This window comes from Actinomadura litoris (genome assembly GCF_009733595.1).
Classification (GTDB): domain Bacteria; phylum Actinomycetota; class Actinomycetes; order Streptosporangiales; family Streptosporangiaceae; genus Spirillospora; species Spirillospora litoris.
Window position 1 is genome coordinate 283827 of record NZ_WOFH01000009.1, and the last position, 57450, is coordinate 341276.

Sequence of the window (57450 nt, forward strand, 5' to 3'; positions counted from 1 at the left end):
GTCACCATGTACAGGAAGCCCGGTCAGGCCCCATGTTCACTGTACAAACTGACCAGTGTTTTGGACGACTCTTGCGCAGCTTGTAGTCGTCCAACGAAATTGGATGGCATGGATGAGTTTCCGGTCAAGGGCATGGACGCCGTCGTCTTCGCGGTCGGCAACGCGCACCAGGCGGCGCACTACTACTCGACCGCGTTCGGGATGCGCAGGGTCGCCTACCGCGGCCCCGAGAACGGCCTGCGCGAGGAGGCCGTGCACGTACTCCAGTCGGGCGGGGCCCGGTTCGTCTTCCGGGGCCCGACGAAGGCGGGCACGGAGATCGGGCGCCACGTCGCCGCGCACGGCGACGGCGTGGTGGACCTCGCGATCGAGGTCCCCGACGTCGAGGCGGCCTACCGGCACGCCGTCGCGAAGGGCGCGACGGGCCTGGAGGAGCCGCACGTCCTGGAGGACGAGCACGGCAAGGTGACGATCGCGGCGATCTCCACCTACGGCGAGACGCGGCACTCGCTGGTCGACCGCTCGCTGTACGACGGGCCGTACCTGCCCGGGTTCGAGGCGGCGGACCCGATCGTCGCGCCGCCGGAGAAGCGGTTCTTCCAGGCGATCGACCACTGCGTCGGCAACGTCGAGCGCATGGACGAGTGGGCGGACTACTACCACCGTGTCATGAACTTCACGGACATGGCCGAGTTCGTCGGCGCCGACATCGCCACCGAGTACTCGGCGCTGATGTCCAAGGTCGTCGCGGACGGCACCCGCAAGGTGAAGTTCCCGCTGAACGAGCCCGCCGAGGGCAAGCGCAAGTCCCAGATCGACGAGTACCTGGAGTTCTACGGCGGCCCCGGCGTGCAGCACATCGCGCTGGCGACCAACGACATCCTGTCCTCGGTGGACCAGATGCGGGCGGCGGGCGTGGAGTTCCTCCAGTGCCCCGACTCCTACTACGAGGACCCGGAGCTGCGCGCGCGCATCGGTGAGGTGCGGGTGCCGATCGAGGAGCTGCAGAAGCGCCGCATCCAGGTGGACCGCGACGAGGACGGCTACCTGTTGCAGATCTTCACCAAGCCCGTCCAGGACAGGCCGACGGTGTTCTTCGAGCTGATCGAGCGGCACGGGTCGCTCGGGTTCGGCAAGGGGAACTTCAAGGCGCTGTTCGAGGCGATCGAGCGGGAGCAGGAGCGTCGCGGGAACCTGTGATCTTCGTCCCCTCGCCGATCGGGGGATCCGGCCCCGGACGCCCCGCGTCCGGGGCCGGACGGCGATTCGGGGCGGTATGCACGGGACCAATCCCCCTCCAGGGCGGGCACACTGTGTGCCCATGAGCCAACCGCCCGAGCAGCCACAAGGCTGGCATCCCCCTGACGAACCGCCGAAACAGGACGAGACGCCGCAGAGCGATGCCGCGCCGCAGGCCGAGCCCGCGCCCGCACCCGCGCCCGACGACCGCCCTCCGCCCTACCAGGGGCACTACGGCAGCGGCCAGGCGCAGCCGCTGCCCGCCTATCCGCAGCAGGCGCACCCCCAGCAGCCCTACGGCCAGCAGCCCTACCCGCAACAGCCCTACCCGCAACAGCCCTATCCCCAGCAGCCGTACGGGCAGCAGCCCTACGGGCCTCCCGGGGGAGGCCCGATCGCCGGACGCGGCGCGCGGCTCGGCGCGGGGCTGCTGGACTGGCTCATCGTCGGCGTGGTGTCGGTCCCGTTCCTCCTCCCGGCGATCCGCTGGGACCGGTTCCAGGACGCGGCGGACTCCGGCGAGACCCTGGAGGCGGCCGACATGTACGACATCCCGCGCCTCCTCATCGGGTACGCGTGCATCCTCGTGCTGGGGTTCGCCTACTACACGGTCCAGCACGCCAAATGGGGGCAGACGGTCGGGAAGCGGGCGGCGGGCGTCCGGGTGGTCCGCGCGTCCGACCACGGCCCGGTGAGCTGGGGCCAGGCGGCGCTGCGGCAGGGGTTCGTGTACCTGCTGACCATCGGCTCGGCCGTCCTCAGCCTGCTCGGCCCGGTGGGGAACCTGCTGGGCATCCTCGGGCTGCTCGACAACGCCTGGATCCTCTGGGACCCGCAGCGGCAGGGCCTCCACGACAAGGTGGCCAAGACGGTGGTGGTGAAGGCGGCTCAGTGGGCGCCCAACCCGTACGCCAAGGCCCGCGTTCCGGGCGATCCCGGCAACCTTTGATCATCCACGGGTAAACATTGCGGCGCCCCGGGCGCGGCGAGGTTTGCTCGGCGGCGCCCGAGCCCACCTTGACGGCATGACGCAACCGCCGAACGACCCCGCGCCCGGGGATGAGCCGGACCACGGCCGCCAACCGCCGCAGGAACCCGACGACCAGCCCGAGCGCCCCGGCCCGTACGAAGGGCCTCCCCTCGGCGGCGAGCAGCCCGGCTACGGGCGGCCGCCCGGCGAGGAGCCCGGCTACGGGGAGCAGCCGGACCACGGCCGGCAGCCCTACCCCGAGCAGCCCTACTCCGAGCAGCCGTACGGGCAGCGGCAACCCGGATACGGGGAGCAGCCCGGCTACGGCCAGCAGCCCGGGTACGGCCAGCAACCGGGCTACGGGCAACAGCAGCCGGGCTACGGCCAGCAACCCGGATACGGCCAGCAACCCGGATACGGAGAGCAGCCGGGCTACGGAGAGCAGCCCGGGTACGGGCAGCAGCAGCCCTACGGCGGGCTGCCCGGGTACGGGGGCGGGGGCGAGGCGTACGTCGACCCCGCGGCGGGCCTGGCGAGCCGGTGGGCGCGGCTGGGGGCCGCCATCGTGGACGGGATCATCCTCGGCATCGTGACGACGCTGATCTCGCTGCCGTTCATCGACTGGGACCGCGTTTTCCACCCCGACGACGGCGACTCCTTCTACGGCGGCGGCCGGGCCGCGTCCAACGTGTTCGGGATCGTCCTCGGGTTCCTCTACTACTGGCTGATGCACGCCCAGTCGGGGCAGACGCTCGGCAAGAAGCTGCTGCGGATCCGCGTCGTCCGGGAGGAGGACGGGGGCGCGATCGGCAGCGGGCGGGCCGCCGGGCGCTCGGCGTTCTACGCCGTGCTCGGCGGGATCTGCGGCTGCATCGGGCTGATCAACGTCGCGTGGATCCTGTGGGACCCGCGCAAGCAGGCGCTGCACTGCAAGGTCGCGCACACGGTCGTCGTCAAGGTGGATCCGAGGGCGCCCGATCCCTACGTCCACCGCTGAAAGGCTTCACCACAAACACGTCCGAGTTGCCCAGCGTGCCCTCCGCCGGGCAGTCTGGTCGTTGTGCACAAGGCCGGAAACCCACCCATCCGCCGTCGCCACGCCTCACGAGCGGTGGGAGGGCTGGCCGCGCTCGCCGTCGCGGCGTCGCTGACCGCCTGCCTGCCGCCCTTCGGCGACGACGATCCGGAGGTCACCTCGACCGACGGCTCGGCGGTCGACGGCCCGGCCGGTCCCACCAGCGCGGGCGACGCCTACGTGCCCGGTGACGGCAACGGCGGCTACGACGTCCAGCACTACGGGCTGAAGCTGACGATCACGCCGGGCGGCGCGCGGGAGCTGGACGGCACCGCGACGATCACCGCGACCGCGAACGAGCGGCTCGCGCGCTTCAACCTCGACCTGACCGCGCTGGACGTCGCGTCGGTGACGGTGGACGGCGCGCCCGCGCGGCAGCAGCGCGGCGGCGGCGAGCTGGAGGTCACGCCCGCCAAGCCGCTGGCGAAGGGCGCGAGGTTCACGACGGTGGTCCGGTACTCGGGGACGCCGCGTCCGGTGACCGACCCGATCCTCGGCAAGTACGGCTGGGTGCGGACGCCCGACGGGGTGTTCGTGGCGTGCCAGCCGAGCGGCGCGCACACCTGGTTCCCGAGCAACGACCACCCGAGCGACAAGGCGACGTTCGACTTCGAGGTCACGGTGCCGCGGGGGCTGACGGCGATCGCCAACGGCGAGCCCGAGACCCCGGTGCCCGGTTCGCCCGGCGGCGGGGCGGAGGGGCCGGGCAACGGCGTCCCGCCCGACGTGCCGACCGGCGGCCCGCAGGACCCGACCGTCGTCCCGGCCGCCGCGCACCGCCTGACGACCACCACGAAATGGCACGTCAAGGACCCGATGGCGACCTATCTGGCGTCGGTGAACGTCGGCCGGTTCGCGGTCCGGACGGGCCGCACGGCGGGCGGCGTCCCGGTGATCACGGCGGTGGACCCGTCGCTGACCACGGTGAACCTCGACACCTTCCACCGGCTGAACACGCAGGTCACCGACGAGTGGTCGAAGCTGTTCGGGCCCTACCCGTTCGGGTCCACCGGCGGGCTGATCGACAACGCGAGCGTCGGGTTCGCGCTGGAGGCGCAGACCCGCCCGGTGTACGGCGCGTTCGGGCTGGAGCCGACGATCGTCGCGCACGAGCTGGCGCACCAGTGGTTCGGCGACAGCGTGAGCCTGAAGCGCTGGCAGGACATCTGGCTGAACGAGGGCTTCGCGACCTACGCCGAGTGGATGTGGGACGAGAGGTCCGGCGGCCAGACCGTGCAGGAGCACTTCGACGAGCTGTACGGGCAGCCGGGCAACGGCGAGCTGTGGGACGTGCCGACCGGCCGCCCCGGCCGCGGCCAGATGTTCGGGCGGGCCGTCTACGACCGCGGCGGGATGACGCTGCACATGCTGCGCAAGAAGGTCGGCGACGCCGCGTTCTTCAAGATCCTCCAGACGTGGACGAAGGAGAAGCGGAACACCAACGCGGTCACGCCGGAGTTCATCGCGACGGCGAACCGCGTGTCGGGGCAGAAGCTCGACGCGTTCTTCGACGCGTGGCTGTACCAGCGGGGCCGTCCCGCGAAGTGACCGCCCGGGTAAGCGTTCGGTCAAGTACGGCAGGGCGAGTGCCGGGAGGACGCCGGGCCGGGTGATGCTCTGCGGGTGACCGGGCCTCCTGGACGGATGACGGCGGCGGCCGCCGCCCTGACCCTGCTCATGCCCTCGCCCGCCGTGCCCTCCCCGGGCTCCCCCGGCCTGGGCGACGCCTACTTCAAGTACGCGGGCAACGGCGGCTACGACGTCGACCACTACGACGTCGCGCTCACCTATGCGGGGCCGCGAACGGGCGCGGTCGAGGCGACCGTGTCCATCACCGCCAGGGCCGTGCAGGACCTCTCGGCGTTCGACCTCGACTTCCGGGGCCCGGAGATCGTCGACGTCACCGTGGACGGCCGGTCCGCCCGGCACGCGCGCGCGGGCCAGGAGCTCACGGTCACGCCCGCCTCGCCCCTCCCCCGAGGGCGGACGTTCACGGCGGTCGTCCGGTACTCGGGGAGGCCCCGGCCGATCCAGAGCCAGGCGTACGGGACCTACGGGTGGGTCCCGTCCAAGGACGGCGCGGTGGTGGTGTCCGAGCCCGACGGCGCGCCGACGTGGCTGCCGGTGAACGACCACCCGCGCGACAAGGCCACCTACGCGTTCCGGGTGACCGTCCCGCAGGGCCTGCGGGTGCTCGCCAACGGGCGCCCCGGCGAGACCGTCACCGGCGCCGGGACGGCGACCTACACCTGGGCCGAGGAGTCGCCCATGGCGAGCTACCTGGCCATGGTCGCGATCGGGCGGTTCCGGGTGCGCGAGACGACGGCGTCGGGGGTCCCGGTCATCACGGCCGTCGACCCGAAGTACAAGGCGTCGGCCAAGGAGTTCGAGGAGCGCACCGTCAAGGCGCTGACCTGGGCGTCGGGCGTCTTCGGCCCGTACCCGTTCGCGACGGCGGGCGGCGTCGTCGACGACGCGCGGCTCGACTACGCGCTGGAGGCGCAGGAGCGGCCCGTCTACGGCGGTTTCGTGCCGGGCGAGGCGTTCGTCGTCCACGAGATCGCGCACCAGTGGTTCGGCGACAGCGTGAGCCTGGAGCGCTGGCAGGACATCTGGCTGAACGAGGGCTTCGCGACCTACGCGGAGTGGCTGTGGCGCGAGCGGTCCGGCAAGGACTCCGCCAGGAAGATCTTCAAGCGGTACTACGCACAGCGCGCGGACTCCCCCATCTTCGCCCCGCCGCCGGGTGACCCGGGCGCGGCCGAGTTGTTCGGCTTCTCGGTCTACGTCCGGGGCGCGATGTGCCTCCAGGCCCTGCGCGAGCGGATCGGCGACCGGGCGTTCTTCCAGGTCCTGCGGACGTGGGCGGCGTCGCGGCGCGACTCGTCCGCGACCACGGAGGAGTTCGTCGCGCATGCCGAGCGGGTCTCGGGACGGCGGCTCGGGCCGCTGTTCGACGCCTGGCTGAAGGGCCGCGGGAAACCGAGGAAGTGGTGAGACTGGGACGAGCCAATCCGCGTATTCCGCTCCACACGGGCTGATTCGAGACCAAATCGCGCTTGAATCGCGGGAAGGTCACCCGAAATTCTGGTCGCGAGCGTGGGCCCGACGACGAGGGACGAGGTCAATGAGCACAACCCCCAGAGCACTCGCCGCGGTGGCGCTGAGCGTCGCCGCGGGCCTCCTGGTCTCGGCGGCGCCCGCGGGCGCCGCCTCCCGTTTCTCCCCCGGCGCCCCCGGCGCGGGCGACCCGTACTTCCCCGACATGGGCAACGGCGGGTACGACGTCTCGCACTACGACGTCGCGCTGCGGTACGACCCGGCGACCAAGGGCATCAACGCCGTCACGCGGATCACCGCGCGGGCGACGCAGAACCTCTCCCGTTTCGACCTGGACTTCCTCGGACCGCTGAAGATCTCGTCGCTGACCGTGGACGGCCGCCGCGCCGCCTTCCGCAGGACGGGCGCGCAGGAGCTGGTCATCACCCCCGGCCGCGGGCTGCGCGAGCACCACCGCTTCACGGTGACCGTGGCGTACTCGGGCGTCCCGCGGACCGTGGACGACCAGGCGCTCGGCACGTCCGGGTGGATCCCGACGGCCGACGGCGCCGTCATGCTGAACCAGCCGATCGGCGCCGCGTCGGTCTACCCGGTGAACGACCACCCCACCGACAAGGCGACCTACACCTTCAGGCTGACCGCGCCCAAGGACCTCGCCACGCTCGCCAACGGCGACCTGAAGGGCAGCCGCACCTGGAACGGCTGGACGACCACGCGCTGGGAGAACAGCCACCCCATGGCCAGCGAGCTGACCATGGTCGCGATCGGCCGGTACGACCTGCTGGCCGAGCGCACCGGCACCGGCGTCCCGAGCCTGGTCGCGACCGACCGGAGCCTCGGCGTGAAGCCCGCCCTCGTCAAGGAGTTCTCCCGGCAGACCGCCGAGGTGATCGAGTTCGAGTCGGCGCTGTACGGCCGCTACCCGTTCACCTCCACCGGCGGCATCGTGGCCAAGGCGGGCGTGGGCTACGCGCTGGAGACGCAGAGCCGCCCGGTGTACGACCTGACGCACCGTCCCGGCACGATCCCGTCCGGCACCCTCCTCGCGCACGAGCTGGGCCACCAGTGGTTCGGCGACGCCGTCTCGCCGAAGCGCTGGGCCGACATCTGGCTGAACGAGGGCTTCGCGACGTACTCCGAGTGGCTGTACTCGGAGAGGTTCTCCGGCAAGCCCGTCCAGAAGAGCTTCGACGAGAGCTACGCGGCGCCCGCGACGGCCGAGCTGTGGAAGGGCAAGGTCTCCGACCCGGGCCGCGACCAGATCTTCGACGCCCTCGTCTACGAGCGCGGCGCGATGGCGGTCCACGCCCTGCGCCGGACCATCGGCGACAAGGCGTTCTTCCGGCTCATCAAGGCGTGGCCCGCCGCCTACATGTACAGCAACGGGTCGACGGCGGACTTCGTCCGCTTCGCCGAGCGGATCGCCCACAGGGACCTGCGCGGCTGGGCGACCCCCTGGCTGTACTCCGAGGGCAAGCCCGCCGTCAGCTCGACGTGAGCGTGTAGCCCTTCTCGCGGAGGCGTCCGATGACGTCTTCGGAGTGGTCGGAGCCGCGCGTCTCCAGGTGCATGAGCACCTCCGCCTCCTCGACGGGGAGGCGCGCGGCGACCCGCTCGTGCATGACGTCCAGGACGTTGACGCCGAGTTCGGCGAGTTCGCCGAGCAGCGTGACCAGGGCGCCGGGGCGGTCCTTCAGGCGGCACCGGACGACGAGGTAGCGGCCGGTGCCCGCCAGGCCGTGCCGCAGCACCTTCGACAGCAGCAGCGGGTCGATGTTGCCGCCCGACAGCAGCACGACCACCGGCGTCCGGAACGCGTAGGAGTGCTCCAGCAGCGCCGCGACCCCGGCCGCGCCCGCGGGCTCGACGACCTGTTTGGCACGTTCGAGGCAGAGCAGCAGCGCCTGGGAGATCGACTCCTCGGTCACCGTGACGACCGCGTCGACCAGCTCGGTGAACAGGTCGAAGGTGAGGTCGCCGGGGCGTCCGACGGCGATGCCGTCCGCCATCGTGGTCTCGATGTCGACGCGGACGGGCCGGCCCGCCGCGAGCGAGGCCGGGAAGGCCGCGGCGCGCTTGGCCTGCGCGCCGACGACCTTGACGTCGTGGCCGCCGGTCTCCTTCGCGACGCCCTTGAGCGCGGTGGCGATGCCGGAGACCAGGCCGCCGCCGCCGACGGCGCCGACGACCGTCCGGACCTCGGGGCACTGGTCGAGGATCTCCAGCCCGATCGTGGCCTGGCCCGCGACGACGTCGGGGTGGTCGAACGGGTGGATGAGGACGGCGCCGCTCTCCTCGGCGTAGGTCTGGGCGGCGACGAGGCAGTCGTCCACGCTCGGGCCGGGGAAGACGACCTCGGCGCCGTACCCGCGGGTCGCGGCGATCTTGGGCAGCGGCGCGCCGACCGGCATGAACACCGTCGACTTGCAGCCGAGCATGGACGCCGCGAGCGCGACGCCCTGCGCGTGGTTGCCCGCGCTGGCCGCGACCACCCCCCGGGCCCGCTCGGCGTCGCTGAGCCGCGCGATCCGCACGTACGCGCCGCGGATCTTGAACGAGCCGGTGCGCTGGACGTTCTCGCACTTGAGCAGGACGGGCCCGCCGATGGCCTCCGAGAGCACCCGGGAGCGGATCAAGGGGGTGGGGACGACCACGTCGCGGAGCAGCTCGCGCGCGGCCCGGACATCGTCGACGGTGACGAGGCTCATGCCACTGATCTTGCCACGCCCCCGGACCAGGTCGGCTGCGGTCAGTCGGCGTTCCAGTAGCGTTCGCCCGCGTGGATCAGCGCGGCGGCGCCGATGAGCCCGGCGGGCTGGCCCAGCGCGGCGGGAACGATCCGCACGCCGCGCGCGAAGTCCATGCGGGCGTGCGCGCGGAACGCCTCCTCCAAAGGGTCGAACAGCAGCGCGCCCGCCTGGGAGAGGCCGCCGCCGACCGCCACCACCTCCAGGTCGCACAGGTGCGTCGCCGAGGCGATCGCGATGCCGAGGGCGCGCCCGGCGCGCCGCATGGCCGCGACGGCGATCGGGTGGCCGCGCCGGGCGTCGGCGGCCAGCTCGACGCCGGTGGCGTCCGGGCCGTCCCGGCGCCAGCCCTGGTCGCGCGCCCAGGCGGCGAGGCCGGGGCCGCGCGCGACGGCCTCCAGGCAGCCGCGCCCGCCGCACTCGCAGGGCGGGCCGTCCGGGTCCACGATGACGTGCCCGATATGCCCGGCGTTGCCGCTGGCGCCGTCCACGAGCCGTCCGGCCAGGACGAGGCCGCCGCCGACGCCGGTCGAGACCACCATCCCGAGGACGTTGCCGCGCCCGCGCCCCGCGCCGCGCCAGTGCTCGGCGATCGCGACGCAGATCGCGTCGTTGTGCACGCGGACCGGCAGCCCCGGGTACCTCCCCCGGAACCGGGCCCGCAGCGGGAAGCCGCGCCAGGCCGGGATGTTCAGCGGCGACACCTCGGCGGCGGGCCAGGCCATCGGCCCGCCGCAGCCGACGCCGACACCGGCCAGCGGCGGCGAGCCGGCACCGGCGACCAGGCCGTCCAGCAGCGCCGCCAGCGTCCGCCAGAGCCCCTCGCCGTCGACGTCGCGCGGCGTGGCGGCGCGCTCGTAGGCGAGGACGCGCCCGCCGGGCCCGACGAGGGCGGCGGCGAGCTTGGTCCCGCCGATGTCGACCGCGAGCGCGGGCGCCCCGGCGGGCGCCCCGGGCTCGGTCACGCGGGCTCTCCCGGGCGTCCGAACGCCAGGATGGACGCGGTGAACCCGTGCACGTGGTTGCGTCCCGACACCGGGCCGATCTCGCCCGCGGCGAAGAAGCCGCCGATGCCGGCGGGCCCGAACGCGCGGTCGAGCACCTTCGCGTCGTGGTCGGAGTCGGGGAACATCGCCTGCCCGCGCCCGTTGCACGAGAACAGCAGGGCGCCCTCGACCGGGCCGAGGTCGAAGCGTTCGAGCAGCGCGGCGAGGTCCTCCTCGGCGGCGCCCGCGTCGCGGACCTGGAACCGGACGGTGCGCCCGACCTCGACCACGTCGCCGATCGCGATCGCGCCGCTGCCGGTGTCGGCGCCGACCACCCCGCGCACGAGGAAGTCGCCGTGCTCGTGCTCGTCGGCGTACTCGTCCATGGCCACGCCGATCAGCAGCCCCTGCCCGGCGAGCTCCTGCTCCTCCTCCGGGAGCAGCGCGACGATCTGCTCCAGCTTCTCCAGCGCCGGGACGCCCGCCAGCTCGTACAGGACGTTCTCGTCCGCGCGCGTCACGACCATGTCGGGGCCGATCGGCCGGGCGCCCTGGCTCACGACGGTCGCGGCGGCGAGCGGGCCGCCGAGCACGACGCCGACCGCGCCGTCCTCGTAGACGTCGCCGCCGACGAACAGCCGCGTGCTGCCCCGGGCCTCGCCGTCGGCGATCCCGCCGACGAGCGGCAGCCCCGGCAGGACGTCGTCGGAGCGCTCGACGAACGCGTCCACCGGGAAGCTGTAGGGGTCGGCGAGGAGCACGCCGACCACGTCGTCCTCCTGGCCCTCCGGCATGCCGACGACGATGAGCCGGTCGTCGGCCTTGAGCGTCTCCAGCCGGAACGGGTCCAGGCGGGCGCCGGGCAGCACCGCCGCCCACGCGCTGACCGCGCCGCTGTCCTCCACGCCGCGCCCGGCGCCGATCACCCCGGACGCGCTGCACCCGAGCACCAGCGCGGGCGCCGCCGCGCCGGCCGCGTGCCGGGCGGCCGCCTCCACCTCGTCGGGGTCGTCGCCCCGGACGAACACGCACACCAGGTCGGGCGCCGCGCTGAGCGGCGCGAGGGCCTGCTCGACCGCGGACCCGGCCGCGCTGGTCAGGTCGGGGCCGAGGGCCAGGCCGTCACCGAATCGCGCCATCGGCGCCGCCTCCCTCATTCCGTTCACCGGCTCGCTTCACCCTTGCAGTCTCCCCCGCGTCGCGCCGCGCACCCAACCCGCGCCCGGCCGCCCGCCGGCGCCGGGCGGCGACGCGTCGGACGAATACCGTTGTGAGGGTGCGATTCCGCGCACCGGCGACGTAATGTCGATCGCGTGCGTTCATCCACACCCCGCGAGACCACACTGGGCGGCCTCCGCACCAGCGGTCACGTCCAGCGTTCGGTGAAGGCCGAGATCCGGCACAACCTCCTCGCCCGGCTGAGATCGGGTGAGCCGCGGTTTCCCGGGATCGTCGGGTTCGACGACACCGTCCTCCCGCATCTGGAGCGCGCCCTGCTCGCCGGGCACGACCTCGTGCTGCTGGGCGAGCGCGGCCAGGGCAAGACGCGGCTGATCCGCACCCTGGGCGGGCTGCTGGACGAATGGACCCCGGTCGTCACCGGTTGCGAGATCAACGACCACCCCTACGAGCCGGTGTGCGTGCGCTGCCGCCGCCTCGCCGCCGAGCACGGCGACGACCTGCCCGTCTCCTGGAAGCACCGGGACGAGCGGTACGGGGAGAAGCTCGCGACGCCCGACACCAGCGTCGGCGACCTGATCGGCGACGTCGACCCGATCAAGGTGGCCGAGGGCCGCACGCTCGGCGACCCCGAGACCGTCCACTTCGGGCTCGTGCCGCGCACGAACCGGGGCATCTTCTCCATCAACGAGCTGCCCGACCTCGCCGAGCGCATCCAGGTCGCGCTGCTGAACGTGCTGGAGGAGCGCGACGTGCAGGTCCGCGGCTACGCGCTGCGGCTGCCGCTGGACGTGCTGCTCGTCGCCTCCGCCAACCCCGAGGACTACACCAACCGGGGCCGGATCATCACCCCGCTGAAGGACCGCTTCGGCGCCGAGATCCGCACCCACTACCCGCTCGCGCTCGACGCCGAGCTGGCGCTGATCCGCCAGGAGGCCGACTTCGCCGACCTCGCGGGCCTGCCCGCCGAGGTGCCCGGCCACCTCGTCGAGGTGATCGGGCGGTTCACCCGGCTCGTCCGGGAGTCCACGGCGGTGGACGGGCGCTCCGGCGTGTCCGCGCGGTTCGCGCTCGCGGGCGCCGAGACGGTGGCGGCGGGCGCGGTCCGGCGCGCGGCGCTGACCGGCGAGGAGCGCGCGGTCGCGCGGGTCTGCGACCTCGCGGCGATCGTCCCGTCGCTGATGGGCAAGGTGGAGTTCGAGGTCAGCGAGGAGGGCCGCGAGCAGGAGGTGCTGGAGCACCTGCTGCGCCGCGCGGTCGCCGAGACCTACCGGCGGACGCTCGGCGCCGCCGACCTGACCGGGCTGCTCGACAAGTTCGACTCGGGCGAGCGGGTGGAGTCGGGCGAGCTGATCTCGGCGGCCGAGCTGCTGCGCCGGATCGGGCAGGTCCCCGGGCTCGCCAAGATCATGGAGCGGCTGGGCATGAGCGGGGACTCCCCCGGGCAGGCCGCCGCCGCGCTGGAGTTCGCGCTGGAGGGCCTGTTCCTGACCCGGCGCCTCTCCAAGGACGTCTCCGACGGACGAGCCGACGGGACGGCCACGTATCGCACCTAGGGCCGCCAGGGGCAAGGAGAGCCGATGAGCCGTTACCGCTACGGCGCGTACGAGGACGGGCCCGACCCGCTGGCGCCGCCCTACGACGTCCGCGCCGCCCTGGACGCCATGGGCGACTCGGTGCTGGACGGCACCCGTCCGGGCGACGCGCTGCGGGAGCTGCTGCGCCGCGGGCTGCCCGACGCGCAGGGCCGGCGGGGGCTGGACGACCTGCTGCGGGAGGTCCGCGACCGGCGCCGCGCGCTGCGCGACCGGGGCCGCCTGGACGGCACGCTCGAACAGGCGCGCGCGCTGCTGGACACCGCGATCGGGCAGGAGCGGGCGGAGCTGTTCCCCGACCCGGGCGACGAGGCGCGGCTGCGCGAGGCGGAACTGGACACGCTGCCGGCCGACACCTCGCAGGCGATCCGGCGGCTGTCGGACTACCAGTGGCGCTCCGACGCGGCCCGCGCGACGTTCGAGCAGCTCAGGGACCTGCTGCGGCGCGAGGTGCTGGACGCGCAGTTCCAGGGCATGAAGCAGGCCCTGGAGAGCCAGGACCCGGCCGCGATGCAGCGCGTCAAGGACATGATGGCCGCGCTGAACACCATGCTGGAACGTGACGCGCGCGGCGAGCACACACAGGGCGATTTCGACCGGTTCATGGGCGAATACGGGGACATGTTCCCCGACGACCCGCAGAACCTGGAGGAGCTGGTCGACGCGCTGGCCCGCCGCGCCGCCGCGATGGACCGGCTGCTCGCCTCGCTCAGCCCCGAGCAGCGCGCCGAGCTGGCCGGGCTCATGGAGCAGGCCATGCAGGACGCCGGCCTCGCGATGGAGATGACGCGGCTCGGCGACGCGCTGCGGGCGCGGCGCCCCGACCTCGGCTGGGGCGAGCCCGAGCAGATGACCGGGCAGGACCCGCTCGGCATGGGCGACGCGACCACCGCGCTGGCCGAGCTGGCCGACCTCGCCGAGCTGGAGTCGGCGCTCGGACAGGACTACCCCGGCGCGCGGCTGGACGACATCGACGAGGAGGCGGTCCGCCGGGCCCTCGGCCGCCAGGCGGTCGACGACCTCGACGCGCTGCGCCGCATCGAGAAGGAGCTGGAGCGGCAGGGCTACCTGCGGCGGCGCAAGGGCGAGCTGGAGCTGACGCCGAAGGCGGTGCGGCGGCTCGGCGAGACCGCGCTGCGCCGGGTCTTCTCCCGGCTCACCATGGGCCGCGCGGGCGACCACGACCAGCGCGACGCGGGCCAGGCGGGCGAGCTGACCGGCGCGAGCCGCGAGTGGCGGTTCGGCGACGAGCAGCCCCTGGACGTGGTCCGGACGGTCTCCAACGCGATCCGCCGCGGCGCCATGGACGGCGCGGCGGGCGGCCTCGCCACCGGGGCGGTCACCGGAGCGCCCCCCGCCGCCCCCGTCACCACGAACGGGAACGGGAGCGCGGGCGGGAACGGGCACGCGCCGGCGCGGCCGGCCGGGGTCAGGCTCGGCGTGGACGACTTCGAGGTGCACGAGACCGAGCGCCGCACCGGCGCGGCCGTCTGCCTGCTGGTCGACCTGTCGTACTCGATGGTGCTGCGCGGGACGTGGGCGGCGGCCAAGCAGACCACGCTGGCCCTGCACACGCTGGTGACCAGCAAGTTCCCGCAGGACGCGATCCAGATCATCGGGTTCTCCAACTACGCGCGGGTACTGCACCCGACGGAGATGGCGGGGCTCGACTGGGACATGGTCCAGGGCACCAACCTGCACCACGCCCTGATGATCGCGGGGCGGCACCTGGACCGCCACCCCGACTTCGAGCCGATCGTGCTGGTCGTCACCGACGGTGAGCCGACCGCGCACCTGCGCCCGGACGGGCGCTCACTGTTCGACTACCCGCCGTCCGCCGACACGCTGGTCCTCACGCTCGCCGAGGTCGACAAGATGACCCGGCGCGGCGCCTGCATGAACTTCTTCATGCTCGCCGAGGACCGGCGGCTCGTGTCGTTCGTCGAGGAGGTCGCGCGCCGCAACGGCGGCCGGGTGTTCGCGCCCGACGCGGAGCGGCTCGGCGAGTACGTCGTCAGCGACTACCTGCGGGTGCGCCGCGGCAGGCGCTGAGGCGACCGATCAGCTGTCCCCCGGTACCCAAACGGGCGCCGCCGAGGCAGGCAAAGTCTGGCCAAACATCAGCCGCGCGCACCCCACCCCACGGGCCTCCGGAGGGCTAGTGTCGGCCTCATGTCGACTTCCGACCGCCTGCTGCTGTTCCTGCACATCGGTTTCGCGATCTTCGCGCTGGGGCCGCTGACCGCGGCGACGATGTCCACCCCGCGCTTCATCCGCGCCCGGAACGTGGTCGTGGTGCGGCTCCTGCACCGCGCCACCCAGATCTACGGCATCCTCACGCTGGGGATCTTCGTGTTCGGGATGGCGCTGGCCAAGGGCGACGCCAAGGAGGGGTGGCTGTCGGCGTCGATCACGCTGTACGTCGTGGCGCTGGTGCTGCTGCTGCTCGTGGAGCGCGACCAGCGCAAGGCGATCCACCTGCTGGAGGCGGCCGTGGCCGCCCCCGTCCCGGCGGGCGCCGGCGAGGTCGGCGCGACGGGCGCGGAGGGCGGCGCGGAGCGGCCGACCGCCGCGAAGGGCGACGTCGCACAGGTGCAGCGCGGCCGGATCGGCGCGATGGGCGGCGTGGTGGCGCTGATCTGGCTGGTGATCCTCGTCCTGATGGTGTGGAACGGCTGAGCGCCTTCCGGTGCGCCCTCCCGGGCGCCTTCCGGCGCGCCCTCCCGGGGCGGGCCCGTCAGCCGGAGTGCTTGCGGAGCCAGGCCAGGATCTGCGGGTAGGTGTGCTCCTCCTCCAGCAGCCCGGAGGCGTGCATCTCGCCCGGGACGACCTTCACCTGCGCCTCGACGCCCACGGCGCGCAGCGCGGTCGCCAGGCTCGTGCTGTGCGTGGCCGGGACGAAGTCGCCGGTGGAGTGCATGAGCAGCATCGGGGCGTCGCCGGGTGAGACGTGCCCGGCGGAGCTGGCGTCGTCGACCCGCTTCCAGCAGGCGGCGTTCGCGGTCTCCCCCGGGGTGCAGCGGACGAGGTCGATCACGGCGCGGCGCAGCGTCCGCTCGGCGGAGGGGGCGCCCGGCTTGGCGCCGTCGGTGAAGGCCAGGAACGGGTTGTTCGGCGGCGACAGCGCGACCACGCCCCGCACCTGCCGCGTGCCGGTCCCGAGCGTGCCGAGCTGGGTCCCGAGCATGCCGCCCGAGGACGAGCCGATCACGATGATCCGGTTCGGGTCGAGGTTCCAGACCTTCGCGTGCTTCTTCATGAAGGCCAGCGCGGACAGCGCGTCGTCGCGCTGCGCGGGCCACACCGCCTTCGGCGCGAGCCGGTAGTTCGGCGCGAGCACGACGTAGCCGTCGGCGGTCAGCCGCCGCGCGAAGTACTTCCAGCTCCGCTTGTCGCCGCCGAGCCAGTAGCCGCCGTGGATCATCAGCACGGCCGGGCGCGGCGCGGCCTTCGGCGCGGGCCGCCAGTACGCGTCGATCCGCTGCCGGGACGCCTTGCCGTAGGCGTAGGTCTTGGACTTGGGCAGCGCGGGCGTGACCATGACGGCCTGGCCGGAGACGACGCCGTCGGTGGCCCCGGCGCCGCCGGAGGTCCCGCCCTGGGGCGGCGCCTCGGGGGACTCGGGGACCGCGGACTCGCCGGGCGTGCTGGGCGCGCCGGTCTCGGGGTCGCCGGAGGGGGCGCCCGTCCCGGTCTCCTCGGTCGGCACGATGGTGGGGGCCGAGGGCGGGGCGGGGTCGCGGAGCGGCACGGCGGCTCCGGCGCCCGTCGGAACGGCCAGCGCGGACAGACACGTCGCGGCGAACGCCGCCCCACAGACCAGTACTTTGCGCACCCCGGGCCCTTTCGTGATGGAACCTGGCGCGGACATCATAGATGTTTGATCACCCCGATGGCGGGAATGACGCCGGGTTCGCCCCGGCGGGTCCCGCTCGGGCGGCCGGCTCCGGGGCACCGGCCGCCCTCGCGTTCGCTCAGCTCAGGGAGCGTTCCAGCACTAGCCCAGGGCCTGCCGGAGGTCGCGCAGAAGATCGTCGGCGTCCTCGATCCCGACCGACAGCCGGACGAGGTCGCCCGGCACCTCCAGCGGCGACCCGGCCGCCGACGCGTGCGTCATCCGCCCCGGATGCTCGATCAGCGACTCGACGCCGCCGAGGGACTCGCCGAGCGTGAACAGCTTCGTCCGCTCGCAGACCCTGACGGCCGCCTCCTCCGACTCCATCCGGAACGACACCATGCCCCCGAAGGCCCGCATCTGCTTGGCGGCGACGTCGTGGCCCGGGTGGCCTGGCAGCCCCGGATACAGCACCTCCCGGACGGCGGAGTGCCCGGTGAGCATCTCCACCATCCGCTCGGCGTTGGCGCAGTGCCGGTCCATCCGGACGCCGAGGGTCTTGATCCCCCGCAGCGTCAGCCAGGCGTCGAACGGGCCCGCCACGGCGCCCATCGCGTTCTGGTGGAAGGCCAACCGCTCGCCGAGCGCCTCGTCCGAGACGATCAGCGCGCCGCCGATGACGTCGGAGTGCCCGCCGATGTACTTGGTGGTGGAGTGGACGACCACGTCCGCGCCGAACTCCAGCGGCCGCTGGAGGTAGGGCGAGGCGAAGGTGTTGTCGACCACCAGCAGCGCGCCCGCGTCGTGCGCGACCTGCGCCAGCGCCCGGATGTCGGCGATGCCGAGCAGCGGGTTCGTCGGTGTCTCCACCCAGATGATCTTCGTTTCGGGGCGGACCGCCGCCCGGACGGCCGCCACGTCGCGCAGCGGCACCGGGTCGAACTCCACCCCCCAGGGCGCCGCGACCTTGGCGAACAGCCGGTAGGTCCCGCCGTAGGCGTCGTCTGGGATGACCACATGGTCGCCCGGCTTGCACACCGCGCGGAGCAGCGCGTCCTCGGCCGCGAGCCCCGAGGCGAACGCCAGCCCCCGCGTCCCGGACTCGATCTCGGCGAGACACTCCTCCAGGGCGGTGCGGGTGGGGTTGGCCGAGCGGGAGTACTCGTAGCCGCCCCGCAGACCGCCTATGCCGTCCTGCTTGTATGTTGAGACCTGGTAGATCGGTGGCACGACCGCCCCCGTGGTGGGGTCGGGTTCCTGCCCCGCGTGGATGGCCAGGGTCTCGAACCCCCGGTGCTCCTCGTTGTCCATGGGAACGAGGCTATCCACCCGCCGCCCCTCCTGGAGGAGGAGGAACTCCCCCGCAGGTATCACCCCCTAATTCGGCTCGGGGGTTGACCACAAAGCCCCGTCCGGTCTCTACCGTTTTACACGTATCCCAACGAACCCTTGATTGAAGGAAGACCCATGTTCGCTCGGCTCGCGCGCTTCGTCGTGAGACACCCTGTGTGGACGATCGTGACCTGGCTCGTCGTAGCCGCGGTCGTCATCGTGTTCTCCCCCAAGCTGACCACCGAGTCCGACCAGGGCGACTTCCTGCCCTCGAAGTACGAGTCGGTCCAGGCGATCAAGATCGCCGAGAAGGCGTTCCCCCAGCAGGAGGACACCTCCTCCCTGATCGTCGTGAAGCGGTCGGACGGCAAGCCGCTGACCGCGTCCGACACCGCCAAGGTCGACCAGGCGGCCAAGTCGCTCAACGCGAAGAAGCCGCCGACCGTCCAGAACTTCGCCACCGGGCCGGAGGCCGTCGCCCCCAACAAGGCCGTCCAGGTGGTCATGGTGCCGATGAAGGGCACCTCCCAGGACGACCAAGAGAAGCAGGGTGACGCGGTCAAGCAGATCCGCAAGGACCTGCCGACCCTGCTGAACGGCAGCGGGCTCGACTACAAGGTCGGCGGCGACGTCGCCGGGTTCGTCGACAACGAGGACTCCTTCAACAAGTCCTTCGAGATCGTCGGCATCGCGACCTTCGTCCTGATCATCGGACTGATCCTGCTGATCTTCCGGGCCCCGATCGCGGCGATCCTGCCGATCATCGTGATCATGGTGACGATGCAGGTCTCGATGGGCCTGATCGGCCTCGCCTCGCACCTGTTCAACTTCTCCGGTGACCAGAGCCTCAACACGATCATCCTGATCGTCCTGTTCGGCATCGGCGCGGACTACTACCTGTTCCTGATGTTCCGCTTCCGCGAACGGCTGCGGGCCGGGGACGACAAGAAGACCGCGATGATCACCGCGGTGGAGCGCGTCGGCGAGGTCATCTCCTCGGCCGCCGCCGCGATCGCCGTGACGTTCCTGGTCCTGCTGCTCGCGACCTTCGGCGTGTTCAGCGCCTGGGGCCCGGCCCTCGCCATCGCGGTCGTCGTGATGGGCATCACCTCGCTGACCCTGTTCCCGGCGATCGTGTCGCTGCTCGGCACCGCGGTCTTCTGGCCGTCCAAGGCGTGGAAGAAGGAGCCGAAGGGCACCGTCTCGGCCGCCATCGGACGCGGCGTCGGCCGCCGTCCCGCCATCGCCGCGCTGCTCGCCGGCCTGGTGATGGCCGGCCTCGCCGCCGGAGCCCTCGGCTTCAAGGCCGACTACGACTTCGCCGCGGGCTTCCCGCAGGACACCGAGTCGGCCCAGGCCACCAAGGACATGGAGAAGGGCTTCCCGCCCGGCCTGACCACCCCGGTCCAGGTCTTCCTCAAGGCCGACAGCGGCAAGGTCACCAAGCAGCAGATCGCGTCCTTCAGCCAGACCGCCAAGAGCGCGCCCGGCGTCGGACAGGTCCAGCAACCGGTGATGGGCAGTGACGGCTCCGTCGCCCGCGTCGACCTCGTCCTGAAGACCAACCCGGTCTCCAACAAGTCGATCAGCCTGGTCAAGAACGACCTGGCCCCGGCGGTGCACAAGGCGGCGCCGGAGGGCACCCGCGCCTACGTCGGCGGGCAGACGGCGATCTTCGCCGACATCAACACGGTCAACAACCGCGACCTGTCGGTCATCCTGCCGGTGGCGGCGGTGCTGATCGCGCTGATCCTGGCGCTGCTGCTGCGGTCGGTGGTCGCACCGCTCTACCTGGTCGTGTCGGTGCTGCTGGGCTTCGCCGCCACGCTCGGCTCCGCGGTGTACGTCTTCCAGGGGGTGCAGGGCGAGGCCGGCGTCACCTTCCAGCTGCCGATCGTCCTCTACCTGTTCGTCCTGGCCATCGGAACCGACTACAACATCCTGATGACCGCACGGCTCCGCGAGGAGGCGAAGGAGGGCCACGAGCCGCGCCAGGCCGCCGCCCTCGCCGTGCAGCACGGCGGCCCGACGGTCGCCGCGGCCGGCCTGATCCTCGCGGGAACGTTCTCGGTCATGATGCTGGCCCCGGTCTCGATGCTCAAGCAGATGGGCTTCTCGGTCGCGATCGGCATCGCCCTGTCGGCCTTCGTGATGTCCACCTTCCTCGTCCCGGGCATCACCGCCCTGCTGGGCCACCGGGCCTGGTGGCCGGGCCACGGCGACGAGCCGAAGAAGGGCAGCCAGGGCCCGGACCCGGCGCAGCAGTACTACGCGCCCTCCGGCTACCACCAGTAGGGAACGGCCCACAGACGTCGGGTTGTGGGGCCCCGGTCAGAAATGCCGCCCACGGACCGGGGCCCCGCAACCCGACACCCACCGAAAAAGGAAACCCCCGGCAGCCGCCGGGGGTTTCCCCATTTTCAGCAAGGGCGGTGCGCCGGGCGGGCTTTCGGCCCGCCCGGCACGCCGGGTCAGCCGATCGCTATCGCGTTCATGTACCAGCTGGTGTGCGGGAGCCATTGCTCGCCCCAGCGCCAGTCGTCGTCCTTGCCCGTCGTGGCGTAGCCGGCGTCCCAGAGGATGCCGCTGCCGTTCTCGTTCTTTCCGGTGATGCCGTTGACGATGCCGCCGGCGGTCTGGAGGAACTGCCACGACCCGAGCCACAGGTACTGCGGGTTGTTGCGGCCCGAGCCGTCGAGCATGCAGACGTCATAGGGGTTGGTGCCGAGGATCCAGTTGAGCTGGTCGGCGGCGTAGGCGCGCAGTTTGTCGGCGAACGCGCGGTCGCTCGCGAAGTGCCGCGCGGCCAGGCGGGCGGCGGCGGCGAGGGACGCGATGCGCGCGTTCTCGCCCTGCCACCACTGGTCCTTGGTGCGCGGTGTCACATTGTGCGGGAAGAAGAACTGGCTGGCGCGGACCTGGTTCGCGTCCTGGACGAGCTGGCGCGCATATCCGAACGGGTTGCGGACCTCCTGGGTCACCGCCAGTTCGAAGCGCATCGAGCGGCGCACCGCGTCCAGGGCCTTCTGCTTCGCGGCGCCGTCGGCGATCTCGGCGTAGGTCAGCAGCGCGACGACCGGGAGGCCCGCGTCGGACGGGTGGAAGTACGGGCGGTCCTTGTCGTCGGCGCGCCAGTAGTCGCGGTAGCCGCGCCAGGTGACCAGGCGCGCCGCGAGGTTGGCGGCGCGCCTGTCGGCGGTCTCCTTGTAGGAGCCGTCCTTGGTGGCGCGGTAAAGTTCGACGGCGGCGAGCAGGGCGTTGTAGTCGTCCTGGATATTCTCTTTGCCGTCGTTGGTCAGGCGGACGTTGTTGGCCTCCAGATAGGTGAAGGCGTCCTTGGCCGCCGCCAGATACTCGGCGCTTTCGTAGTCACCGGAGACGTCGTGGGTGCTCGCGATGGCCAGCGCGGCGATCGCCATGCCGCCGCCCTCGCGGTAGTTCACCTGGGCGGTGCCGAGCGTGCGCTTCACCGGGTCCTTCGGCGGGCCGGGTTGGCCGACGGAACTGTAGAAGGACTCGCCCTGGACGTGGACGCGGCGGATATAGTCCGCGCCGAAGAGGCCCTCGTCCTGCATCCAGGTGCGAAGCTGGGTGAAGTTCTCGTCCTTGCGCGCGGTCAGCTCGCGGTACGAGACCAGATGCGACCAGGCGGTCAGCGGAATCTGGAGTGTGTTGAAATAGGACAGCGCCGACAATTGCGTGAAGTGTTTGCCGAAATCGCCGGTCGCGTCGTACCATCCGCCGTGCGCGTCGAAGGTCTTCCCGGTGTTCCCGAGTGGCAGATGGTGGTCGAACTTGTCGAACTGGCCGGAGCACCGCCAGCCCTTGAAGTGGCGGACGACGTGCGAGAGCGTGTAGCGCTCAAGGACCGTCGCCTCGATCTTGAACTGCGCGGACCGGGCGGAGCCGACCGCGATGTAGTAGTCGCCGGGCCGCTTCACCTGCGAGAAGTCGGCGGTCCAGTAGCGGCGGCCGTCCCAGTCGGCGACCGTTCCCGCGTCGCTCAGCCGTCCGCCGTGGACGCTCTGCCCGGTCTTGGCGTCGACGAGGCTGTAGCGCCCCGGCGAGTGGCGCGCCGTGACCACGGCGCGCTTGGGGGCGCCGGGGTCGTACCCCACGTTGTTGACGAAGACCCGTGTCGCGGCGTCGCCGTGCCCGTGGTCCGGCGCCGCCGCGGCCTCGGCCGGGGACCCGGCCACCGAGACCGCGGTGTACCCGGCCCCGACGGTGGCCGCGCCGATCAGAAAGCGCCTGCGGTCCTGCCCTGCGTTCATGCTCCCACCCACCTTGTGCCGTTGGAGCCCCCGAGATGTCTCACCTTCCGGCGTAATTCGGTTAAGAACGTTGCAATATTGTGGGATCTTGCGGCCCAGGTCAAGAGGGGGACGAGGAAATGATCGCTGGCGGGGGCCAGCCGGCGCTGCTGCGGCGGATCAACGAGAGCACCGTGCTGGCGCGGCTGCACGAGGCCGGGCCGCTGCGGCTCGGCCAGCTCAGCGACCTGACCGCGCTGTCCAGGCAGACGATCGCGCAGGTCGTCTCATCGCTGGTGGAGGCGGGGCTGGTCGAGTACATCGAGGCCGACCAGGCCGGCCGCCGCTCGCCCGGCCGGCCGGCCCGGCTCGTGCGGCTGCGCCCGGAGGCCGCGCACGTCGTCGGCATCGACATCGGCCCGCACCGCACGCTCGTCGTGGTCGCGGACCTGTCCGGCCGCATCGTGGCCGAGGACCGCGGCGACAGCAGCCGCCTGCGCAGACGCGAGGAGATGCTCGCCCACGTCCGCACCCAGGTGCGCGACACGCTCGACCGCGGCGGGGTGCCGCACGAGACGGTCCGCGCGGTCGTCGCCGGGACGCCCGGCATCGTCGAGGCCGAGCACGGCGTCGTGGTCAAGGCGCCCGACATGCCGGACTGGACGTCCATCGACCTCGCCGACCGGCTCCGTCCGCTCTTCGGCTGCCCGGTCGTGGTGGAGAACGACGTCAACCTGGCCGTCCTCGCCGAACGCTGGCACGGGCACGGCCGCGACGCCGACATCCTGGTCGCGTTGCAGTGGGGCAGCCGCGTCGGCGCCGGGATCCTCGTCGGCGACCGGCTGCTGCGCGGCGCGCACGGCGCCGCCGGCGAGGTCGGCTTCCTCCCCGAGCGCCAGGGCCCGCCGATCGGGACGGCGAGCCTCGGCCCGTTCGAGCGCCGGGTCGGCACCACGGCGATCGCGGAACTCGCCCGCGACACCGCGTCCCCGGACGATCCGGGCATCGCGACGCTGACCGCCGCCCGCGACGGGGACCCGGCCGCGCTGGAGGTCCTCGACACGATCGCGGCCCGGTTCGTGCAGGGGCTGGCGCCGCTGACCCTGATCCTCGACCCGGACCTCGTCGTCATCGGCGGCGGCGTCGTCCGCGCCGGACCGCCGCTTCTGGAGGCGCTCGAACGCCATCTGGCCGGGCGGACCCTCGTCCGCCCGGCATTGGCCCTCTCGACACTCGGCGACCGGGCGGTGGCCCTCGGCGCCGCCCGCCTGGCACTGGACGGCGTGGAACGCCAGCTGTTCAAAGCCCACTGACATCCATCGACGGACGTCTGCCCAGGTCATCCGGCCAGAAGTCCGATGAGCCCTGTCAGCCGCCCGCCAGGAAGGCCAGAAGGTCCTGGCGGGTGACGATTCCGGCGGGTTTGCCGTCCACCAGGACGACCGCCGCGTCCCTGCCCTCCAGGGTCGTCATCAACTGCGCGACCGTTTCGCCCGATCCGACGACCGGAAGGGGCGGGCTCATGTGCTTCTCCAGCGGCTCCTCCGGGCCGGCCTGGTCGTCGAACAGCGCGTGCAGCAGCACCCGCTCCTCCACCGCGCCGACCACCTCCCCGGCCATCACGTCGGGGTGGCCCGCACCCGGCGACACCACCGGCATCTGCGAGACCCCGAACTCCCTCAGCACCCTCACCGCTTCGCCCACCGTCTCGGCGGGATGCATGTGGACGAAGCTCGGGATGCCGTCCGGGCTGGCCTCCGCCTTCTGCGCCAGGACGTCCCGCACCGCCGCCTGGGTCGTCGTCTGCTCGCTGAAGCCGTGCTGGTCCATCCACTCGTCGTTGAAGATCTTGCTGAGGTAGCCGCGGCCGCCGTCGGGCAGCAGGACGACGATCACCGCGTCCGGGCCGGCCTCGGCGGCCACGCGCAGGGCCGCGACGACCGCCATGCCGCAGGAGCCGCCGACCAGCAGCGCCTCCTCGCGCGCCAGGCGGCGGGTCATCGTGAAGGAGTCCTTGTCGGAGACCGCGATGACCCGGTCGCAGATGTCGCGGTCGTAGGTCTCGGGCCAGATGTCCTCGCCGACGCCCTCGGTGAGGTAGGGGCGCCCGCTGCCGCCGGAGTAGACCGAGCCCTCCGGGTCGGCGCCGATGATCTGGACGCGCCCGCCGGAGACCTCCTTGAGGAACCTGCCGGTGCCGGTGATCGTCCCGCCGGTGCCGATGCCCGCGACGAAGTGGGTGATGCGGCCCTCGGTCTGCTCCCACAGCTCGGGACCGGTCGTCTCGTAGTGCGAGACCGGGTTCTGCTGGTTGGTGTACTGGTTCGGCTTCCACGCGCCCGGGATCTCGGCCGCGAGCCGGTCCGACACCGAGTAGTAGGAGTCGGGGTGCTCGGGCGACACCGCGGTCGGGCACACCACGACCTCGGCGCCGTAGGCGCGCAGGACGTCCACCTTGTCCTTGGCGACCTTGTCGGGGCACACGAAGACGCACCGGTACCCGCGCTCCTGCGCGACGATCGCCAGACCGACCCCGGTGTTGCCGGACGTCGGCTCCACGATCGTCCCGCCCGGCCGCAGCGCCCCGGACTCCTCGGCGGCGTCGATCATGCGGACGGCGATGCGGTCCTTCACCGACCCCCCGGGGTTGAAGTACTCCACCTTGGCCAGCACCTGCGGCCCCCGGCCCCCGGCGGGCTGCCCGCCGGTCACCTTGCGCAGCCGAACGAGCGGGGTGTTGCCCATCAGTTCGATGAGCGAGTCGTGTACGTGCACCGCGACGTCCTTGTCGGTTCAGTAGGTCGGTCTGAGCGGTCGTGTCCCTGTTCAGCCCACGTCCATCGTGAATAGGCAGGATAGGGACCAAGTCGTTCTTCTCCTTCGACCGTAACCCAGATCGGGCACCACGGGCATCAACCCCGCGCTCGGGGGTAGGAACTTAATCACGGAGGGTCAGCGCGGAATGTTGAGAGCGTTCACCGCGCGCCGCATCGCCGCGGCGGCGGCCTACGGGGGCGGGGGCATCACGGCCCTCGGCGGCATCACGTTCGGGCTCGTGGTCGTGGAGGCCCGGCTGGCCCGCAAGATCATCCAGGCGACGCCGAACGGCGCGCCGCCGGTGGCCGACGGCCTGTACGGCGGCGGGCTCGACGGCCCGCCGCTGTCGCTGGTGATGCTCGGCGACTCCACGGCGGCGGGGCTCGGCGTCCACACCCCCGAGGAGACGCCCGCCGCGATGCTGGCGGCGGGGCTGTCGTCGATCGCGGGACGTCCCGTCCGGCTGACGAACGTGGCCCGGCCCGGCGCGCGGTCGGCGGAGCTGGCGGGGCAGTGCGAGCGGGCGGCGCAGGTCCGCCCCGACCTGGCCGTCGTCATGATCGGCGCCAACGACGTGACGAACCGGGTGCCGCCCGCCGAGTCCGTCCGGCACCTCTCCGACGCGGTCAGGGCGCTGCGCGGGTCCGGCTGCCAGGTCGTGGTGGGCACCTGCCCCGACCTCGGCTCGGTCAAGCCGCTCATGCAGCCGCTCAAGTGGATCGCCCGGCGCGCGAGCCGCCAGCTCGCCGCCGCCCAGACGATCGCGGTCGTCGAGCACGGCGGCCGCTCGGTCTCCCTCGGCGACCTGCTCGGACGCGAGTTCGCCGCCGACCCGCTGTCGATGTTCAGCGAGGACCGCTACCACCCGTCCGCGCGCGGCTACGCCGCCGCGGCCGCCGCGCTGCTGCCCTCGATGGCCCACGCGCTCGACCTCGAACCCGATGTGGAGACCCTCCTCGACCAGGGCGTGCTCCCGGTGTACCTGGCCGCCGCCGAGGCCGCCGAGGTGTCGGGCACCGAGGTCTCCGGCGCGTCGGTCGCCGGAGACGACCGGGGCCCCCGGGGCCGCTGGGCGAGGCTGCTGCGCCGCCGCGCCGTCCCGCCCGGCCTCCCCGCCCCGACACCCGACGCCACCTGACCGCGCTTGCCGTCGCCTTTGTTCGGCGGAGGAATCGGCTTGTCGAACTTGGGCCGTTCTTCTCCGCCGGGCACGACGATCGGCGGGAGGCGAGCATCGCCTTACGGGACTGGGCGCTTTGCCCTGTCCGATGGGCGGCATTGGAAGGGCGCGGGCCCGCTGGGCGGCCCGAACACCCAGGCAGGGGCATATCCGCGGCGACCACGCGAATGGCATGATGGCCGCCGCCCCGCCGTTCTCGGGGCGGACGCTCGAACGCGGCCCCATCGAACTCGCACGGCTCCGCGACGCCTCGGTAGAAGGCGGGCGCCTCGCCGATACCGTTGCTCGGGAATGGCTTCCACAAGGCGTCGTCCGCCGATGATTTCGGGAAATTCCGGAACGCCGCGAGCGGGGCGCGAAGTAGGACCGGGGCCCGCCCGGTCACCAGTGGCGAGCCCCGGTCGTCCTTCGCCGCCCGGGTCCGCCGCCGTCCGCGCGAAGGCGGGTTTGTCCGGGTACGTGCTAACAGTCTGTGTCCCCGCGGTCCCGCTCGCATGGGGCCACCGTCACAGCGGGGCCGGGAAAACGGCGGGACCCGCCGTGTACCCGTGTTCGGGGCGGGAGCTAGATTGCTGGTGACCGGCGGGTAACGCCGTCCCTCGCGGCCGCCCCGCCCAGGTCCAGCAGACCGGTCGTGAGACAGGAGTCCCGCACATGCCCGAGGCAGTCATCGTCGCCACCGCCCGCTCCCCGATCGGACGCGCCTTCAAGGGTTCGCTGAAGGAGATCCGCCCCGACGACCTCACCGTCCAGATGGTCACCGCCGCGATGGCGAAGGTGCCGCAGCTCGACCCGTCCGAGATCGACGACCTGCTGCTCGGCTGCGGCCTGCCCGGGGGCGAGCAGGGCTACAACATGGGCCGCGTCGTGTCGGTGCTGCTCGGGTGGGACCGCGTGCCCGGCGCGACGATCACGCGGTACTGCTCGTCCTCGTTGCAGACGACCCGGATGGCCCTCCACGCGATCAAGGCGGGTGAGGCCGACGTGATCGTGTCGGCGGGGGTCGAGACCGTCAGCCGGTTCGCCAAGGGCAGCAGTGACGGGCTGCCCGACACCAAGAACCCGCTGTTCGCGGACGCCGAGGCCCGCACCGCCAAGGTCGCCGAGGGCGGCGCGGAGGTGTGGCACGATCCACGGCAGGACGGCGCGGTCCCCGACGTCTACATCGCGATGGGCCAGACGGCCGAGAACGTGGCCTCCAGCCGCGGCGTGACCCGGCAGGCGCAGGACGAGTTCGGCGTCCGCTCGCAGAACCTCGCGGAGAAGGCGCTGGCCAACGGGTTCTGGGAGAGCGACATCACCCCGGTCACACTGCCCGACGGGACGGTCGTCGCCAAGGACGACGGGCCGCGCCCCGGCACCACCTACGAGAAGGTGGCCGCGCTCCAGCCGGTGTTCCGCCCCGACGGGACGGTCACCGCGGGCAACTGCTGCCCGCTCAACGACGGCGCCGCCGCCGTCATCGTCATGAGCGACACCAAGGCCGCCGAGCTGGGGATCACGCCGCTGGCGCGGATCGTGTCCACCGGTGTGACCGGGCTGTCGCCCGAGATCATGGGGCTCGGGCCGGTGGACGCGTCCCGCAAGGCGCTCGCGAAGGCGGGCATGACCATCGACGACATCGACCTGGTCGAGATCAACGAGGCGTTCGCGGCGCAGGTGCTGCCCTCGGCGGAGGAACTCGGGATCGACCTGGACAGACTGAACGTCAACGGCGGGGCGATCGCCGTCGGGCACCCGTTCGGCATGACGGGGGCGCGGATCACCTCGACGCTGCTGAACGGGCTCCGCTTCCACGACAGGCAGTTCGGCCTGGAGACGATGTGCGTCGGGGGCGGGCAGGGCATGGCGATGGTCCTGGAACGCCTGTCGTAGCGCGTGTCAGGGCGCCGGGTGGCCCCTGGGCGGGCCACCTGCGCGTTTACCGGAGGATGTCCCCGTTACGAATGATCTACGTAACGTGATAGATAGGTCCCCGTTAGGGGGTTGTCACATCCGGGTCGCTGTTGCAGAGTCGGCAGGAAGAGCCCCGCGACCTGGAGGTGCCAATTGTCACTGAACCACTCGCCGGAGACGCACAGCAAGCTGATCGCCCGCATTCCGCAAGTCACAGGACGTGACATCCCCGAGTGGTTCACCGCCATCGAGAACGGTCCCTCGTTCTCCCGTTGTGAGGAACGCTGTAGCTGGCTGGCCGAGGAGCACAACCTCTCCCACGGCTACGCCGCCGCGCTGGTGCGCGAACACGAGCGCACGCGCCGTGCGCGCCACTACTGAGGCGCGCCCCTACGACCCGGTGGGATCCCGCCAACGGGTGATCCCCTCCGTCGCGGCGCGCCGACGCCTGCGGCCCTGGCGCAGAGATCCCACGACGATCGGCCCCTCTCCGGACGCGGCGGGGGGCCGATCGGCGTCCGGACGCCGGCTAGTCGCGTCCGGTGAAGTAGGACAGCAGGCGGAGCATCTCCAGGTAGATCCACACCAGGCTGAGCACCAGCCCGAACGCGCAGTACCAGGCGAACTTCTCCGGGGCGCCCGAGCGGACGCCCTGCTCGATCGAGTCGAAGTCGAGCAGCAGGAAGAAGCAGCCGACGAGGATCGCGGCGACGCTGAAGATGTAGGCGAGCGGGCTGCTCGGGTCGCGGATGCCGATGCCGTCGTCGCCGCCGAACAGGTGGACGAGCGCGTTGACGATCATCAGCCCGATCAGGCCGAGGCCCGCCGCGACGACGAACCGGGAGAACCCGGGCGTGACGCGGACGATCCGCAGCGCGTAGACGGCCAGCGTCGCGCCGAACGCCAGCGCGGTGCCGATCACGGCCTGGAAGACCACGCCGTGGTAGAGGTCGTTGTAGACGTGGCTGATGATGCCGACCGCGACCCCGTAGACCGCGGCGAAGGCCAGCACCATCGGCGCGTTGGCCTTGCGGCCGAAGGTGATGAACGCCCAGATCCCGATCTCGGCGATGAGCGCGACGGCCAGCACCGCGGGGGCCAGGCGGGTGGGCACCAGCGTCCAGGCGAGCGCGGCGGTGATCACCAGCGTCAGCAGGGTCGACGCGCCGCGGACGACGACGTCGTCCATCGTCATCGGGCGTGTGGCCGCCGGCGGGGCCTGCGGCGGCGCCGGGGAGTACCCGTACTGCCCGTAGGCGGGCGCGCCGTAGCCGGGCGCGCCGTAGGCGGCACCCCCCGTGCGCTGCTCGAAGGCACGGCCCCGGAATGCCGGGTTCCTGCTCTCCATTGACGCCTCCAAGTCGGACGACCCGAGCACCAGTCTAAGCGGCGAATGGCGCTCGTCCACGCGATGCTCCCGGAACCTTCCCCTAACCGTGCCGGTGAACACGCGAAAGACCGGCCCAATTGATCTTCGCGTGCCGTTCGGAAGCCGTTCGGGAAGCGTTCGGAAGGAGCCCGGCCGGCGCTCCCCGGCGGGACGCCGGCCGGTCATCGGGTGCCCCTGGTCGGACTCGAACCGACACATAGGCTCTTTTAGGGAGCCTGCCTCTGCCATTGGGCTACAGGGGCGGCGCAATCATACCGGGATGCCCTTGGGCTCCCGGACGTGCAATATTCGACTCTGGGCGCATTCCCGCCGGTGAGCGGGCATGTGACCGGCAGAGGGCCGGAAACGGCCAGGTCATCGTGCAGCGCGTGATCTGGGGTGCGCGCGGGGCCGGACCGGAAATTGGCACGGTTCAACGGCTGATTACGGCGCGCCCTTCCACCAAGGTCGTTCCCGCCCGACCATCGCGATCACGACGAATAGCACATATTTCGTGCATACCGATACGTCCGCTCTCGCTGGCGAGGGCGCAGGCCGCGAGATAGAGCAGCCAGACCCGGGCGCGGCCGGTTCCGGCTAGTTCGGCGCAGTGTGACCAATGACGTTGAAGGTTCGCCGCCCATGCCCGAAGCGTCCGCGCGTGGTGCTCGCGGAGCGCGCCGACGGCCCGCACCTCCAGGCCCGCGTCCTCCAGTTCGCCGACGATCGCGCCGAGGGGGCGCAGTTCGCCGTCCTCGGGGAACATGTAGCTGGTGGTGAACGTCCGGCGGATCTGGTGCGGCCCCGGGCGGCGGACGGGCTGCTGCAGGACGAGCCGCCCTCCCGGCGCGAGCAGCCCGTGCAGCCGCGCCGTGTCACGCTCCAGCGACTCGATGCCCGCGATGCCGACGATCGCGTCGTAGGGGCCGGCGCCCGCCTCGGCGAGGTCGAAGCCGCGCGGCTGGAGGTCGGCGTCCGCCTCGTCCGCGAGCGCGCGCAGGTGGTCGGCCTGCTCGGCGGTGCGGGTCAGCGCGACCACCCGGGCGCCGTGCTCGGCGGCGGCGTACCGGGCGAACGCGCCCCAGCCGGCGTTCAGGTCCAGGACGCGGGCGCCGGTGAACAGCCCGAGCCGCTCCGCGAGCGCCCGGTGCGCGGCGCCGGTGGCCTCGCCGAGGTCGACGGCCTGGTCCCACAGCCCGGTGCCGTGCGCGAGCCCGTCCCCGAACAGCCGCCCGAAGAACGCCGCCGACTCGGTCAGCGGGGCGGTGCCGCGCCCGGACGCGAACTCCTCGGGCGGCGGCTTCGGCTCGGGGCCGACGGCGCCGAGCGTCACCGCCGTCCGGACGATGTCGCGCTTGTCGTCCCCGCTCAGCCTGATGGGCCGGTCGCCGCTGCGCATCACCTGCTGGACGGCGTCGAGCGCGGCGAACACGTCGCCCTCGATGTCCAGCTCACCGGCGACGTAGGCGCGGACGAGGCCCATCTCCCCCGGCTTCCACAGCAGCCTGCGCAGCGCCCGGCGGTGCCGGATCACGAACGCGGGCGCGCCGGGCGGCCCGGCGGCGCTGCCGTCCCACGCCCGCACCTGGATCGGCAGCTCGTGCTCGGCCTCGCGCCCCTCACCGAGCATGATCTTGGTGAGCAGCGGCGCCAGCCTGGAGGCGACTCCGTCCTTCATCCTCGGGAACGCCTCCTCGGGGGCAGGGGCCAGGGTGCTCTCGATGTTGCCTCAGCCGTCACGCGAGGCCGCGCCCGCCAAGGCACGGCCCGCGTCCCGGGCCGCCGGGCGGGGGACGTGGGCCGGTACTCAGCGAACGCGGCTAGACGTCGGTGCGCCTCCCGGCCGCCAGCTCGAACTCCTGGCGGGGACGTTCCAGCTCGCCCAGCGAGACGATCTCGCGCCGGAAGAACAGCGCGAGCGTCCAGTCGGCGGTGATCCGGAACTTACGGTTCACGGTCGGCATACGAGACAAATGGTATGTGCGGTGCATGAGCCAGGCCAGAATCCCGCGCAGTTTCACGCCGTAGACGTTCGCCACACCCTTGTGGAGGCCGAGACCGGCCACCGATCCGACGTAGGCGTGCCGGTAGGGTTTGCGCGGCTTGCCGCACACGTCCGCCGCGATGTTGTCGCCCAGCCGCTTGGCCTGCCGGACCGCGTGCTGGGCGTTCGGCGCGGTGAAGTCGCCGGTGTCGGTCAGGTCGGGCACGGCCGCGTTGTCGCCCGCCGCGTAGACGTGCTCCAGTCCCTCGACGGTCAGCTCGGCGGTCGCCTTGACACGGCCCTTGTCATCCAGGGGGAGGTCGCTGTCGCCGACGACCGGATGCGGCTTCACCCCGGCCGTCCAGACGAGCGTCCCGGCGTCGAACTCCTCGCCGTCGCTCAGCACGATGTGCCGGCCCTCCGCCGACTTCAGCAGCGTCTCCGTCTTGATCTCGATGCCCCGGCGGCGCAGCGCCTCGGCCGTCCAGCGGCCCATCTCGGGGCCGACCTCGGGCAGGATCCGGTCGGTGGCCTCGACCATCGTCCAGCGCATCTCCGAGGCGTCGATCGTCGGGTACCAGCGGCAGGCGTCCCGCGCCATGTCCTCCAGCTCCGCCAGCGCCTCGATCCCCGCGAACCCGGCGCCGACGAACACGAACGTCAGCGCCCGGCGGCGGACCTCCTCGTCGTCGGGGTTGGTGGCGGCGATGTCGAGCTGGTGCAGGACGTGGTTGCGCAGGAAGATCGCCTCCTCCACCGTCTTGAAGCCGATCCCGCACTCGGCGAGGCCGGGGATCGGCAGCGTCCGCGAGACCGAGCCGAGCGCCACCACCAGCGCGTCGTAGCCGATCCGCTGGTCGGGCGCGCCGGTGGCGTCCGCGCCCGCCGGGCGGACGGTCACCGTCCGCGTGGCGTGCTCGATCCGCGTCGCGAACCCGTTGACGATCCGGCAGCGGCGCAGGACCTTCCGCAGCGGCACCACGACGTGCCTCGGCTCCAGGTTCCCGGCGGCGGCCTCCGGCAGGAACGGCTGGTAGGTCATGTAGGACTGCGGGTCGATCACGGTCACCGCGACCTCGCCGCGGCGCATCCTCGATCTCAGCTTCCGCTGGAGGCGCAGGGCCGTGTACATGCCGACGTAGCCGCCGCCGATGATCACGATGTGCTGGACGCGGGCCGTGCTCTGCTCGGAAGGCATACCGGGACCGGTACCCCCATACCGGGCTCGATCACCCCGCCGCCGCACCTCAGCGGGCGCGGGACCCCTCCCGTCCGGGTCGGACGTTCATGACCATCAGGGCCGAACTTTTGCCGACATATCAACATCTCACCCGATGCACCACCAGAAGAGACCGACGGTGGGGACAGGGCCGGACGGGGGCGTCAAGCGGCCGGATGGGGCGGACCGCTCAGGGGTCGGTCCGCCCGGTCCGGCCGCTTGGCCCAGGCCCTGCCCCGCCGTCACCCGTTCTTGAGGCCCACCACCTGTTTGGGGGAGATGCCCGATGAAGCGCATCATCTGGGGAACGATCGCCACCGCCGCCACCGCCACCGCGCTGACCGGCTTCGCGGCGACGGCCAACGCCGGTCAGACCACCACCGGCCAGGCCGCCACCGGCCAGGCCACCACCGGACGCGCCGCGCCGCACTGCACCACGTCCAAGCTCAAGGCGTCGTTGTCGGACTTCGACGCCGGGGCCGGGCAGCGCTACCTCACGCTCGCCCTCACCAACATCTCCAAGAGCGCCTGCACCACGGGCGGCTGGTCGGGGCTCGGCCAGGCCGACGCCAAGGGCGCCATCCCCACCACGACCGTCCGCGAGGGGAAGGCCCACACGATCACGATCCCGGCCGGGCACAGCGCCTACGAGGTGCTGCACTGGGCGGCGGTCCCGGCCGACGACGAGACCGGCGACCCGTGCGAGCCCGTCCCGACCACCCTGCGCGTGATCCCGCCGAACGAGACCACGCGGCTGACCGCGCCGTGGAACTACGGCGCCGTCTGCCAGCACGGGAGCATCCGCCTGACGCCGCTCACCCTCACCCACCCGTAGGCCGCACGCGCGACCGGCCGCGCGCGATGGACCACGCGCGACCGCTACGCGTAGTCGCGGGCGCGGGTGAGGACGGCGTCCAGCATCTCCTCGGTGACCCGCCCGGTGAAGGTGTTCTGCTGGCTCGGGTGGTAGCAGCCCAGCAGCAGGACCGGATCCCGGCGGGGCACCGAGGACGGCGGTGCCAGCTCGACCTCCGCGCCGTGCCCGAACCTCGGACGCGGCCGGGGCAGCCCGTACCCCGCCTGCCGGAGCGCGGGCCACACCGCCTGCCACGCGAACCCGCCCAGGCAGACGACGCACCGCACGCTCGGCGCGACCTCGGCGACCTCGCGGGCCAGCCACGGCAGGCACGTCGTCCGCTCCAGCGGGGTCGGCTTGTTGTCGGGCGGCGCGCAGCGGACGGCCGCCGCCACCCTGGTGTCGATCAGCCGCTGGCCGTCGGCCGCGTGGACGCTGGTCGGGAGGGCCGCGAGCCCCACCCGGTGCAGCGAGGCGAACAGCCAGTCGCCCGACCGGTCTCCGGTGAAGATCCGCCCGGTGCGGTTGCCGCCGTGCGCGGCGGGCGCCAGGCCCACGATCATGACCCGGGGCTCGGCCGCGCCCCATCCGGGGATGGGCCGGCCCCAGTACTCCTCGTCCGCGAAGGCCCTGCGCCGCTCCACCGCGACCCGCTCGCGCCACTCCACGAGCCGGTCGCACGCGCGGCACACCGACTGCCGGGCGCACAGCTCGTCCAGACCGGGGGACTTCGCGGCCAGTTCGATCACCTCGGCGGCGTCGTGCGCCACCGGTGTGCCGGGGGTGGCCGGGTCGCCCGGCCACCCGGATCCGGGGGGTACGAAGGGAGCGTTCGCCATACCGCTCATCGTCCCACCCCGGGGGGCAAGTGGCGCGGAGTGGCCGCGCTCTCTGCGCCGGGGGCTCGGCTCGATACGATGCGTTGGCCGGTCGGGGAGGCGGGTGTCCGGCACCCCATTCGCGAAGCGGAGGCTGCCTTGTCGCAACCGGGCTGGTATCCCGACCCCTATGGAACCGGCAGTCTGCGCTGGTGGGACGGCCAGGTGTGGACCGAGCGCCTCAACCCCGAGCCGCCGGGCCCGCCCCGTACGCGGCGCCCCGAGCGGTCCCGCCGGCGGGCGGAGGAGCGGCGCGAACAGGAGCCGTACTACAGCGCGCCCTTAGGGCAACGCAACGACTGGGGCAGGCAGCCCGCCGTCCAGGCCGTGGACGTGAACGTGCGCGGCCTGCGCCTGCACGCCGACGACGAACTCCTCTCCTACGGGACGGCCGTCCTCGGCTGGCCGCGGGTGGAGTGGGTCGCGTACTGGGCGGCGGAGGTCGCGTCCGGTTATGGCCAGCAGACGACCACCCAATGGGTGTTCCAGGCGGGCCGTTTCCCGTTCCACGGCGGGCCGCGCGTCGAGGTCGTCATCGAGCCGGACGCCATGCCCGGCCGCCCGCTCGGCCCCGAGGGCGAGCCCGAGCGGATCTGGGGGCGGCTCATCGAGCTGTGCCAGGTCCAGGCCGAGCAGCGGCTGGTGTCCGAGCTGGCCGGACGCGTGCGCGCGGGCGAGTCGATCGACGTGGCGCAGGGGCTGACCGTCCACCCGGGCGGCGTGCGCGGCAACCGGGTGTCGCTGAGCTGGACGGCGATCTCCAGCGCCACCGTGGACGGCGGCCGGGTCTGGATCCACCAGTCCAGCAGCGCGGCGCCCGTCCTCTACGTGCCGCAGCAGAACCCCAACGCCGTGCTGATCCCGGCGCTGCTGGCCCAGTTCAAGCAGTAGCGGTCGAGCGGTAGCCGCCCTCCCTCACAGGAGGGACCAGGCGATGCCGTCCAGGATGTCGTGCTCGCTCACCACGACCGCTCCGAAGCCGTACTCCCGCATGATGCGGTCGAGGATGAGCGCGCCCGCGCCGATCACGTCCACCCGGCCGGGGTGCATGACGCCGAACTCCGCCCGCTCGGCGCGGGTCGCGTGCAGCAGCCGCCGCGTCACCTCGTGGACCCGGTCGGCGGTGATGCGGGACAGGTGGATCCTCGCCGGGTCGTACTCCGGCAGGTCGAGCGCGATCCCGGCGACCGTCGTGACCGATCCGGCGAGGCCCACCAGCGTGCGCGCCTCGTCGACCGGCACCACCTCGCGGACCCGGTCGAGCGCCGCGTCGATGTCGGCGACCGCGTCCGCGATGTGCTCGGGCGAGGGCGGGTCGCCGTCCCTCAGGTGCCGCTCGGTCATCCGCACGCAGCCGATGTCGACCGAGCGGGCCGCGTCGGCCGAGGAGCTGCCGAGCACGAACTCGGTCGAGCCGCCGCCGATGTCCACCACCAGGTAGGGACGGGCGGGACGCAGCCCCGCCAGCTCCCGCGTCGCGCCCGCGAACGACAGCGCGGCCTCCTCGTCGCCGCTGATCACCTCGGGGACGACGCCGAAGATCTCGACGACGCCGTCGACGAACTCCGACCGGTTGGCGGCGTCGCGGGTGGCGCTGGTCGCGACCACCCGGGTCTTCAGCGGCCCCTGGCCCGCCGCGGCGCCGTGCCGCTCGATCAGCTCGGCGTAGCCGCGCATCGCGGTGAAGGTCCGCTCCAGCGCCGCGGGCGCGAGCCGTCCCGTGCGGTCGACGCCCTCCCCCAGCCGGACGATCTCCATCCGGCGCTCGACGTCGGTGAGGGCCCCGCCGTCCGCGCCCGGGGCGATGTCGGCGATCAGGAGCCGGACCGAGTTGGTCCCGCAGTCGATGGCGGCGACGCGCGTCACCGGCCCTCCTCCTCGGCGCGGTCGGCGGGGACGCACGAGCCCGAGCGCCACCAGCCGGGCAGCGCGTCCAGCGCCTCCCGGCCGAACGGGTTCACGCCCGGGACGGCCAGCTCGTGGGCGATGAGGGCGTGCAGGCACTTCACCCGCTCCGGCATCCCGCCCGCGCTCTGCATGCCCTCGGGCAGCGGCTCGATGCCGTCCTCGCGGGCGGCGTCGCCGCGGCGGCGCAGGTAGTCCTCGTGCGCGGCGGTGTAGGCACGCTGCAGCGCCGGATCACCGGCGAGCCTCGCCTGCATCTCGCGCATCATCCCGCCGCCCTCCAGCGTCCCGATGGCCGAGGCGGCCTTCGGGCACGTCAGATAGAACAGCGTGGGGAACGGGGTGCCGTCCGGAAGGCGCGGCGCCGTCTCGACCACGGCGGGCCGCCCGCACGGGCACCGGTAGGCGACCCGCCGGATCCCGCGCGGCTCCCTCCCGAGCTGCGCCGCGACCGCCGCGACGTCCTCCCCCGCCACCTGGTCCCGCTCGGCTACCTGGTCCTGCTTATAGGAGCGTTCCTCAACCATCCCGTGTCCCCACCCGCGGACCTCACGACCCCTGACCACCCGCGCGCCGGGCTCAGCGGGGGCGGTCGGCGGCCTCCACCGACCGCCACAGTGTCTCGTACCATGGCGGCTTGCTCGGCGGCCGGCCCTTGCGGGCCTCCTGTTCGCCCTCGCCGCCGCCCCCCAGGACGGTGTAGCACTTCACGTCCGGGCGGCAGTAGTGGAGCCTGCGCGTCGCCTCCCGCTCAATGTACGACTTATCACCCAGTTGTTGCTTGCGTTGCGCCAGTTCGTCCACCTGGCGGCGGGCGACGCTCTCCTTGTGCTGGAGATCGGCGATCTCCTTGCGCTGGGCGATGTACTCGCGCACCGGGTAGGCGAGGCTCAGCGCGATCGCGCACACGACGACCGCGAGGATCGCGGCGCGGCTGGTCAGCGCCGGGTTGCCGCGCCGTCCCCGGTCGCCGTCGGGCTCGTCGCGGGCGGCCCGGGAGCGGGCCCTGTCGTCCTGCGCCATGGCGTGTCCCCTCTGCCTGGACGAGTCTGCTCTGCCTGGACGAGTCTGCCTGGACGGGATCGGTCGCGGGGGTTCCTCGCGGGCGGCCGCGGAGGGGCCCGGCGCCGCGCGGCGCCGGGCCCGCCCGGGTCAGCCCTGCCGGTCGAACCGGGGGAACGCGGCGGCGCCGGCGTAGCGGGCCGCGTCGCCCAGCAGCTCCTCGATGCGCAGGAGCTGGTTGTACTTGGCGACGCGCTCGCTGCGGGCCGGGGCGCCGGTCTTGATCTGGCCGCAGTTGGTCGCGACGGCGAGGTCGGCGATCGTGGTGTCCTCGGTCTCGCCGGACCGGTGGCTCATCATGCAGCGGTAGCCGCTGGTCTGCGCCAGCGTCACCGCGTCGAGGGTCTCGCTGAGCGTGCCGATCTGGTTGATCTTGACCAGCAGCGCGTTGCCGGCGCCCTCGGCGATGCCGCGGGCGAGCCGCTCGGGGTTGGTGACGAAGACGTCGTCGCCGACGAGCTGGACGCGGTCGCCGAGCGCGGCGGTGAGGCCGGACCAGCCGGTCCAGTCCTCCTCGTCGAGCGGGTCCTCGATGGAGACCAGCGGGTACTCGGTGACCAGCTCGGCGTAGTAGGCGGCCATGTCGTCGGCGGACCGCTCGGCGCCCTCGTAGGTGTAGCGGCCGTCGGCGTGGAACTCGCTGGCGGCGACGTCCAGGGCGAGCGCGACGTCGCGGCCGGGGGTGAAGCCGGCCTTGCGGATCGCCTCCAGGATCAGGTCGAGGGCGTCGCGGTTGCTCGGCAGGTCGGGGGCGAAGCCGCCCTCGTCGCCGAGGCCGGTCGCGAGGCCCCGCGACTTCAGCACCGACTTCAGCGCGTGGTAGGTCTCGGCGCCCCAGCGCACCGCCTCGGAGAAGGTGGCCGCGCCGATCGGCGCGATCATGAACTCCTGGACGTCGACGTTGGTGTCGGCGTGCGCGCCGCCGTTCAGGATGTTCATCATCGGGACGGGCAGCACGTGCGCGTTCGGCCCGCCGACGTAGCGGAACAGCGGCAGCCCGGCGGACTCGGCGGCGGCCTTGGCCACCGCGAGGCTGACGCCGAGGAGGGCGTTGGCGCCGAGCGCGGACTTGTCGGGGGTGCCGTCCAGGTCGATGAGGAGCTGGTCGACCAGGCGCTGGTCGGAGGCGGGGTAGCCGACGAGCTTGTCGTCGATGGTCTCGGTGACGGCGCGGACGGCGTTCCGCACGCCCTTGCCGCCGTAGCGCTCACCGCCGTCGCGCAGCTCCACGGCCTCGAACTGTCCGGTGGACGCGCCGCTCGGCACGGCGGCGGACGCCTCGGTGCCGTCGGCGAGCAGCACCTCGACCTCGACGGTCGGGTTCCCGCGGGAGTCAAGGATCTCCCGGGCGATTACGGCCTCGATCGACGACACGGCATCTCCTTGATCTTGCGAATGGATTGGTGCGGTCACAGAGCCTATCCGGCGCCGTCCCGCGCGACCCAACTGGCTCGCCGCTCACAAATCCGGCCCTTGTTACGAAACCGATCTGCGCAACCGACTTGACGAAGTGATTGCCAACCTTATCTACTGTCCACGTCAAACAGACTTGATAAGTAGGGAAACATGACAATGCATCGCGGACTCCGCTGGCGTGTCGCCACAGTGGCTCTGACCGTCCTCACTGGAGCGGGTGCGCTCGGTGCCTGCGGTGGCGACGACGACGACGGCGGCTCCGGATCGTCCCCCCAGCTCAAGCTCGGCTACTTCCCGAACATCACCCACGCCACCGCGCTCGTGGGCGTGCAGAAGGGGATCTTCGCCAAGCACCTCGGCACCGCGCCCAAGACGGCGACGTTCAACGCGGGGCCGGCCGCCGTCGAGGCGCTGTTCTCCGGCGCGGTCGACGCGACCTTCGTCGGCCCCAACCCGTCCATCAACGCGTGGGCGAAGTCACACGGGAAAGCGGTTCACATCATCTCCGGCGCCGCTTCGGGCGGTGTCTCGCTCGTCGTGAAACCCGGTATCAACGGCGTCCAGGATCTCAAGGGAAAGAAGATCGCCACGCCGCAACTCGGGAACACACAGGACGTCGCGATCCGCTACTGGCTCAAGAAGAACGGCCTCACGGCGAACAAGGACGGCAGCGGTGACGTGAAGGTCGTCCCGCAGGACAACGCGCAGACGCTCCAGACGTTCGCGCAGGGCAACATCGACGGCGCGTGGGTCCCCGAGCCCTACGCCTCGCGGCTGATCCTGGAGAGCAAGGGCAAGCGGCTGCTGGACGAGAAGACCCTCTGGCCCGGCGGCAAGTTCGTGATCACCAACCTGCTGGTGAGCCAGAAGTTCGAGAAGGCCCACCCCGACCAGGTCAAGAAGCTGCTCCAGGGCGTGGTGGAGAGCACCGACTACATCAACCAGCACCCGGCCGAGGCCAAGACCGCCGTCAACGATGCGCTGACCAAGCTCAGCGGCAAGCCGCTCAAGCCCGCCGTGCTGGACTCGGCGTTCAAGGAGATCCAGTTCACCACCGACCCGGTCGCGACCTCGCTGGTGCAGGGCGCCCAGCACGCCGAGGAGATCGGGCTGCTGGAGAAGACCGACCTGAACGGGATCTACGACCTCGGCCCCCTCAACGACGTGCTCAAGGCGAGCGGGAAGGCACAGGTCAGCGACAAATGACCGCGGCGGCCACGGCGGTCCGGCTCAGCGACGTCTCCAAGGCGTTCGGCACGGGCGGATCCTCCCTCCTCGCACTGGACCAGGTCTCCCTCGACGTGGCGCCCGGTGAGTTCGTGTGCCTGCTCGGCGCCTCCGGGTGCGGCAAGAGCACGCTGCTCAACCTGGTCGCCGACCTCGACCGGCCGAGCGCCGGGACGATCGACAAGAACGGCGCGCGGGTCGCGCTGATGTTCCAGGAGCCGGCGCTGTTCCCGTGGCTGACCGTGACGGGGAACCTGGAGCTGGCGCTGAAGATGCGGGGCGTCCCGCGCGAGGACCGCCGTGGCCGTGCCGCCGAGCTGCTCGACTCGGTGCACCTCGGCGGGTTCGCCAAGAAGCGTCCGCACCAGCTGTCGGGCGGCATGCGCCAGCGGGTCGCGCTCGCCCGCGCGCTGGCGCTGACGATCGAGGAGAACAAGAACGAGGACAGCGTCCCGGGCGGCACCGTCCTGCTGATGGACGAGCCGTTCGGCGCCCTCGACGCCATGACCCGCGACCTGCTGCACGACGAGATCGAGCGCATCTGGCGGACGCGCGGGCTGACCGTGCTGTTCGTGACCCACAACGTGCGGGAGGCGGTGCGGCTGGGCGACCGGGTCGTGCTGCTCAGCAGCCGCCCAGGCCGGGTCGTGGAGGAGTTCCCCGTGCCGATGGAACGTCCGAGGCGGATCGACGCGGCCGACGTGGCGACGCTCGCCGCGACCATCACCGACCGGCTGCGCGAGGAGGTTGGCCGCCATGGCGCATGACGTGCGGACGTCGGGCAGCGCCCTCGACCGCGAGATGGCGGGCCTGGACGCGCTGGAGCTCGGCGGCGGCGGGGCGCCGCGCCGCGCCCTGCAGCGGGCCTGGTCCGCGATCTGGCCGATGGGGGCCGCCGCCCTGATCGGGCTGCTGGCCTGGCAGATCGTGGTGTGGAGCGGCTGGAAGGAGCCGTGGGTCCTGCCCGGCCCGAAGGACACGCTGCCGGTGTTCAAGGACCAGGTCACCAGCTCCCGGTTCTGGGAGGCGGCGGCGCTGACCATGCGGCGCGCGGTCGTCGGGTTCGCGGTCGCGGTCGCGATCGGCGTGCTGGTCGGCGCGATGGTGTCGCAGTCGCGGATCCTGCGCCGCGCGTTCGGGTCGCTGATCACCGGGCTCCAGACGATGCCGTCGATCGCGTGGTTCCCGCTCGCGATCCTGCTGTTCCAGCTCAGCGAGAGCGCGATCCTGTTCGTGGTGGTGCTCGGCGCGGCGCCCTCCATCGCCAACGGGCTGATCGCGGGCGTCGACTACACGCCGCCGATCCTGCTGCGCGCGGGCAAGGTGATGGGGCTGCGCGGGGTGAACCTGTACCGGCACCTGATCATGCCCGCGTCGCTGCCGTCGTTCGTGGCGGGGCTCAAGCAGGGCTGGGCGTTCGCGTGGCGCAGCCTGATGGCGGGCGAGCTGCTGGTCATCATCGGCGACACCACCTCGCTGGGCGTGCTGCTGTCGCAGGCCAGGGAGCTGAACAACACCGCCGACATGATCTCCTACATGATCGTCATCCTGGTCATCGGGATCGTGATCGACCAGCTCTTCGGCGTGGTGGACCGGTCGATCCGGACCCGCTGGGGCCTCGACCAGGACTGAGCGGTCCCGGCCCGCCATCTGACATCCGAACATCTGACACCCGACCCCAGAGACCCGGGGCCCGGGCCCTGAGCCCCCAGGGCCCGAGCCCCGGTTCCCGTTACCGGACGATCTTTTTACCCGCCGCCCACGGTCCCGTTTGCCCTGTTCTGGCAAGGAAGAACGGGTAGTGCCCCGTACCGTGGGAGGTCGTCATCCGTGTCCGGTCTCGCCCGTCCCCCGGGAACCTGACCCGCTGGCTCTGGCGGGTCGCGCTCCGGCACCCGGAGATCCGGGTGCGGGTGACGGTGTCGGCGGTCCTGGCGGCGCTGGTGCTGTCCACCGCGCTGTACGTGGTGCTGCTGGTGCTGCTCAGGCGGCAGGCCGCCGACGACCAGGAGCGGGACCTCGCCCGGGAGGGCCGCCGGGTCGTCACGGAGATCCACTCCGGGACGCTCGGCCCGCGCGTCAACAGCCCCGACGGCGGCCTCCAGCAGGTCCAGGACGGGCAGGGGCGGATCGTCTCGGCCACCGCCGCGATGGAGGGGCGGCCGCCCCTCCGGTTCCCGCCGCCCTCCTCCGGCGATACCCGCAGCGACGGGCGCACCTGCTCGGTGGACGCCCCGCGCGGCCGGTGCTTCCAGATCGTCGTGTACCGGGCCGGGGTGGGCCAGGGGCAGCGGCTCGTCTACACGCTCGCACCCGAGCCGGGGCTGCTGCCGCGCCCGCTGATGGCGGGGCTGCTGGCGCTCGGCATCCCGGCGATCTCCGGCCTCGCCGGCTACCTGACCTGGCTGTCGGCGAGCCGGACGCTGCGCCCGGTGGACGCGATCCGCCGGGAGCTGGACGAGATCACCGCGACCGACCTGGAGCGCCGGGTGCCGGTGCCGCCCCGCCGCGACGAGGTGGCGCTGCTCGCCCGCAGCGTCAACGCGACCCTGGACCGGCTGGAGCAGGCCGTCGCGCGGCAGCGGGCGTTCGTCTCCGACGTGTCCCACGAGCTGCGCAGCCCGCTGACCGGGCTGCGGACGGAGCTGGAGCTGGCCCTCGCCGACCCGGACGCCACCGACCTGCCCGAGACCCTCCAGGCGATCCTCAGCAACACCGACCGGGTCACGGCGGTGGTGGACGACCTGCTGGCGCTCGCGCGGCTGGAGGCCGACCGCGACTTCACCCGCGAGGTCGTCGATCTGACCGAGCTGGTGGACCAGGAGGTGCTGCGCCGCCCCCGCCGCGCCCAGGTGACCGTGCTGTCGGAGGGGCCGGTGCGGGTGAACGGCGGGCGCAGCGAGCTGGCGCGGCTGCTGACCAACCTGATCGACAACGCCGACCGGCACGCGGAGCGCGCGGTGACGGTGATCGTCGGCATCGTGCTGCCCGCGACCGCGCTGGTCGAGGTGATCGACGACGGCATCGGGATCGCGCCCGAGGACCGCGACCGGGTGTTCGAGCGCTTCACCCGCCTCGCGGAGGGGCGGCACCGGGACGCGGGCGGCACGGGCCTCGGCCTCGCGATCTCGCTGGACATCGCCGAGGCGCACGGCGGCACGCTCGTCCTGACCGACCGCGCGGACGGGGTGCGCGGGGCGCGCTTCGTGCTCCGCCTGCCCGCCCTGCCGCCCGGCTGAGCCTCAGTCGAGGCCGAGGTCGTCGCGCAGGCGGCGGCGCTCGTCCTCCAGCAGCTCGATCCGGCCGGACAGCTCCTCGCGGGCCGCGAGGTTCTGGCCCGCGTCGACGAAGTCGCCCGCGTCCTCGGTCGGCTGGGGCAGCTCGGCGCGCAGCCGGTCGAGGTCCGCCTCGACCACGCGCAACCGGTCCCGCTTGTCGGCCTCGCTCATCGTGCTCCCTAGATCCGGATGACGGTCGCGCCGTGGCGGGCGGGGCCGGCGCGATCGTCGGCGAGCGCGCCGGGCGCCGCGTGCAGCGGCACCTCCCGCTCGACCGCGACCCGCAACCCGCCCGAGTCTACGAGGGCCGAGACGCGCTCCAGCAGCGCGGCGGTCGGCGTGCCGTCGAGGTTGACGCCGCGGATCCGCCGGGCCGCCATCGCGTCCGGGTTCACCGCCCAGGTGGTGCCCGCGTAGGCCCCGCCCGGACGCAGCAGCCGCACGAGCGCCTCCGCCCCCGCGGTGTCGCTGACCAGGTCGATGACGGTGTCGAGGCCGCCGGGATGCGCGGCGAGCACCTGGTCGGTGAACACCCCCGCCGCCGGGTCGACGGTCGCGGCCGCGCCGAGCCCGCGGATCTCCCCGGCCATCGCGCGCCGGGCGGTGGCGACCACCTTCGCCCCGGACGCGGCGGCGAGCTGCACCACGGCCCGGCCGACGCCGGTCGTCGCCCCGGCCACGAGGACGGCCTGCCCGGCCGTCACCCTGGCGGCCTCGACCAGCTCCAGCGCGGTCATGCAGGCGGTCGGCACCGCCGCCGCGTCGCTGTAGAGCAGGCGGTCCGGGATCCGCCCGACCGGGCCGTGCTGGTCGACGACGGCGTACTCGGCGTAGGTGCCGAGGCCGCGCGCGACGTCGGACAGGCACCCGTAGACCTGCTCGCCGTGCCGCAGCCGGGTGACGCCCTCCCCGACGTCCTCGACGACGCCCGCGCCGTCCCGGCCGAGGACGAGCGGGAACGCCGCGTCCACCGAGTCCTTGAGCGCGCCCTCGGCGATCCTCCAGTCCAGCGTGTTCACCCCGGCCGCGATCACCTTCACCAGCAGCTGGCCCGGCCCGGGCTCCGGCCGCGGCACGTTCGCCAGCACGGGTGTCGCGCCGTACTCCGGCACGGCGATGGCTCGCATGGCTTCCCCCGATCGATCACTGCGAGGGCGCCGGCCCCCGCGAGTCGATCTACCCGAAGGCTTGCCGATCACACGGCCGAGGCAGGGAAAGAGCAGGTCAGCGCGGGAACCCGGGCGGGAAGGTGATCGGCGGCACCGGCACCTGCTGGTCGCCGCCGCCTCCACCTCCGCCGTCGCCGCCCCCGCCGCGCGGCGGGCGGCGCTTGGAGCCCTTGCTGAGGCGCAGCGTGATCGTGTCGCCGGGCTCGGCGGTGCGCGCGCCCGGCTCCATCTCGGCGACGGTGCCCTTCGGGTACCTCCCCGACTCGACGGGGGCCCCGACGCGCGCCCTGAACCCGGCGGCGCGCAGCCTCGCGACGGCCTGCGCCGGCCTCAGCCCGCGCACGTCCGGCACCTTCGCCTTGTCCTCACCCGAGCCCTTGCTGAAGAAGTGCGAGGGCGGGCGGTGGAACGGCTCGGCGGGCGTGTCCGCCAGGGCGCCGAGCATGCTCTCCTGCCAGATCGGCGCGGGGATCGTCGCGCCGAACACCGCCCCGTAGCACTCGCCGTCCATGCACAGGTTCTCCATGGGGTAGCGGTAGCCGCCGCGCGGGTCCCCGACCCACACGGCCGACGCCAGCTCGGGCGTGTACCCGGCGAACCAGGCGGCGGAGAAGTTGTCGACGGTGCCGGTCTTCCCGGCGGCGGGGCGGCCGAGCCCGAGCCCCTTGGCCGTGCCCTTGGTCAGCACGCCGCTGAGGACGTAGTTCACGGCGTCCGCCACGTCCTTGTCGATCGCCTGCTCGCACCCCGCCCCGGGCACCTTGATCTGGTGCCCGGACGCGTCGGTGACCCGGCGGATCGCGATCGGCGAGCAGTACCGGCCGCGCGCGCCGAACGCCGCGTAGGCCGCGGCGAGCCGCACCGGGGAGACGGGGTTGAACCCGAGCGTGAACGAGGGGTACTGCTCCAGCGGCTCGCCGCTGGCCTGCCGCATCCCGAGCTTCTCGGCCATCTTGACCGTCTGGCACAGCCCGACCTTCTTCTCCAGCGCGAGGAAGAAGGTGTTGACCGAGTGGTGCGTCCCGGTGACGAGGCTGAAGCTCTTGCCGCCCTCGCCGTCGGCGGCGTTGCGCAGCGGGGTGCCGGGGTCGCCGCGGCTGCGGCCCTTGCAGTCGCGGTAGCCGACGGCGGTGTAGGAGCGCGGCGCCATCAGCCGCGTCCCGAACGGCATGCCCTCGTCCAGCGCGGCGGCCAGCGTGAACGCCTTGAACGTCGATCCGGCCTGCATGCCGATGCTGGAGCCGTGGCTGGCGTCGGCGGCGAAGTTGATCCAGGTCTTGCCGCGTTCCCGGTCGGGCCCGAGCCTGCGGTCCACGACCATCGCCTTGATCTCGCCGGTGCCGGGTTCGACCATCGCCTCGGCGGCGGCCTTGTGCGCGGAGTTCCTGCGCGGGACGTGCCCGTCCACGGCCCGCTGCGCGGCCCGCTGCGCGCGCCGGTCCAGCGTCGTGCGGATGGTGAGGCCGCCCCGTTTGAGCAGCTTCTCCCGTTCCTGCGGCGTCTTCCCGAACACCGGGCTGGTGAGGATCTCCCGCTGCACGTAGTCGCAGAAGAACGGCGCCTCGCTCGTGACGCAGCCGCTCCTGGCGTCCTGGACGCGCAGCGCGATCGGCTGCCGGGCGGTCGCCTCCGCCGTCGCGGAGTCGATCCAGCCGAGCTCGGCCATCCGCCGCAGCACGGTGTCGCGGCGCTCGCGGGCCATGCCCGGATGGTGGACGGGGTCGTAGGCGTAGGGGTAGCGGATCACCCCGGCCAGCAGCGCGGCCTCGGCGAGGTCCAGCTTGGACGCGGGCTTGGAGAAGTAGTGCCGGGACGCGGCCTCGATGCCGTACGCGCCGTCGCCGTAGTAGGCGATGTTGAGGTAGCGGCGGAGGATCTCGTCCTTGGGGTAGCGCTTCTCCAGCGCCACCGCGTACCGCAGCTCGCGGATCTTGCGGGCGGGCGAGATCTCCTTGGCGGCGCGCTGCTCGGCCCGGGAGTCGGCGGTGGTCAGCAGCAGGTTCTTGACGTACTGCTGGGTGATGCCCGAGCCGCCCTGCGTCACCTTGCCGCTGCTCAGGTTGCTCGCCAGCGCCCGCAGCGTGCCCTGGGAGTCGATCGCGCCGTGCTCGTAGAAGCGGCTGTCCTCGATCGCGAGGACGGCGCGCCGCGCGATCGGCGCGATGCCCTTGAGCGGGACGTCCACCCGGTTCTGGTAGAAGAACGTCGCGATCGGGGTGCCGTCGGCGGCGAGGATCCTGGAGCGCTGCGGCACGCCGGAGGTGCTCAGCCCCTCCGGCTCGCTCCCGAACCAGTGCGCCGCGTCGCGGGTGCCGACCCCGGCGGTGCAGGCGGTGGGCAGGATCATCAGCGCGACCAGCACGCCCGACAGCCCGCCGAGCGCGCCCAGCCCGCGGATCGCGCGGGCCTTCTCGGCGCGCGTGGTGGACGCGGCGAACACCCGCCGCGGGCGGCGTCCCGGGGTGGGGAGCGGGCCCCGGCCGCCACTTCCTGCCTTGATCGGCACGCGCTCAGGGTAGACGGGCGACACCCGCCGGACCACCCCATCGAAGATTCTTCGGGCGATATCCCCCGACGCCCGGGAACCCGCCGGCGCGCGCCGATGCCGCGGGACCCCCGGTTCAGGCGTCCCGGCCGCGCCGCTCCCAGACTCTGACACGATCGCGGAATACCCGCGAAACCGCGCGCAACTCCGCTTCGGGATCAAGGCCCTGCTCACCGGCCTCCCGGACGAGCGCGAAAAGCCTTACGCCGAGGTCGCTCCCGGCGTCCGGGCCGTTCCCCGCACCGCTCTCCGCACCGTTTTCCGGGCCGTTCCCCGAGGTCAGGGCGCCGTTCGCGGCAGGGGCGAGGTCGCCGGGGGCGCCCATCCGCCGGGCCCGGCGCTGGAGTTGCGCCGCCAGCGACAGCGCGGGCTGGCCCATCGGCACGCCGTCCAGCGCGGACGCCTCGTCGCCGCTCTTGGCCGCCCGCTCGGCCGCCTTGATCTGCTCCCAGTTGGCGTCGACCTCGTCGGCGCCGGAGACCGACACGTCCGCGAACACGTGCGGATGCCGCCGGACGAGCTTGTCGACGATCCCGCCCGCGACGTCGTCCACGGTGAACGCGGTCTCGTCGGCGCGCTCGGAGGCCACCACCGAGTGGAACGCGACCTGGAGCAGCACGTCGCCGAGCTCCTCCCGCAGCGCCCCGAGGTCACCCGACTCGATCGTGTCGAGGACCTCGTAGGCCTCCTCCAGCAGGTACGGCGCGAGGGTCTCGTGCGTCTGCTCCCGGTCCCACGGGCACTCGCGGCGCAGCGTCTCCATCACCGCGACGAGGTCGAGCAGCCGCGCGCCGGGCAGGTCGTAGGACCCGTGCAGCACCTCGACGTCCAGCGGGTCGTTCAGGACGAGCGTGCCGACCTCGCGCATCAGCGCCTCGTCGCCCTCGGGCGCCGCGACCCACACGACCTCCTCCCGGCGCGCCGCCGCGACCAGGTCGCGCGCGTCGGGGGCCGCCACCTCCTCCGGGGCGATCCCGGCGTCGCGCAGGTACGGCAGCAGCGGATGCCCGGCCCGCACCCGCACCCGCGCGGCCGACCGGAGGGCCTCCCACGCCTTCCACGTCAGCAGGCCGGGCGCCACGCGGTGCGTGGTGGCGAGCAGGGTCAGGCTCATGAGCGGTCGAGGCCCGACTCGGGGCTGGACAGCCGGTAGGCGACCTGGCCGACGTTGCCGCGCAGCGGGTCGAACGTCCCGTACCGGGGGTTGACCTCGATGTGCAGGCGGCCCGCGGTGCCGCGGATGAGCTGGGTGTAGCGCTGGCCCGCCTGCATCGTCGCGGGGCTCTGCGGGTTGCCGTCGGCGCCGAACCGCTCCAGCACCAGCCGCTTGGTCGCGACGTAGCGGGCCAGGTCGCGCGTCCGGTCGCGGGGCAGCCCGCTCGCCAGCGTGATCGAGGCGGCGCCGCCCGGCTGCTGGTTCATCTCGCGCAGGACGTCGTCGGTGCGGCCGTCGGGCACCGACACCCCCTGCTCCTTCGCCAGCTTGTCGGCGACCTGGAAGTTCACCAGCAGCGTCAGCGCCATGCGCAGGTCGGACTCGCCCGCCTCGGTGCCGAGCTGGTCGCCCTGGCCCGCGGCGCCGGCGCGGATCCGGTTGGCGACCGCGTCGTTCTTGAACTGCCCGCGCCAGTCGCGGACGGTCTGGCTGAGGGAGGTGACCGTGATGCGGTCCTCACCCACGATGGCGGCGGTACCGGGCTTCGGCGCGTCGCCGCACCCGGCCAGCGCGCCGGCCGCCACCAGGGCGGCCGCCGCGATCTTCACGGACCTACCGGACACGGGACCCCATCTCGTCGTTGATCATTTCAGGACCGCGCCAGCCTATGCGCGGACCGGTTCGAGGAACAGGGCCTCGACCAGGTCCGTCGCCCAGCGCAGCAGCTCCTGGTCGCGCAGCGGGCGGCCGCCGAGCGGCGCGGTCTTCGGCGCCGGCACGAGCAGGGTGTCGGTCGCCGGTTTGAGGATGCTCTTCGGGTACAGCCGCTGCAACCTGACCTGCTTGGAGTCCGGCAGCGACACGGGCGAGAACTTCACGAAGTTCCCCTGGAGCGTGACGTCGGTCAGCCCCGCGGCGCGCGCCCTGGCCCGGAACCGCGCGACCTCCAGCAGGTTCAGCACCGGGACGGGCAGCGGCCCGAACCGGTCCTTCAGCTCCTCGTGCACGGGCTCGATCTCGTCCTCGGACGTGATCGCCGCGATCCGGCGGTAGGCGTCCAGCCGGAGCCGCTCCCCCGGCACGTACTCGTGCGGCAGGTGCGCGTCGACGGGCAGCTCGACCTTGGTCTCGACGGCCTGCGGCTCGCCGCCGCCCTCCTTCAGGTCCCGGACGGCCTCCCCGACCATCCGGACGTACAGGTCGAACCCGACGCCCGCGACGTGCCCGGACTGCTCGGCGCCGAGGATGTTGCCCGCGCCCCGGATCTCCAGGTCCTTCATCGCGACGTACATGCCCGCGCCGACCTCGGTGTGCTGCGCCAGCGTCGCGAGGCGCTCGTGCGCGGTCTCGGTCAGCGGCTGCTCGGGCTGGTAGAGGAAGTAGGAGTAGGCCCGCTCCCGGCCGCGCCCGACGCGTCCGCGCAGCTGGTGGAGCTGCGACAGCCCGTACATGTCGGCGCGATCGACGATCAGCGTGTTGGCGTTCGGGACGTCCAGCCCCGACTCCACGATCGTGGTCGCGACCAGGACGTCGTAGTTCTTCTCCCAGAAGTCGACCATGACGCGTTCCAGCTCGTGCTCGTTCATCTGCCCGTGCGCGATGCCGACCCGCGCCTCCGGGACGAGCCTGGCCAGGTTCGCCGCGACCTTGTTGATCGAGCGGACCCGGTTGTGCACGAAGAACACCTGGCCCTCGCGCAGCAGCTCGCGCCGGATCGCCGCCGCGATCTGCTTCTCCTCGTAGGGCCCGACGAAGGTCAGGACGGGGTGCCGCTCCTCCGGCGGGGTGAGGATCGTCGACATCTCCCGGATGCCGGTGAGCCCCATCTCCAGCGTCCGCGGGATCGGCGTCGCCGACATCGCGAGCACGTCCACCTGCGTCCGGAGCCGCTTCAGCTCCTCCTTGTGCTCGACGCCGAACCGCTGCTCCTCGTCGATGATCACCAGGCCGAGGTTCTTGAACCGGGTCTGGGAGGACAGGATGCGGTGCGTGCCGACCACCACGTCCACGGTGCCCTGCGCGAGCCCCTCCAGCGTCTGGTCGATCTCCCCACTGGACTGGAACCGGCTGATCGGCTTCACCACCACCGGGAACGCGCCGAACCGCTCGGAGAACGTCGACAGGTGCTGCTGGACGAGCAGCGTCGTCGGCACCAGCACCGCGACCTGCCGCCCGTCCTGAACGGCCTTGAACGCCGCCCGGACCGCGATCTCGGTCTTGCCGTAGCCGACGTCGCCGCAGATCAGCCGGTCCATCGGGACCGGCCGCTCCATGTCCTGCTTCACCTCGTCGATGGCGGCGAGCTGGTCGGGCGTCTCGGCGTAGGGGAAGGCGTCCTCCAGCTCCCGCTGCCAGGGGGTGTCGGCGCCGAACGGGTGCCCGGGGCTAGCCATCCGCGCCGAGTACAGCCGGATCAGCTCCCCGGCGATCTGCTTGACCGCCTTGCGCGCCCGCGACTTGGCCTTCTGCCAGTCGGCGCCGCCGAGCCGGTGCAGGCTCGGCGCCTCGCCGCCGACGTAGCGGGTCAGCTCCTCCAGCTGGTCGGTCGGGACGAACAGCCGGTCGCTCTTGGCGTACTCCAGGATCAGGTACTCGCGGGTGGCGCCCTGCACCGTCCGGCTGACCATCTCCACGTACCGGCCGACGCCGTGCTGCTCGTGCACGACGTAGTCGCCCGGCTTGAGCTGGAGCGGGTCGATGCCGCCGCGCCGCCGCGAGGGCATCCGCCGCATGTCCTTGGTGGAGGACTTCTGCCCGGACAGGTCGGTCTCGGTCAGCACCGCCAGCTTGACCGACTCCCAGGTGAAGCCGTTCTCCAGCAGCCCGGTCGTGACCGTGACCAGCGAGGGCTCGGGCGCCTCCGGAAGGTCGGCCAGGCGTGCGCCCAGCCCCTCCTCCCCCATGAGCTGGACGAGCCGCTCCGCCGGACCGTGCCCGGCGGTGACCAGCACCACGTGCCAGCCGCCGTCGATCCAGCCCTTCACGTCGCCGACGACCCGGGAGGTGTCGCCCCGGTACGCCTCGGCGGGCTGCGCCCCGAGGCTCAGCGCCTCCCCCTCGGGGTTGAGCGCCGTCACGCTCCAACGCGGCAGGCCCAGCTCGGTGCTGTGCGCGCGGACCTCCTCCAGCGACCGGAACGCCGCCGCGCCGAGGTCGATCGGCGCCTCGCCGCCCGCCGCCGCGTTGACCCAGCTCGCCTCCAGGAACTCCTGGCTCGTCCGGACCAGCTCCGCCGAGCGGGTGCGGATCCGCTCCGGCTCGCACACCAGCAGCGCCGAGCCGTCCGGCAGCAGGTCGGTCAGCAGCTCCATGCCCTCGGCGAGGACGGGCGAGAACGCCTCCATGCCCTCGACCGTGTCGCCGTCGGCGATCCGGCCGAGGATCTCCTCCAGCGCCGGATGCTCGCCCGCCAGCTCCCGGGCCCGCTCGCGGACCCGCCCGGTCAGCGGCAGCTCCCGGCACGGCGGCGCCCACAGCCCGTCGCCCGCGACCTCCAGCGACCGCTGGTCGGCGGCCTTGAAGTAGCGGATCTCCTCGACGGTGTCGCCCCAGAACTCCACCCGCAGCGGGTGCTCCTCGGTGGGCGGGAACACGTCCAGGATGCCGCCGCGCACGGCCAGCTCGCCGCGCTTCTCCACCAGGTCCACGCGGTGGTAGCCCGCGTCGACCAGGCGCCGGACGACGTCGTCCATGTCGGCGTCCTCGCCGGAGGACAGCCGGACGGGCTCCAGGTCGGCGAGTCCCGACACGATCGGCTGGAGCACCGCCCTGATCGGCGTCACGACCACGTCGAGGCCGCCGCCGCGTCCCGGGCCGCCGCCCGCCCCGGCGGCGGGGTCGCCCGCGTCCGGGTGGACGAGGCGCCGCAGCACCGCGAGCCGCTGGCCGACCGTGTCCGAGCGCGGTGACAGCTTCTCGTGCGGCAGCGTCTCCCACGCCGGGAAGTGCGCGACCCGGCCCGGGTCGAGCAGGCTCGTCAGCGCGGCGGTGAGGTCCTCGGCCTCGCGGCCGGTCGCGGTCACCGCGAGCACCACGCCGGTGCCACCGGTTCCGGCGTTCCCGCCGTCCGCGGTGCGGGTCGCCCGGCTGAGGGCGGCGGCCAGCACCGGCCACAGCGACGGGGGCGCCACGACCTCCTGGTCCAGCCGCGCGTGGGTGAGCGCGCGCGCCAGCCCGGGGTCGGTGCACGCAAGGTCGACAAGTCCGTTGAGGGTCATCTTCGCCAGCTACTCGATCCGCCGCTGAGGGACGCACCGGCCCGGTGCGCGCGGGCCGCCCACGGTCGCCAGGGCAGCCCGAAGAACCGGAATCCGTCCGGACCCGGTGCCTGTACCAGGGTACGCGCCCCCCGGAGGCACCCGGTTACCCGCCCGCGCGGGACGCTCGGCGCGGGTGGTCCACCCGGGGCGCGACACGGCCGTGCCCAACAATGGGCAAATAGCGGACAGAGCGCAGTCGGACGATTACGCTGCGAGACTGTGACCGATCTGCGTACGCCGCCGGTCAGCGACGGCGATCTCTTCTCCGAACGCGCCCGCCAGTACGCCCTAGAGAAGCCCCTGCAGCGGATCCACATCCTGGAGGCGGGGTGCGGCTGGGGCGAGGGGCTGGACCTCGGCGACCATGACCACCAGGTCACGGGCGTCGACGTGGAGTCCCCCGAGCTGCGCGCCCGCACCTGCGAGCGCGCCGACCTCGACAGCTGGCACCTGGGCGACCTGCGCACGGTGCCGATGCCGCCGCGCGCCTACGACGTCGTGCACGCCTCCTACCTGATCGAGCGCGTCCCGCACGCCGAACTCGTCCTCGACCGGTTCGTGGCCGCGCTGAAGCCGGGCGGGCTGCTGCTGGTCCACCTGCGCGACCGCAACACCGCGTTCGGGTTCCTCGACCGGCACCTCCCCCGCTGGATGCACGCCTCCGGACGGCGGCGCAGGGCCCGCGCCGGGCGGTCGCCCCGGGGCGCGCACGCCCGCGTCCCCCACCCCGACCCCGCTCCGGAACCGGAGCCGGAGCCCGCCGCCCCCGCGGACGACCCGGGCGACGTACGGGTCGCCCCCCAGCCCACCACCCCGCCCTCATCAGACGCGCCTTCACCGGACGCGCCCGACCCGGCCGACCCGGCCCAGGCCCGCGCGGAGCCCCGGAGGCCGGAGCCCCGCAAGGCAGAACCACGGAAGGCAGAACCACGGAAGGCAGAGCCCCGGAAGGGGATCGAGCACCGCGCCGGACGCGGCCGGGCCGCCCATCCGCCGCCCGCCGTCTACGACCGGGTCGCCTCGCGCCAGGGCATGCAGTGGTACTGCGTGATGCGCGGGCTGGTCGTCGCCGAGGAGTACACGTCCCGGCAGGCCATCGACGCGCTCGGGGCCGGAACCGGCCTCGCCGACGTGCTGTGCCGGCTGGTGTCGGCGCTCAGCCGGGGCCGTCTCACCGCAGACCACAGCGAGATAACGCTGGTCATCCGTAAACCCGAGAACCGCTTCGCCCGGGTCATCTGAGTCCGCCGCCCCGCCCCCGGGATGCGCGGACGGGCAGGTCCGCAGTATTTTTCCCTGCGGGAGGAGGGGGACGCGGGGTGGCGTCCACCCGGCCCCCGGCTGGCCCCCACGCCGACTCGTGTCACGCGGACGCCGACCCGACGCCGACGCGGCCAGCCGTCTGGACCAACGACCTGGACCAACGACCTGGATCGGCCCGGCCGCGTGCCGGGCCCGGATCGGAGACCGCGGTGACCGCCGACGCCGGCCTGCCCGACACGCTGCGCGACCTGCCCGCCTGGACGCCGGACGCGCGGGAGCTCGCCGACCTGGAGCTGGTGCTCGCCGGCGCGTACCGGCCGCTGACGGGGTTCCTCGGCTCGTTCGACACCGCGATGGTGATCGCGGGCGGGCGGCTCGCCGACGGGACGCCCTGGCCGGTGCCCGTCACGCTGGCGGTCCCGAAGGAGCTGACGGGCCAGGAGCGCGTCGTTCTCCAGGACCCCGAGGGTGTGCCGCTGGCGGTGCTGCGGGTCGGCGAGGCGTGGCAGGACCCGACCACCCAGGGCTGGCGGCTCGCCGGATCGCTGGAGGCCCTGCGCTCCCCCGCGCACGGACCGTTCCACGGCCTGCGCCGCCGTCCCGACGAGGTCGAGGCCGTCGCGGGGCCCGTGCTGGCCGTCGCGACCCGCGAGTTCCTGCACCGCAAGCAGCTCGGCCAGCTCCGGCAGGTCGCCGAGCGGCTCGGCGCGCACGTGCTGGTGCTGCCGATGCTGACCGGGGAGCACGACGAGTCGCTCGTCCGGGCGCTGCTCGGGGTCCGCCGGGAGCTGCCCGAGGGCACCCGGATCATCCCCGTCCCGCTGCCCGACCGGGGCGACGACCCCGAGCGCGACGTGCTGCTGCACGCCCACATCGCCGCCGCCTACGGCGCCACCCACCTGCTCGCGGACCGGGAGATCGAGGGCAGCGCGATCCCCGTCGTCGTCCCCGAGCCGTGGGCCTACGACGCGGACGTGGAGGTGTGGCGGCCGGTCGCGCGGATCGAGCCCGACCACGTCCAGGCCGAGCTGACGCCCGAGCGGCTCGGCGAGCTGCTGGACGCGGGCGAGCCCGTCCCCGACTGGTTCACCCCGCCCGCCGTCGCCGCCGAGCTGGCCCTCGCCCGCCCGCCCAAGCACTCGCGCGGCATCACGGTGTTCTTCACCGGGCTGTCGGGCTCGGGCAAGTCCACGGTCGCGCGGGGCCTCGCCGACGCGCTCGTCGAGCGCGGCGGCCGGACGGTCACGCTGCTGGACGGCGACGTCGTGCGGCGCATGCTGTCGGCCGGGCTGACCTTCTCCCGCGCCGACCGCGACGCCAACATCCGCCGGATCGGGTTCGTCGCCGCCGAGATCACCCGGCACGGCGGCGTCGCGATCTGCGCGCCGATCGCCCCGTACGCGGCGACCCGCGCGGAGGTGCGCCGCATGGTGTCGGTCTCGGGCGACTTCGTACTGGTGCACGTCGCGACGCCGCTGGAGGAGTGCGAGCGCCGCGACCGCAAGGGCCTGTACGCCAAGGCGCGGGCGGGCCTGATCCCCGAGTTCACCGGGATCTCCGACCCCTACGAGGCGCCCGAGGACGCCGACCTCACCCTCGACACCTCGCGGATGACGCCCGACGAGGCGGTCGGGCGGGTCCTGGAGGTGCTTGTGGACGGCGGCTGGGTACGTCCGCAATAGCCGCAAAGCAATATCGGTCCGGCCAACCCGTGCAACCCCCGTCACCTGGGTTACTTCTAGGACATGGGCTGCCGTAGGCTGATGGCCGGTTTTCCTACATAGCAGGTAGGTCATGGCGATGGACTTCGATTGGACGATGGCCGGTGGCTCGTTCCTGGTCGCGATCGTCGTCGGGCTGACCGGAATGGGCGGCGGCGCCCTGATGACGCCGATGCTCGTCACCTTCTTCGGCGTCAGCCCGCTCGCGGCGGTCTCCAGCGACCTCGTCGCCGCCGCCGTCATGAAGCCCGTCGGCAGCGCCGTCCACTACCGCCAGGGCACGATTAACATGCGGCTCGTCGGCTGGCTGTGCGTCGGCTCGGTGCCCGCCGCGTTCTCCGGCGTCCTGCTCGCCCGCGCGCTCGGGCACGGGGCGCGGGTCGAGGACATCATCAGCAAGGCCATGGGCGTCGCGCTGCTCATCGCGGCGGCCGGGCTGGTCGTGCGCGGCTACATCGCCCACCGGGGCCGCGCCGGGACCGACGCCGACGGCGGGCAGGCCCCCGAGATCACGATCCGCCCGGTGCCGACGGTCCTGGTCGGGCTGGTCGGCGGGCTCGTCGTCGGCATCACCTCGGTCGGCTCCGGCTCCCTGATCATCGTCGCGCTGCTGGCCCTGTACCCGGCGCTCAAGGCCAACCAGCTCGTCGGCACCGACCTGCTCCAGGCCGTGCCGCTGGTGTTCGCCGCCGCCCTCGGCCACCTGCTGTTCGGCGACTTCCGGATGGAGGTCACGGCCGCGCTGCTGGTGGGCTCGGTGCCGGGCGTCTACGTCGGCTCGAAGATCTCCTCGCGGGCGCCGGGCGGGCTGATCCGCCGCGTCCTGGCGCTGGTGCTGGTGGCGTCCGCGCTGAAGATGTTCGGCGTCGGCGCGGTACCGCTGGCCTGGACGATGGTCGCGCTCACCTCCACGACCGTGGCCGTGTGGCTCGTCATGCGCGGCCGCACCGCCCCGGCGGCGGCGCCCGCCACCGCGGCCCCAGAGGAGGCGTCGAACGCCCTTGAGGCGCCGAGCGGCGCCGAGCGCGCGTCAGCCGACGAGTTCGTCCGCTGACACCGGGAGGTCGGCGGACGTCTCGTCCGCCGCGTCCGGGACGGGGTCGGTCCTGCGGAGCCTCCGCCACAGCATGACCGCCGAGACCAGCCCGCCCGCGCCCAGGCAGTACGGAGCGATCGACGCGTGGCCGGGGTCGGTCACCAGCAGCCCCACCAGGACGGCGAGCCCGACCGCGCTCTCCACGCCCCGGACGGTGAAGACCTCACGGGACATCTTGCGGGCCGTCGCCAGGCTGGCGAGCGGCAGCGTGCAGGCGAAGCAGACCGCGTAGACGCCCCAGCCGACGAGCGCGACCCGGTCGACCGTGAACGACCCGCCAGTGACCAGCGGGCCGAGCCGGTCGACCAGCAGGATCCCGCCGAGGCTCATGACCAGCGCGATCACCGACAGCAGCACGCAGACGCGCACGGCGCGGCGGGCGGGCATGGGCGCCCCCGTGCGCTCGGCCTTGGCGAAGTCGCCGAGCAGGAACCCCCCGGCGCCGTTGACGAACGTCAGCGCGGGCGCGAGCAGCAGCCGCGCCGCCTCGATGCCCGCGAGCGCGGCGGTCGAGGCGAACGCGGCGATCATGACGCGGGCCAGCAGCAGCGACCCGGGCCGCAGGCCCGCCTGCACCGACCGCCACACCGCGAACGCGGCGATCTCCCGGAACGCGGTGCCGCGCAGCGGTGCGAGCGCGTACTCGGGAGCGGGCAGCCGCAGCCGCGCGAGCGTGATCGACACCAGGCAGCCCGCGCACATCGCGGCGAGCATCAACTCCAGGGTGGCGGCGGCGCCGAGGGCCAGCGCGGCGGCGAGCGTCCCGATCGTCACGACGAGGTAGGAGGAGTCGTTGAGGGCCAGCCGCCAGAACTCCATCCGGGCGGTGAAGATCCGCCGTCCGGTCTCGTTGAGCAGCCACAGCGCCACCAGCAGCCCGAAC

The 57450-nt window shown here is 72.9% G+C and carries 45 protein-coding genes and 1 tRNA gene (1 of these 46 cut by a window edge); 23 read left to right on the forward strand and 23 right to left on the reverse strand.

The annotated features are described in order from the left end of the window. Positions 1-108: 108 nt before the first annotated feature. The 6 genes from hppD (at position 109) to GNZ18_RS25495 (ending at position 7842) form a co-directional block, all read left to right on the forward strand. Positions 109-1200 carry a 4-hydroxyphenylpyruvate dioxygenase gene (gene hppD / locus GNZ18_RS25470; RefSeq protein WP_156219049.1) on the forward strand — a complete coding sequence of 364 codons (1092 nt, stop codon included), beginning with the start codon at positions 109-111 and terminating at the stop codon, positions 1198-1200. Positions 1201-1321: 121 nt separating this feature from the next. Next, positions 1322-2188: an RDD family protein gene (locus tag GNZ18_RS25475; RefSeq protein WP_156219050.1), complete on the forward strand. Its 867-nt coding sequence runs from the start codon at positions 1322-1324 to the stop codon at positions 2186-2188. Positions 2189-2264: 76 nt separating this feature from the next. Beyond that, positions 2265-3206 carry an RDD family protein gene (locus tag GNZ18_RS25480; protein WP_156219051.1) on the forward strand — a complete coding sequence of 314 codons (942 nt, stop codon included), beginning with the start codon at positions 2265-2267 and terminating at the stop codon, positions 3204-3206. Between the two features lie 114 nt (positions 3207-3320). Beyond that, entirely contained in the window at positions 3321-4832 is a 1512-nt protein-coding gene (locus GNZ18_RS25485) for a M1 family metallopeptidase (protein ID WP_312874730.1), read from the forward strand. A 75-nt stretch (positions 4833-4907) separates the two neighbouring features. Then, a complete protein-coding gene (locus GNZ18_RS25490) occupies positions 4908-6281 on the forward strand; it encodes a M1 family metallopeptidase (RefSeq protein ID WP_308166531.1) in 1374 nt (457 codons plus the stop codon). A gap of 130 nt (positions 6282-6411) precedes the next feature. Then, on the forward strand, positions 6412-7842 hold the full coding sequence (locus GNZ18_RS25495) for a M1 family metallopeptidase (RefSeq protein WP_156219053.1): 1431 nt from the start codon (positions 6412-6414) through the stop codon (positions 7840-7842). Here GNZ18_RS25495 and ilvA read toward each other — a convergent pair. From ilvA to GNZ18_RS25510, 3 genes are read right to left on the reverse strand one after another with little or no spacing between them, the layout of a single operon-like run. Continuing rightward, complete coding sequence (ilvA, locus tag GNZ18_RS25500; RefSeq protein WP_156219054.1) at positions 7829-9052, reverse strand: threonine ammonia-lyase; 1224 nt, start codon at positions 9050-9052, stop codon at positions 7829-7831. The genes GNZ18_RS25495 and ilvA overlap by 14 nt on opposite strands. Positions 9053-9093: 41 nt before the next feature. Beyond that, positions 9094-10056: an ROK family protein gene (locus tag GNZ18_RS25505; RefSeq protein ID WP_312874731.1), complete on the reverse strand. Its 963-nt coding sequence runs from the start codon at positions 10054-10056 to the stop codon at positions 9094-9096. Continuing rightward, complete coding sequence (locus GNZ18_RS25510; protein WP_156219055.1) at positions 10053-11216, reverse strand: FIST signal transduction protein; 1164 nt, start codon at positions 11214-11216, stop codon at positions 10053-10055. Before GNZ18_RS25510 ends, GNZ18_RS25505 begins: the two co-directional genes overlap by 4 nt. Positions 11217-11390: 174 nt before the next feature. On the opposite strand from GNZ18_RS25510, the gene GNZ18_RS25515 reads away from it, so the two are divergent. From GNZ18_RS25515 to GNZ18_RS25525, 3 genes are all read left to right on the forward strand, one after another. Continuing rightward, positions 11391-12812 (forward strand): sigma 54-interacting transcriptional regulator, encoded by a 1422-nt coding sequence (locus tag GNZ18_RS25515; protein ID WP_214620872.1) that lies wholly within the window; start codon positions 11391-11393, stop codon positions 12810-12812. Between the two features lie 24 nt (positions 12813-12836). Continuing rightward, on the forward strand, positions 12837-14903 hold the full coding sequence (locus GNZ18_RS25520) for a vWA domain-containing protein (protein ID WP_156219056.1): 2067 nt from the start codon (positions 12837-12839) through the stop codon (positions 14901-14903). A gap of 120 nt (positions 14904-15023) precedes the next feature. Continuing rightward, complete coding sequence (locus GNZ18_RS25525; protein WP_156219057.1) at positions 15024-15530, forward strand: hypothetical protein; 507 nt, start codon at positions 15024-15026, stop codon at positions 15528-15530. A 58-nt stretch (positions 15531-15588) separates the two neighbouring features. On the opposite strand, the gene GNZ18_RS25530 is transcribed toward GNZ18_RS25525, so the two are convergent. Then, positions 15589-16686 (reverse strand): alpha/beta hydrolase, encoded by a 1098-nt coding sequence (locus GNZ18_RS25530; protein ID WP_308166529.1) that lies wholly within the window; start codon positions 16684-16686, stop codon positions 15589-15591. A 162-nt stretch (positions 16687-16848) separates the two neighbouring features. Beyond that, entirely contained in the window at positions 16849-17997 is a 1149-nt protein-coding gene (locus tag GNZ18_RS25535) for a cystathionine gamma-synthase (RefSeq protein WP_156219058.1), read from the reverse strand. Between the two features lie 156 nt (positions 17998-18153). Here GNZ18_RS25535 and GNZ18_RS25540 point away from each other — a divergent pair, with 156 nt between their 5' ends. Then, the gene (locus GNZ18_RS25540; RefSeq protein ID WP_156219059.1) at positions 18154-20313 is read left to right on the forward strand and encodes an MMPL family transporter; all 2160 of its coding nucleotides are present in this window, start codon (positions 18154-18156) and stop codon (positions 20311-20313) included. A gap of 176 nt (positions 20314-20489) precedes the next feature. Here the strand turns inward: GNZ18_RS25540 and GNZ18_RS25545 are convergent, their stop codons facing one another. Further along, positions 20490-22292 (reverse strand): glycoside hydrolase family 9 protein, encoded by a 1803-nt coding sequence (locus GNZ18_RS25545; protein ID WP_156219060.1) that lies wholly within the window; start codon positions 22290-22292, stop codon positions 20490-20492. Positions 22293-22411: 119 nt separating this feature from the next. Here GNZ18_RS25545 and GNZ18_RS25550 point away from each other — a divergent pair, with 119 nt between their 5' ends. Beyond that, the gene (locus GNZ18_RS25550; RefSeq protein WP_156219061.1) at positions 22412-23584 is read left to right on the forward strand and encodes an ROK family transcriptional regulator; all 1173 of its coding nucleotides are present in this window, start codon (positions 22412-22414) and stop codon (positions 23582-23584) included. 55 nt (positions 23585-23639) lie between these two features. On the opposite strand, the gene GNZ18_RS25555 is transcribed toward GNZ18_RS25550, so the two are convergent. Next, a complete protein-coding gene (locus tag GNZ18_RS25555; RefSeq protein ID WP_214620866.1) occupies positions 23640-25046 on the reverse strand; it encodes a cystathionine beta-synthase in 1407 nt (468 codons plus the stop codon). Positions 25047-25233: 187 nt separating this feature from the next. On the opposite strand from GNZ18_RS25555, the gene GNZ18_RS25560 reads away from it, so the two are divergent. The 3 genes from GNZ18_RS25560 to GNZ18_RS25570 all read left to right on the forward strand — a co-directional run bounded on the left by GNZ18_RS25560 (position 25234) and on the right by GNZ18_RS25570 (position 28545). Further along, positions 25234-26226 (forward strand): SGNH/GDSL hydrolase family protein, encoded by a 993-nt coding sequence (locus GNZ18_RS25560; RefSeq protein ID WP_156219062.1) that lies wholly within the window; start codon positions 25234-25236, stop codon positions 26224-26226. Between the two features lie 696 nt (positions 26227-26922). After that, entirely contained in the window at positions 26923-28143 is a 1221-nt protein-coding gene (locus GNZ18_RS25565) for an acetyl-CoA C-acetyltransferase (RefSeq protein ID WP_156219063.1), read from the forward strand. A 174-nt stretch (positions 28144-28317) separates the two neighbouring features. After that, on the forward strand, positions 28318-28545 hold the full coding sequence (locus tag GNZ18_RS25570; RefSeq protein WP_156219064.1) for a DUF4287 domain-containing protein: 228 nt from the start codon (positions 28318-28320) through the stop codon (positions 28543-28545). Positions 28546-28693: 148 nt separating this feature from the next. Here GNZ18_RS25570 and GNZ18_RS25575 read toward each other — a convergent pair whose 3' ends face one another. From GNZ18_RS25575 to GNZ18_RS25590, 4 genes are all read right to left on the reverse strand, one after another. Beyond that, complete coding sequence (locus tag GNZ18_RS25575; RefSeq protein ID WP_156219065.1) at positions 28694-29512, reverse strand: Bax inhibitor-1/YccA family protein; 819 nt, start codon at positions 29510-29512, stop codon at positions 28694-28696. Positions 29513-29723: 211 nt separating this feature from the next. Continuing rightward, positions 29724-29796 (reverse strand) — tRNA-Leu (locus GNZ18_RS25580). A 170-nt stretch (positions 29797-29966) separates the two neighbouring features. Beyond that, positions 29967-31211 (reverse strand): class I SAM-dependent methyltransferase, encoded by a 1245-nt coding sequence (locus tag GNZ18_RS25585; RefSeq protein ID WP_156219066.1) that lies wholly within the window; start codon positions 31209-31211, stop codon positions 29967-29969. Positions 31212-31353: 142 nt separating this feature from the next. Further along, positions 31354-32715 carry an NAD(P)/FAD-dependent oxidoreductase gene (locus GNZ18_RS25590; RefSeq protein WP_156219067.1) on the reverse strand — a complete coding sequence of 454 codons (1362 nt, stop codon included), beginning with the start codon at positions 32713-32715 and terminating at the stop codon, positions 31354-31356. Between the two features lie 307 nt (positions 32716-33022). On the opposite strand from GNZ18_RS25590, the gene GNZ18_RS25595 reads away from it, so the two are divergent. Next, positions 33023-33571 (forward strand): DUF4232 domain-containing protein, encoded by a 549-nt coding sequence (locus GNZ18_RS25595; RefSeq protein ID WP_156219068.1) that lies wholly within the window; start codon positions 33023-33025, stop codon positions 33569-33571. 44 nt (positions 33572-33615) lie between these two features. Here GNZ18_RS25595 and GNZ18_RS25600 read toward each other — a convergent pair whose 3' ends face one another. After that, positions 33616-34431 (reverse strand): uracil-DNA glycosylase, encoded by an 816-nt coding sequence (locus tag GNZ18_RS25600; protein ID WP_156219069.1) that lies wholly within the window; start codon positions 34429-34431, stop codon positions 33616-33618. Between the two features lie 138 nt (positions 34432-34569). Here GNZ18_RS25600 and GNZ18_RS41500 point away from each other — a divergent pair, with 138 nt between their 5' ends. Next, entirely contained in the window at positions 34570-35361 is a 792-nt protein-coding gene (locus GNZ18_RS41500) for a DUF2510 domain-containing protein (RefSeq protein WP_214620861.1), read from the forward strand. Positions 35362-35385: 24 nt separating this feature from the next. Here the strand turns inward: GNZ18_RS41500 and GNZ18_RS25610 are convergent, their stop codons facing one another. From GNZ18_RS25610 to eno, 4 genes are all read right to left on the reverse strand, one after another. Further along, positions 35386-36336: a Ppx/GppA phosphatase family protein gene (locus tag GNZ18_RS25610; RefSeq protein ID WP_214620860.1), complete on the reverse strand. Its 951-nt coding sequence runs from the start codon at positions 36334-36336 to the stop codon at positions 35386-35388. Further along, positions 36333-36902, reverse strand: coding sequence for a DUF501 domain-containing protein (locus GNZ18_RS25615; protein WP_156219070.1), 570 nt, complete (start codon positions 36900-36902; stop codon positions 36333-36335). The genes GNZ18_RS25610 and GNZ18_RS25615 overlap by 4 nt, the downstream gene beginning before the upstream one ends. 52 nt (positions 36903-36954) lie before the next feature. Then, a complete protein-coding gene (locus GNZ18_RS25620) occupies positions 36955-37398 on the reverse strand; it encodes an FtsB family cell division protein (protein WP_156219071.1) in 444 nt (147 codons plus the stop codon). 129 nt (positions 37399-37527) lie between these two features. Next, the gene (gene eno, locus GNZ18_RS25625) at positions 37528-38811 is read right to left on the reverse strand and encodes a phosphopyruvate hydratase (RefSeq protein ID WP_242885753.1); all 1284 of its coding nucleotides are present in this window, start codon (positions 38809-38811) and stop codon (positions 37528-37530) included. Between the two features lie 198 nt (positions 38812-39009). Between eno and GNZ18_RS25630 the strand changes: the two genes are divergently transcribed. From GNZ18_RS25630 to GNZ18_RS25645, 4 genes are all read left to right on the forward strand, one after another. Beyond that, a complete protein-coding gene (locus GNZ18_RS25630) occupies positions 39010-40059 on the forward strand; it encodes an ABC transporter substrate-binding protein (RefSeq protein ID WP_156219073.1) in 1050 nt (349 codons plus the stop codon). Then, complete coding sequence (locus GNZ18_RS25635; protein ID WP_156219074.1) at positions 40056-40847, forward strand: ABC transporter ATP-binding protein; 792 nt, start codon at positions 40056-40058, stop codon at positions 40845-40847. Before GNZ18_RS25630 ends, GNZ18_RS25635 begins: the two co-directional genes overlap by 4 nt. Continuing rightward, positions 40837-41712 (forward strand): ABC transporter permease, encoded by an 876-nt coding sequence (locus GNZ18_RS25640; RefSeq protein ID WP_156219075.1) that lies wholly within the window; start codon positions 40837-40839, stop codon positions 41710-41712. Before GNZ18_RS25635 ends, GNZ18_RS25640 begins: the two co-directional genes overlap by 11 nt. Positions 41713-41987: 275 nt before the next feature. Further along, on the forward strand, positions 41988-43319 hold the full coding sequence (locus GNZ18_RS25645; RefSeq protein ID WP_308166525.1) for a sensor histidine kinase: 1332 nt from the start codon (positions 41988-41990) through the stop codon (positions 43317-43319). Between the two features lie 3 nt (positions 43320-43322). Here the strand turns inward: GNZ18_RS25645 and GNZ18_RS25650 are convergent, their stop codons facing one another. From GNZ18_RS25650 to mfd, 6 genes are all read right to left on the reverse strand, one after another. Further along, positions 43323-43529, reverse strand: a complete 207-nt coding sequence (locus tag GNZ18_RS25650) for a hypothetical protein (RefSeq protein ID WP_156219077.1) — start codon at positions 43527-43529, stop codon at positions 43323-43325. Positions 43530-43537: 8 nt separating this feature from the next. Beyond that, a complete protein-coding gene (locus GNZ18_RS25655) occupies positions 43538-44485 on the reverse strand; it encodes an NADP-dependent oxidoreductase (protein WP_156219078.1) in 948 nt (315 codons plus the stop codon). 97 nt (positions 44486-44582) lie between these two features. Continuing rightward, complete coding sequence (locus tag GNZ18_RS25660) at positions 44583-47033, reverse strand: penicillin-binding protein (RefSeq protein WP_156219079.1); 2451 nt, start codon at positions 47031-47033, stop codon at positions 44583-44585. A gap of 115 nt (positions 47034-47148) precedes the next feature. After that, entirely contained in the window at positions 47149-48186 is a 1038-nt protein-coding gene (locus GNZ18_RS25665; protein WP_156219080.1) for a nucleoside triphosphate pyrophosphohydrolase, read from the reverse strand. After that, complete coding sequence (locus GNZ18_RS25670; protein WP_156219081.1) at positions 48183-48836, reverse strand: hypothetical protein; 654 nt, start codon at positions 48834-48836, stop codon at positions 48183-48185. The genes GNZ18_RS25665 and GNZ18_RS25670 overlap by 4 nt, the downstream gene beginning before the upstream one ends. A gap of 57 nt (positions 48837-48893) precedes the next feature. Then, positions 48894-52445, reverse strand: coding sequence for a transcription-repair coupling factor (mfd, locus tag GNZ18_RS25675; RefSeq protein ID WP_156219082.1), 3552 nt, complete (start codon positions 52443-52445; stop codon positions 48894-48896). 261 nt (positions 52446-52706) lie between these two features. Between mfd and GNZ18_RS42495 the strand changes: the two genes are divergently transcribed. The 3 genes from GNZ18_RS42495 (at position 52707) to GNZ18_RS25695 (ending at position 56525) form a co-directional block, all read left to right on the forward strand. After that, positions 52707-53729 carry a class I SAM-dependent methyltransferase gene (locus tag GNZ18_RS42495; RefSeq protein WP_312874733.1) on the forward strand — a complete coding sequence of 341 codons (1023 nt, stop codon included), beginning with the start codon at positions 52707-52709 and terminating at the stop codon, positions 53727-53729. Between the two features lie 230 nt (positions 53730-53959). Further along, positions 53960-55432, forward strand: a complete 1473-nt coding sequence (gene cysC, locus GNZ18_RS25690) for an adenylyl-sulfate kinase (RefSeq protein WP_214620852.1) — start codon at positions 53960-53962, stop codon at positions 55430-55432. A 118-nt stretch (positions 55433-55550) separates the two neighbouring features. Further along, entirely contained in the window at positions 55551-56525 is a 975-nt protein-coding gene (locus tag GNZ18_RS25695; protein ID WP_173390884.1) for a sulfite exporter TauE/SafE family protein, read from the forward strand. Here GNZ18_RS25695 and GNZ18_RS25700 read toward each other — a convergent pair. Further along, on the reverse strand, positions 56502-57450 hold the 3' portion of the coding sequence (locus GNZ18_RS25700) for a hypothetical protein (protein WP_156219083.1). The gene runs 317 nt beyond the window's last position; the window shows 949 of its 1266 coding nt (coding positions 318-1266); its start codon lies beyond the right edge, outside the window; its stop codon occupies positions 56502-56504. The genes GNZ18_RS25695 and GNZ18_RS25700 overlap by 24 nt on opposite strands.

What these genes read in the sequence shown, in the direction of transcription:
- hppD (WP_156219049.1), top strand. Translation starts at nt 109, where the DNA reads ATGGATGAGTTTCCGGTCAAGGGCATGGACGCCGTCGTCTTCGCGGTC.
- GNZ18_RS25475 (WP_156219050.1), top strand. Translation starts at nt 1,322, where the DNA reads ATGAGCCAACCGCCCGAGCAGCCACAAGGCTGGCATCCCCCTGACGAA.
- GNZ18_RS25480 (WP_156219051.1), top strand. Translation starts at nt 2,265, where the DNA reads ATGACGCAACCGCCGAACGACCCCGCGCCCGGGGATGAGCCGGACCAC.
- GNZ18_RS25495 (WP_156219053.1), top strand. Translation starts at nt 6,412, where the DNA reads ATGAGCACAACCCCCAGAGCACTCGCCGCGGTGGCGCTGAGCGTCGCC.
- ilvA (WP_156219054.1), bottom strand. Translation starts at nt 9,052, where the DNA reads ATGAGCCTCGTCACCGTCGACGATGTCCGGGCCGCGCGCGAGCTGCTC.
- GNZ18_RS25510 (WP_156219055.1), bottom strand. Translation starts at nt 11,216, where the DNA reads ATGGCGCGATTCGGTGACGGCCTGGCCCTCGGCCCCGACCTGACCAGC.
- GNZ18_RS25520 (WP_156219056.1), top strand. Translation starts at nt 12,837, where the DNA reads ATGAGCCGTTACCGCTACGGCGCGTACGAGGACGGGCCCGACCCGCTG.
- GNZ18_RS25525 (WP_156219057.1), top strand. Translation starts at nt 15,024, where the DNA reads ATGTCGACTTCCGACCGCCTGCTGCTGTTCCTGCACATCGGTTTCGCG.
- GNZ18_RS25535 (WP_156219058.1), bottom strand. Translation starts at nt 17,997, where the DNA reads ATGGACAACGAGGAGCACCGGGGGTTCGAGACCCTGGCCATCCACGCG.
- GNZ18_RS25540 (WP_156219059.1), top strand. Translation starts at nt 18,154, where the DNA reads ATGTTCGCTCGGCTCGCGCGCTTCGTCGTGAGACACCCTGTGTGGACG.
- GNZ18_RS25545 (WP_156219060.1), bottom strand. Translation starts at nt 22,292, where the DNA reads ATGAACGCAGGGCAGGACCGCAGGCGCTTTCTGATCGGCGCGGCCACC.
- GNZ18_RS25550 (WP_156219061.1), top strand. Translation starts at nt 22,412, where the DNA reads ATGATCGCTGGCGGGGGCCAGCCGGCGCTGCTGCGGCGGATCAACGAG.
- GNZ18_RS25560 (WP_156219062.1), top strand. Translation starts at nt 25,234, where the DNA reads ATGTTGAGAGCGTTCACCGCGCGCCGCATCGCCGCGGCGGCGGCCTAC.
- GNZ18_RS25565 (WP_156219063.1), top strand. Translation starts at nt 26,923, where the DNA reads ATGCCCGAGGCAGTCATCGTCGCCACCGCCCGCTCCCCGATCGGACGC.
- GNZ18_RS25575 (WP_156219065.1), bottom strand. Translation starts at nt 29,512, where the DNA reads ATGGAGAGCAGGAACCCGGCATTCCGGGGCCGTGCCTTCGAGCAGCGC.
- GNZ18_RS25585 (WP_156219066.1), bottom strand. Translation starts at nt 31,211, where the DNA reads ATGAAGGACGGAGTCGCCTCCAGGCTGGCGCCGCTGCTCACCAAGATC.
- GNZ18_RS25590 (WP_156219067.1), bottom strand. Translation starts at nt 32,715, where the DNA reads ATGCCTTCCGAGCAGAGCACGGCCCGCGTCCAGCACATCGTGATCATC.
- GNZ18_RS25595 (WP_156219068.1), top strand. Translation starts at nt 33,023, where the DNA reads ATGAAGCGCATCATCTGGGGAACGATCGCCACCGCCGCCACCGCCACC.
- GNZ18_RS25600 (WP_156219069.1), bottom strand. Translation starts at nt 34,431, where the DNA reads ATGGCGAACGCTCCCTTCGTACCCCCCGGATCCGGGTGGCCGGGCGAC.
- GNZ18_RS25615 (WP_156219070.1), bottom strand. Translation starts at nt 36,902, where the DNA reads ATGGTTGAGGAACGCTCCTATAAGCAGGACCAGGTAGCCGAGCGGGAC.
- GNZ18_RS25620 (WP_156219071.1), bottom strand. Translation starts at nt 37,398, where the DNA reads ATGGCGCAGGACGACAGGGCCCGCTCCCGGGCCGCCCGCGACGAGCCC.
- GNZ18_RS25630 (WP_156219073.1), top strand. Translation starts at nt 39,010, where the DNA reads ATGCATCGCGGACTCCGCTGGCGTGTCGCCACAGTGGCTCTGACCGTC.
- GNZ18_RS25635 (WP_156219074.1), top strand. Translation starts at nt 40,056, where the DNA reads ATGACCGCGGCGGCCACGGCGGTCCGGCTCAGCGACGTCTCCAAGGCG.
- GNZ18_RS25640 (WP_156219075.1), top strand. Translation starts at nt 40,837, where the DNA reads ATGGCGCATGACGTGCGGACGTCGGGCAGCGCCCTCGACCGCGAGATG.
- GNZ18_RS25650 (WP_156219077.1), bottom strand. Translation starts at nt 43,529, where the DNA reads ATGAGCGAGGCCGACAAGCGGGACCGGTTGCGCGTGGTCGAGGCGGAC.
- GNZ18_RS25655 (WP_156219078.1), bottom strand. Translation starts at nt 44,485, where the DNA reads ATGCGAGCCATCGCCGTGCCGGAGTACGGCGCGACACCCGTGCTGGCG.
- GNZ18_RS25665 (WP_156219080.1), bottom strand. Translation starts at nt 48,186, where the DNA reads ATGAGCCTGACCCTGCTCGCCACCACGCACCGCGTGGCGCCCGGCCTG.
- mfd (WP_156219082.1), bottom strand. Translation starts at nt 52,445, where the DNA reads ATGACCCTCAACGGACTTGTCGACCTTGCGTGCACCGACCCCGGGCTG.
- GNZ18_RS25695 (WP_173390884.1), top strand. Translation starts at nt 55,551, where the DNA reads ATGGACTTCGATTGGACGATGGCCGGTGGCTCGTTCCTGGTCGCGATC.